Below are 40,833 nucleotides of genomic sequence, written 5' to 3'. Positions count from 1 at the left end.
AAGCCCCCGTTGTGTAGCGGCCTAGCACGCTGCCCTCTCACGGCAGTAGCGCCGGTTCGAATCCGGTCGGGGGTACTTCAGAGCATGAAGCCGGTGGGTTATCCCATCGGCCCTTGCTTTGCGTTGGGGTATGGTGTAATTGGCAGCACGAGTGATTCTGGTTCATTTAGTCTAGGTTCGAGTCCTGGTACCCCAGCCAGAAATTCAAGGCCCCGGTTTCCGGGGTCTTTTTTTGTATTTCCCGGAGCATTCCGAAGGGCCCCGCGCGGTGGTGCTGCGCGGGGCCCTTTCCGGATGGCGGCGGTCAGCCGCGGCGGAGCGCCTCGGTGAGCCGGTTCGCGGCCTCGATGATGGCCTGGGCGTGCAGGCGGCCCGGGTGACGGGTCAGCCGCTCGATCGGGCCGGAGACGGAGACGGAGGCCACCACGCGGTTGGAGGGGCCGCGCACGGGAGCGGAGACGGACGCGACGCCCGGCTCGCGCTCGCCGATCGACTGGGCCCAGCCGCGCCGGCGGACGCCGCTGAGCGCGGTGGCGGTGAAACGGGCGCCCTGGAGGCCGCGGTGGAGCCGCTCGGGCTCCTCCCAGGCCAGCAGGACCTGGGCGGCCGAGCCGGCCTTCATCGGCAGGGTGCTGCCGACCGGGACGGTGTCCCGCAGGCCGGAGAGCCGCTCGGCGGCGGCTACGCAGATCCGCATCTCGCCCTGGCGGCGGTAGAGCTGTGCGCTCTCGCCGGTGACGTCGCGCAGGTGGGTCAGGACCGGGCCCGCGGTGGCGAGCAGCCGGTCCTCGCCCGCCGCGGCGGAGAGTTCGGAGAGACGGGGGCCGAGGATGAATCGCCCCTGCATGTCCCTGGTGACCAGACGGTGGTGTTCGAGTGCGACGGCGAGCCGGTGGGCCGTGGGGCGCGCCAGACCGGTGGCGGCGACCAGCCCCGCCAACGTGGCGGGGCCCGACTCCAGTGCGCTCAGCACCAGAGCGGCCTTGTCGAGAACGCCGACGCCGCTAGAGTTGTCCATGCCCTAAGACTGCAGTCTCATTCCGCGAGACGCAAGTTCAATCTTCCGGGAAAAGCGCCACTCTGGATGCAGCAGCCCGGGAGACATCCAGGATGCGACCTCACCAGAGTGTCCGCATCGTGGACAGCGATCCGGCGTGCAGGTCGCGAGAACGCGCCCGCCACAGGGCGGCGGGAGCTCCGACCTCGACGACACGAGAAGGCCGGCAACGCGGCCGGCTGGAGGGAATCCGATGGGACGGACACTCGCAGAGAAGGTCTGGGACGACCACGTCGTGCGGCGCGCGGAGGGAGAGCCCGACCTGCTCTTCATCGACCTCCACCTGCTCCACGAGGTGACCAGCCCGCAGGCCTTCGACGGGCTGCGGCTGGCCGGCCGGACGGTCCGCCGCACCGATCTGACGATCGCCACCGAGGACCACAACACCCCCACCGTCGACATCGACAAGCCGATCGCCGACCCGGTGTCCAAGGTGCAGTTGGAGACGCTGCGCCGCAACGCCGCCGAGTTCGGCGTCCGGATCCACTCGCTCGGCGACATCGAGCAGGGCGTCGTGCACGTGGTCGGCCCGCAGCTGGGCCTGACCCAGCCCGGCATGACCGTGGTCTGCGGCGACTCCCACACCTCGACCCACGGCGCCTTCGGCGCACTGGCGTTCGGCATCGGCACCAGCCAGGTCGAGCACGTGCTGGCCACCCAGACGCTGCCGCTGGCGCCGTTCCGGACGATGGCCGTCACGGTCGAGGGCGAACTGCCCGAGGGCGTCACCGCCAAGGACCTGATCCTGGCCGTGATCACCAAGATCGGCACCGGCGGCGGCCAGGGATACGTCCTGGAGTACCGCGGTTCGGCGATCCGGGGCCTGTCCATGGAAGCCCGGATGACCATCTGCAACATGTCCATCGAGGCCGGCGCCCGGGCGGGCATGATCGCCCCGGACGAGACCACCTTCGACTACCTCAAGGGCCGTCCGCACGCCCCGCAGGGCGAGGACTGGGACGCCGCCGTCGCGTACTGGTCGACCCTGGGCACCGACGAGGACGCGGTCTTCGACCACGAGATCTTCATCGACGCGGCCGCGCTGACCCCGTTCGTCACCTGGGGCACCAACCCCGGCCAGGGCGCCCCGCTGGGCTCCGACGTGCCGGACCCGGCCTCCTTCACCGACCCGCAGGAGCGCGCGGCCGCCGAGAACGCCCTCGCCTACATGGGCCTGGAGGCCGGCACCCCGCTGCGCGAGGTCAGCGTCGACGCCGTCTTCGTCGGCTCCTGCACCAACGGCCGGATCGAGGACCTGCGCGCCGCCGCCGCCGTCGTGGAGGGCCGCCGGATCGCCGACGGCGTACGGATGCTGGTCGTCCCGGGCTCCGTCCGGGTCGCCCTGCAAGCCGTGGAGGAGGGCCTGGACAAGGTGTTCACCGCGGCCGGCGCCGAGTGGCGCCACGCGGGCTGCTCGATGTGCCTGGGCATGAACCCCGACCAGCTCGCCCCCGGCGAGCGCTGCGCCTCCACCTCGAACCGCAACTTCGAGGGCCGGCAGGGCAAGGGCGGCCGGACCCACCTGGTGTCCCCGCAGGTCGCCGCCGCGACCGCCGTCCTGGGCCGTCTGGCCGCACCGTCCGATCTGCCCTCCGACCTGGCGGACACCAACGTGGCTGTGGAGGCCTGAGAACCATGGAGAAGTTCACCACCCACACCGGCCGGGCCGTTCCGCTGCGGCGCTCGAACGTGGACACCGACCAGATCATCCCGGCCCACTGGCTCAAGAAGGTCACCCGTTCCGGTTTCGAGGGCGGCCTTTTCGAGGCCTGGCGCAAGGACGAGTCGTTCATCCTCAACCGGCCCGAGCGACAGGGCGCCACGGTCCTGGTGGCCGGCCCGGAGTTCGGCACCGGCTCCTCCCGCGAGCACGCCGTCTGGGCGCTGCAGAACTACGGCTTCCACGCGGTCATCTCGTCGCGCTTCGCGGACATCTTCCGTGGGAATTCCCTGAAGAACGGACTGCTGACGGTCGTCCTGCCGCAAGAGACCGTGGAACGGCTCTGGGCGCTCACCGAGAGTAACCCTTCGGCCGAGATCACCGTTGATCTGGAAGCCCGCGAAGTCCGGGCCGAGGGCGTCACCGCGTCTTTCGAACTGGACGACAACGTCCGGTGGCGGCTGCTCAACGGGCTGGACGACATCAGCATCACCCTGCGGAACGAGGCCGACATCGCGACCTTCGAAGCGACCCGTCCGGCCTTCAAGCCCCGTACTCTGCCGGTTGCCTGAGATCCCCTCAGAACAAGCATTCTGGCGATCCACCGGATGGCCCGCCTCCCCTTCGGGGGGGCGGGCCATCCGCCGTTCCGGAGCACGAGTTAGCGCCGCGGCCCACCCCGGATTGCCCATTTGGCTTTGCCGGAGAGGGCCCCGCGCAAGTACAACTGCGGGTAGATGGCACAATCAGTACATGCACCGGCACCATGAACCTCCGTACGCGGGCGGCGAACCCGCGGCTCCGGAGTCCGTGGGCCGGGGATCCGAACGCCGAATTGACGATCGGCCGGACGTCGCCTCCGCACCAGCTGAGGGGCCGGACGACCAGGAAGTCGCAGCGCTCTACGCGCTTGTGGCCGAGCGGTTGAAGCAAGCTCACGCCCGCGTGCATGCGCTGAACGTGTCTGCCGATGCAAAGACCGCTCTCTCCCGTCAACTCCTCATCGTCACCGAGACCGCCAAGCGCGATCTTCCGGAGGCGGCAAGGCGGTTGAGTCGCTTTGTACATGACCTCGACGAGGGGCGCCCGCCCGTCGCCTGAGGTCGCCGACGCGCAAATCCATTGCGACACTAGGGTGATTCGCGCGTTTGGTAATTGAAAGTCCGCAGATACATACCTAACGTGCGAAAAGAACGGATGGAATCATCCGGCGCCCGTTTCCGAAGGGGAAGACGTGAACAAGGCTCAGCTTGTCGAAGCGGTGGCCGAGCAGCTGGGCGGTCGCAAGGCTGCCGCAGAGGCCGTCGACGCAGTGCTCGACACCATGGTCCGTGCCGTTGTGGCCGGTGACCGGGTTTCGGTCACTGGTTTCGGCACCTTCGAGAAGGTGGAGCGCTCCGCGCGCTTCGCCCGCAACCCGCAGACCGGCGAGAAGGTCAAGGTCAAGAAGACCTCGGTGCCCCGCTTCCGTCCCGGCCAGGGCTTCAAGGACCTGGTCAGCGGCAGCAAGAAGCTGCCGAAGGAAGGCCCCTCGGTGAAGAAGGCCCCCAAGGGCTCCCTCACCCCGGGCAAGAGCGGCGTCGCCGCCACCCCGGCCGCCAAGCGCGCCGCGACCAAGCGTGCCGCCACGGCCGCCGCCGCCGCTGCTCCGGCCAAGAAGGCCGCCGCCAAGAAGGCGACCACCACGGCCGCGGCGAAGAAGACCACCGCGACCGCGACCAAGAAGACGGCCGCCGCCGCCAAGAAGGCGACCACCACGGCCGCCGCGAAGAAGACCACCGCGACCGCGACCAAGAAGACGGCCGCCGCCGCCAAGAAGGCGACCACCACCGCCGCCGCCAAGAAGACCACCGCGACCGCCAAGAAGGCGACCGCGACGGCCAAGAAGACGGCTCCGGCGAAGAAGACCGCCACCCGCAAGACCACCGCGCGCAAGACCTCTGCCAAGTAGTCCCGCGCAGCGGTCCTCGGACGGCCTTCGGCAGAGAGCCGCGGCACCCCCCTCCGTGAATTGCGGAGACCGGGTCGCCGCGGCTCTTTCGATTTCCGGGCGCTTAGTCAGGATTCTCTGACCGACGGTGACCAGGCACGGAACGCGAAGGCGGGCGTGCCGGACGGCGGGGGAGGAGCAGCGGGGGGACGGCCAGCGGAGGGCGGTCAGCCCGCGGCGGGGTCGGGGAAGGTCTGCAGCGTCACGAAGACCACCCGGCGGGCCTCGCCGGCGCCCTCGGTGCGGATCCGCACCCGCTGGCCCGGCCGCAGCAGCCGCAGACCGCCGGCGTCGAAGGCGGCCGCGTCGAACGGCACCGGGGTCCCGTCGTCGAGCAGCACGGAGCCGGCCCGGGTGGCGGGGTCGAAGGTGAACGCGGTGGCCTGCATGGCAGCAGCATAGCGAGCGGCCCCGACCGGCCGGACGGCGTCCCGCGGGGCGGCGGTCAGGCCCGTGCCAGCCGGGCGAACAGACTGCTGGTGTACGGGCCGAGGCCGAGCACCGCGGCCTCGCCGAGGTCCGCGCCGGTGTCGACGTCCCGGCGCACCGACTCCACGTCCGCCAGGCGCAGTTCGAGTGCTCCGCCGGCCGCGTGCCGGGCCCGTGAGCCGTCCCCGAAGGCGGGGGAGAGCGGGCGGCCGGGGGTGCAGGCGAGCAGCGTGGTGCCGAGGCCGGGGGAGTCCGGCAGGAAGGCCCGGCCGTCCGGTGGCACCGCGCCCAGCACCCGGGCCAGTTCGACCGGGCGCAGGGCCGGCAGGTCCGCCGAGAGGGCGGCCAGCGGCGAGCACGGGGCGAGTGCCAGGGCGGCCGCCGCGCCGTGCACCAGCGCCTCGTTGAGGCCCTCGCCGGGTTCGTCGGCGACCACCACCGCGCCCAGCGCCGCCAGCCGGGCGCCGGCCGCCGCGTCCCGGGTGACCACCAGGACCCGGGCGACGCCCGGGGTGGCCAGCGCGGCGGTGGCGGTGTCGAGCGCGAAGGACAGCGCGAGGTCCGCCCGGTGCGGCCCGGCGTACGGGGCCAGTCGGCTCTTCGCGAGGGCGAGCGGCTTGAGCGGCAGCACCAGCGACCAGTCGGTGGTGGGTGCGGGGGGCGCGACGGGCCCGTTGGGGCGTACGGTGTCCTGGGTCATCGGCGTCATTGTGACGCCGGTCCCGGAGCCCTCGCCAGGCCGTCCGATCTGTGCGGACGTGCGTTTGATCACGCCTGCCGGGCGGGTTGGTGCGGTCGCTCGACAGCCGGTGAGCAGCCGGGCGAGACTGTTCCGCACCCGTGATCCGGGCACCGGTCCCGTACCGGTGCGCGGTATCGGGAGGTTATGACCGCGGCACCCCACGTGCCGCTTCGGATGAGGAGGACCTGGGGTGGCCCGCCGCTCGTACGCCAAGTTCGGCAACGCCGACTACGGCATCTGGTACCGCTTCGCGGCCGTGCTGGTGAAGCCGGTGACGACCGCGCTGGTGAAGCCCGACTGGCGGGGCTGGGAGCACCTTCCGAAGGAAGGCGGCTTCATCGCCGCGGTGAACCACAATTCGATCATCGACCCGGTGATCTACGCGCACTGGCAGTACAACAGCGGCCGTCCGCCGCGCATTCTCGGCAAGTCCTCGCTGTTCTCGATTCCCTTCATCGGATTCATGCTGCGCAAGACCGGCCAGATTCCGGTGTTCCGCGAGTCCACCGATGCCGCGCAGGCTTTCCGGGCCGCTATCGACGCCGTCAACGGCGGCCAGTGCGTGCAGTTCTACCCGGAGGGCACGCTCACCCGGGACCCGGACCTGTGGCCGATGACCGGCAAGAGCGGCGTCGCCAGGGTCGCGCTGATGACCGGCGCGCCGGTCATCCCGGTCGCGCACTGGGGAGCGCACGAGATCATCCCGCCGTACGGCCGGCCGGGCTTCGGGAAGGGCAAGTTCAACCTCTTCCCGCGCCACCGGGTCACCGTGGCGGCGGGGCCCGCGGTGGACCTGAGCAAGTACCGGGGCCAGGAGCTCACCGCCCAGGTGCTGGGCGACGCCACCGAGGACATCATGACGGCGATCACCGCCGTGCTGGCCGACGTCCGCGGCGAGGAGCCGCCGGCCGAGCGCTACGACATGCGCAAGGCCGCCCGGAACCGCGCCGCCGCGGCCGCCGCCGAACGCCGGCGCGCCAAGGGCGGAAACGACGACGAGGAGGGCGGCCGGTGACCCGCTGCGCAGTGATGGGGACGGGCTCGTGGGGCACCGCCTTCGCGATGGTGCTGGCCGACGCGGGCAGTGACGTCGTCCTGTGGGCCCGCCGCCAGGAACTCGTCGACGCCATCAACACCACGCACGAGAACCCGGACTACCTGCCGGGCGTGCCGCTGCCGGGCTCCGTCCGGGCCACCACCGACGCCGCCGAGGCGTTGGCCGGCGCCGACTTCGCCGTCCTGGTGGTGCCCTCGCAGACGCTGCGCGACAACCTGGCCGCCTGGACGCCGCTGATCGAGCCGCAGACCGTGCTGGTGAGCCTGATGAAGGGCATCGAACTCGGCACCGCCAAGCGGATGAGCGAGGTGATCGACGAGGTCACCAAGGTCGGCCCGGAGCGCGTCGCAGTGGTCAGCGGGCCCAACCTGGCCCGGGAGATCGCCAACCGGCAGCCCGCCGCCAGCGTCGTCGCCTGTGCGGACGAGGCGGTCGCCAAGCGGCTCCAGGCGGCCTGCCACACGCCGTACTTCCGCCCGTACACCAACACCGACGTGCTGGGCTGCGAGCTCGGCGGCGCGGTCAAGAACGTGATCGGCCTGGCGGTCGGCATGGCGGCCGGCATGGGGCTCGGCGACAACACCAAGGCGACGCTGATCACCCGCGGGCTGGCCGAGACCACCCGGCTCGGCGAGGTGCTCGGCGCCGACCCGCACACCTTCGCCGGGCTCGCCGGGATGGGCGACCTGGTCGCCACCTGCTCCTCGCCGCTGTCGCGCAACAACACCTTCGGCATGAACCTGGGCCGGGGCATGTCGCTCGCGGAGACCATTGCGGCGACCCGGCAGACCGCGGAGGGCGTCAAGTCCTGCGAGTCGGTGCTCGACCTGGCCCGGCGCAACGGCGTCGACATGCCGATCGTCGAGGCGGTGGTGGACGTCGTGCACAACGGGCGGCCCACCCAGGAGGCGCTCCAGGCCCTGATGTCCCGTTCGGCGAAGGCCGAGCGGCGCTGAGCGGCGCTGACGGCGCGGCGGTGGTCCGGGGCGGTGGCCGGGGGCGGCTGACGCCCCGGAAACCCTTCGCACGGTAGTCTCAAACCCGATATGAGCATCGAACAGTCCTCCCCGAACCCGTCCGCTGCGAAGCCGCGCGTCGCGCTGGTCTTCGGCGGACGCAGCTCCGAGCACGGCGTCTCGGTGGTCACCGCCGGCAGCGTGCTCAAGGCGATCGACCGCGAGAAGTACGAGGTGCTCCCGATCGGGATCACCCCCGAGGGCCGCTGGGCGCTGGTCAGCGACGAGCCCGCCCGGATGGCCATCACCGACGGCCGGATGCCGGACGTCACGGGCGTCGCCGAGTCCGTGGACGGGCAGGTCGCGCTGCCGATCGCCCCGGGCGACCGGGAGGTCGTCCTGAGCGAGCCGGGCAGCACCCCCAAGGCCCTCGGCGAGGTCGACGTGGTGTTCCCGCTGCTGCACGGCCCCTGGGGCGAGGACGGCACCCTGCAAGGCCTGCTGGAGCTGTCCGGCGTGCCCTACGTCGGCAACGGCGTGCTCTCCAGCGCGGTCGGCATGGACAAGGAGTTCACCAAGCGGATCCTGGCCTCGCACGGCCTGGGCGTCGGCCGGTACACCATCGTGCGGCCGCGCGACTGGGAGAGCGAGGCCGGCCGCGCCGCGGTGCGCGAGCGGGCCGCCGAGCTCGGCCTGCCGCTGTTCGTGAAGCCCTGCCGGGCCGGTTCCAGCATGGGCATCACCAAGGTCAAGGACCTCGCCGACCTCGACGCCGCGATCGAGGAGGCCCGCCGGCACGACCCCAAGCTGATCATCGAGGCCGGCGTGAGCGGCCGCGAGATCGAGTGCGGCGTGCTGGAGACCGAGGACGGCCCGAAGGCCAGCCTCCCGGCCGAGGTGCTGGTCGGCGACGGCTTCGACTTCTACGACTTCGAGGCCAAGTACATCGACTCGTCCGAGGTGCAGATCCCGGCGAAGCTCGACGACGGGCAGACCGCCGAGATCCGCCGCCAGGCGGTGGCCGCGTTCGACGCGCTCGGCTGCGAGGGCCTGGCCCGGGTGGACTTCTTCCTGCTGGAGGACGGCACCTGGATGGTCAACGAGATCAACACCATGCCCGGCTTCACCCCGATCTCGGCCTACCCGAAGATGTGGGAGGCCACCGGGCTGTCCTACCCGGAGCTGATCGACCGGCTGCTCCAGGCGGCGCTGCGCCGCTCGACCGGCCTGCGGTAGCCGCACGCGAACGACGGAGGGCGGGCCGGGAAGCTCCCGGCCCGCCCTCTCGGCGCCCTCGCGGGCTCAGCCCGGGACGGTGGCCTTCACCGCGCCGGTGAGGGCGGCGGCCGGGTCGAAGGGGTTGGCCGCGGCCCCGGCCGGGACGGTCACCTCGACGTAGGCGGCGCGCATGGTCGTCACGAAGCGGTAGCCGCCGTCGGTGAGCTTCTGCGACCACCAGGTGACGTCGTCCACGGTCGGCGACCAGTCCTTGGCGTGCTCGCCGTCCAGTTCCTCCGGACGGTCGATCCCGCAACGCAGCACCGTGCGGGGCGAGCTGGCCCACGCGGCCACGTACGGAGAGGCGGGCGACGGGTCCTTGCGGGCGTGGCCGAGCAGCTCCTGCGGCAGGGCCGCGGCCAGCGCGCGGCAGTACTCGGCCGCCTTGCCGCCCGGCCGGGGGGCCGCCACCGATTCGTCGGCGGAGCCCCAACTGCCGAGCAGCACGACGACCGTGCAGGTCAGGGCGAGCGGCAGGGCCAGCCAGCGGACGGGCGCCGGCAGTGCCGTCAGCGCCCGGGGGATTCGGAGTTCTCTGGCCACCCGCCGATGGTAGCCGGGCCTTACAGGTGCACCACCGGACAGGTGAGGGTGCGGGTGATGCCCTCCACCTGCTGGACCTTGGCCACCACCAGGCGGCCCAGGTCGTCCACGGTGTCGGCCTCGGCCCGGACGATGACGTCGTACGGGCCGGTGACGTCCTCGGCCTGGAGGACGCCGGGAATCTCGGAGATCGACTGGGCCACGGCGGTGGCCTTGCCGACCTCGGTCTGGATCAGGATGTATGCCTGTACCACGGGGACCTCCGGCGGCCGGTTACGGGGATCGCCGCCGTGAGCGCCCGGACGGTCGTCGGGGTGGGAACGGGCTCACCGGCAGTCTGATCACCACGCTACCGCGCGGTGGGCCGGGGAGGGGAGACCCCGACACCCCGGAAGGGCGTACGCTGCGCGCGGGGGCGCGACGGGGACGAGTTCAGTATGGACATGCGAGAGGACGGCAGATGCAGGGGACCGTGGGCGAGCTCGGCGAGTTCGGTCTCATCAGGGAGCTGACCGCCCGGGTGCCGCTCACCGACGCGGTCGACCTCGGCCCCGGTGACGACGCCGCGGTGGTGAAGGCCCCGGACGGCCGGGTGGTGGCCACCACGGACGTCCTGATCGAGAACCGGCACTTCCGCCGGGACTGGTCCACCGCCTACGACGTGGGCCGCAAGGCCGCCGCCCAGAACCTCGCCGACGTGGCCGCCATGGGAGCGGTGCCCACCGCGATACTGCTCGGCCTGGTCGCCCCCGCCGACCTGCCCACCACCTGGGCCACCGAGCTGATGGACGGGCTGCGCGACGAGTGCCAGGTGGCCGGGGCGACGGTGGTCGGCGGCGACGTGGTGCGCGGCGACACCGTCACGCTGGCCATCACGGCGCTCGGCGACCTCCAGGGGCGCGCCCCGGTGACGCGCGCCGGCGCGCAGGTCGGCGACGTGGTCGCGGTGACCGGCTGGCTCGGCTGGTCGGCCGCCGGACTCACCGTGCTGCAACGCGGCTTCCGCTCCCCCCGCGCCTTCGTCGAGGCGCACCGCCGGCCCGAGCCGCCGTACCACGCGGGCCCGGCCGGCGCCGAGTTGGGCGCGACCTCGATGATCGACGTGAGCGACGGACTGGTCGCCGACCTCGGCCACGTGGCCCGGGCCAGCGCGGTGGACATCGACCTGAAGGCCGCCGACTTCGACGTCCCGGCGCAGATGGCCGACATCGGACAGGCGGTCGGGGTGGACCCGTTGGTCTGGGTGCTGTCCGGCGGCGAGGACCACGCGATCGTGGCGACCTTCCCGCGCGGGGTCCAACTCCCGGCCCGCTGGCGGGTGGTGGGCGAGGTGACCGGCCGCCCCCGGGGCAGCCGCAGCGGCCGGGTGACGGTGGACGGCGCGCCCTGGGACCGGGTCGGCGGCTGGGACCACTTCGCCGAGTGACGGGCGGCCGCGCCGATTGTCGTACGGCACACGGCGGGTGACCCCCGGACACCGGCGCGCGGCGGGCGGCGCGTGACCCCCGCACTCGCGGCGCACGGGCTTCGCGGGTCCGTTTTGCGTAGGCTGGCGACAACCGAGCCCGCCCGCCGTCTGCTGTGGGTGGTCTGAACCACTGCGAGCGGGAGCGCACCCAGTCATGCGTATCGGTGTACTGACCAGCGGCGGCGACTGCCCCGGCCTCAACGCGGTGATCCGCTCCGTCGTGCACCGGGGCACGGACGTGCACGGCGACGAGATCGTCGGCATCCTGGACGGCTTCCTCGGCCTGATCGAAGGCCGCACCCGGCCGGTCTCGCACGACGACGTCACCGGCCTGCTCACCCTCGGCGGCACCGTCCTGGGCTCCGCCCGGGTGCAGCGCGAGCGGATCTCCTGGGCGGTGGAGAACGCGAAGACGCTGGCCCGGGACATCGGCATCGACGCGCTCATCGCGATCGGCGGCGAGGGCACACTGACCGCCGCCAGGCTGTTCAGCGACGCCGGACTGCCGGTCGTCGGGGTGCCCAAGACCATCGACAACGACATCAACGCCACCGACGCCACCTTCGGCTTCGACACCGCGGTGCACGTCGCGACCGAGGCGATCGACCGGCTCAAGACCACCGCGGAATCCCACCAGCGCGTCATGGTCGTCGAGTTGATGGGCCGTCACACCGGCTGGATCACCCTCACCGCGGGCATGGCCGGCGGCGCGCACGGCATCCTCATCCCGGAGAAGCCCTTCGACATCGAGGCGGTGGCCCGGATGGTCGACGACCGCTTCGACCGTGGCAAGAAGTTCGCCATCATCGCCGTCGCGGAGGGCGCCGCCCCGATGCCCGGCACCATGCGCTTCGACCACGGCGAGGTCGACCAGTACGGCCACCGGACCTTCGGCGGGATCGGAAACCGGCTCGCCCACGAACTGGAGAACCTGCTCGGCAAGGAGGCCCGCCCGGTCATCCTCGGGCACACCCAGCGCGGCGGCACCCCGACCGCCCGGGACCGCGTGCTCGCCACCCGCTTCGGCTGGCACGCCGTCGAGGCCGTCCACCAGGGCGCGTTCGGCCACTTCACCGCGCTGCGCCGGACCGGGATCGAGCTGGTGCCGATCGCCGACGCGGTGACCCGGCTGAAGACGGTGCCGGAGGACCGCTGGGTGGAGTCCGAGGCCGTGCTCTGAACGCGCGCAGGTAGGTTGACCTCATGGCCCACCCGTCTCCCACCCCCGCCCTTGGCCGTCGCGCTGCGCGCGGCCCCTCTACTGCCCCCCCTCGCGTGCTCACCGTCGCCGGCTCCGACTCCGGCGGTGGCGCCGGCATCCAGGCCGACCTCAAGGCGATGCTCGCCCTCGGCGTCCACGGCATGAGCGTGATCACCGCCGTCACCGCGCAGAACTCGCTCGGCGTCCAGGGCTACTGGGAGCTGCCCGCCGAGGCCGTCCGGGCGCAGTTCCGCAGTGTGGTCGACGACATCGGGGTGCAGGCCGTGAAGACCGGCATGCTCGCCTCGATCGAACTGGTCGAGACCGTCTCCGAACTGCTGGCCGGGGTGGACGCCCCGGTGGTCGTCGACCCGGTCGGCGTCTCCAAACACGGGGACGCCCTGCTGGCCGCCGAGGCCGTCGCCACCGTCCGCGAGCGGCTGCTGCCGGTCGCCACCCTGGCCACCCCCAACCTGCACGAAGTGACCCAGCTCACCGGCCGGACCGTCGAGGGCGAGGGGCAGATGCTGGACGCCGCCAAGGCGTTGCTCGACCTCGGGCCGCGCTGGGCGCTGGTCAAGGGCGGCCACCTGGAGGGCGAGGCCGCGGACCTGCTCTACGGCGGGCCCGGCGAGGTGCACTGGTACCGGGCGCCGCGCTACGACAACCGGCACACCCACGGCACCGGGTGCACCCTGGCCAGCGCGATCGCGGCCGGGCTGGCCAAGGGCGAGTCGCTGCCGGAGGCGGTCGGCTCGGCCAAGGCGTACATCACCGGCGCGATCGCCGGTGGCTTCGCGCTCGGCGCCGGGATCGGCCCGGTCGACCACGCCTGGCGCTGGCGCTGACCCGGCCGGTGGGCGGGCCCCCGGGCCCGCCCACCACCACGGGTGTGGCGGGAAACACGGGTGCGGCGGGACAACAGCGGCGGGAGAGCGGCGGCCGGAAAGCGCGGCAGGAAAAACAGTGAAGCCGGTTCATCCGAGGATGAACCGGCTTCACTGGAGGACCGGCATGCCGGTCTGCGCGTCAGCGCGAGACCTTACCGGCCTTGATGCACGAGGTGCAGACGTTGAGCCGCTTCGGCGTCCGCCCAATCACAGCGCGCACCGTCTGAATGTTGGGGTTCCAACGACGGGGGGTACGGCGGTGCGAGTGGGAGATGCTGTTGCCGAAGCCCGGCCCCTTGCCGCAGACGTCGCAGTTGGCAGCCACAGGAGTCACTCCAAGACTTCAGATCATTTACGTTCGACAACCCCGCTGGACCAGCGGAGCACTCGCGTGAACCTGACCGGACCGAGGGGTGAGCCTGGATTGTTCCAGGCAACCGGAAGAGCATACAACGCCTGTTCCGGTTCAACGAAACTACCATGTCCGGCAGGGTGATCGCTCCGGTCGCCGGTCCGGGCGACCCTCCCCGGCCCCCGATAACCTGCCGGTATCACCCCTCGCCGCGGCCTTGGCCGTGCTGCTGCCCCGCAGGCCGTCGCGGCGTCCCACCCGGAGGAGACCTGGTGCTGCACACGCTCGACGCCCCGGCGGTGCGCACCTGGTGCCAGCTCGCCCTGCGTGCGCTCGGCCAGGCCCGCGAGGAGATCGACGCGCTCAACGTCTATCCCGTCCCGGACGGCGACACCGGCACCAACCTCTACCTGACCGTCGAGTCCGCCGCCGCCGAGGTGGAGAGCCGCTTCGCCGACCCCGCCGCCGACCCGGCCCCCGGCCTGGCCGACACCGCGCGGGCGATGGCCCGCGGCGCGCTGGTCGGCGCCCGCGGCAACTCCGGGGTGATCCTCGCCCAGTGGCTGCGCGGCACCGCCGAGACGCTCGCCGAGGGCGGCGGCGCCGACCAGCTGCGGGCCGCCCTGCAACGGGCCGCCGACTCCGCCTACCAGGCCGTCGCGGAGCCCGTCGAGGGCACCCTGCTGACCGTCGCCCGGGTTGCCGCCCGGGAGGCCGTCCGGGCCGGGGGCGGACTCGCGCAGGTCGCCGACACCGCCTACCGGGCCGCCCGGGACGCGCTGCGGCACACCCCCGAACAACTCGCCGTGCTGGCCGAGAACGGGGTCGTGGACGCCGGCGGGCGCGGCCTGGTCGCCGTGCTCGGCGCGCTCGCCGACGCCGTCGCCGGGCAGCAGCCGATGGGCCCGGTCGCGCTGCGCGGGGACGTCCGGGCGGTCGAGAGCTGCGCGGTGCACCTGAGGCCGCCGGGCCCCGGCCACCCCGCGTTCGAGGTGATCTACCTGCTCGACGCTCCCGACGAGGCCCTGCCCGCGCTGCGCGAGCGGCTCGGCGCGCTCGGTGACTCCCTGGTGGTCGGCGGCGGCGACGGCCTGTGGAACGTGCACGTCCACGTGGACGACGCGGGCGCTGCCGTCGAGGCGGGGGTCGAGGCCGGGCGGCCGCACCAGATCCGGATCACGCACTTCGCCGAGGCCGCCGCCCGGGCCGGCAGCGCCGCCGAGCGCGGCGAACGCCGGGAACGGGCCCGCGCGGTGCTCTGCGTGGTGTCCGGCGGGGGGCTGGCCGAGTTGTGCGTGCAGGCCGGCGCCGTCGCCCTGCACGCCGACCCGGACCGTCCGCCGGCCAGTGCCGAACTCGCCGCCGCCGTGCGCCGCTCGGCCGCCCGCGAGGTCGTCCTGCTGCTCAACGACCCCGAACTGCGCGCCGCCGCCGGGGCCGCCGCCGACCAGCTGCGCGAGGAGGGCGTGCGGATCGCCGTGCTGCCGACCCGCTCGCCGGTGCAGGGCCTGGCGGCGCTCGCGGTGCACGAGGGCGGCCGCCGCTTCGACGAGGACGTGGTCGCCATGACCTCCGCGGCCGGCGCCACCCGGTACGCCGAACTCGCCGTGGCCGAGGGGGAGTCCTGGACGATGGCCGGGGTCTGCCAGGCCGGGGACGTGCTCGGCCTGATCGACGGCGACGTCGCGGTGATCGGCACCGGGCTGGCCGAGGTCGGGGCGAGCGTGCTGGACCGGATGCTCGGCGCGGGCGGCGAACTTGTCACCCTGGTCCTCGGCGAGGGCGCCGACGAGGCGCTCGCCGACCGCCTGGTGGCGCACGCCCGGCACCGGCGGCCCGAGGTCGACGCGGTGGTCTTCCACGGCGGCCAGGAGTCCGCGCCGCTGCTCATCGGGGTGGAGTAGGGCACGCCGCGGGGCCCGGAATGTCGGCCCCGTGGTGTAGACAGGGGCCTGATGGGCGCTCTCGATGAACCACTGACCAAACTCGTCGGCGACCGCACCGCGAAGGTGCTCGCCGACAGCCTCAAGCTGCGCACGGTCGGGGACCTGCTGCACCACTATCCGCGCCGCTACGTCGAACGCGGCCAGCTCACCAGCCTGGACGAGCTGGAGATCGACGAGCACGTCACCGTGCTGGCCCGGATCGAGAAGGTCACCCTGATCCCGTTCCGCGGCCGCAAGGGCGACCGGCTGGAGGTCGTCGTCACCGACGGCCGCAGCCGGCTCTCGCTGGTCTTCTTCAACCAGGGCTGGCGGCAGAAGGAGCTCAAGTCCGGCGCCCAGGGCCTGTTCGCGGGCAAGGTCGGCGTCTTCAACCGCAGCCGCCAGCTGGTCTCGCCGGACTACCAGCTGCTCGACGAGGAGGCCGGGTCGGACGCCGCCCGGCAGTTCGCCGGCCGGCTCATCCCGGTCTACGGCGCCAGCGCGCAGATGCCCAGCTGGAAGCTGTCGATCTGCATCGAGACGGCCCTCACCAAGCACCTGGGCGACGTCGGCGAGCCACTGCCCGCCGAACTGCGCGAGCGGCACGGGCTGATCCCGCTGCCCGAGGCGCTGGAGCTGATCCACCGCCCACGCGGCCAGGCCGACCGCGAGCTCGCCCAGAGCCGGCTGCGCTGGGACGAGGCCTTCGTCCTCCAGGTCGCCCTGGCCCAGCGCCGGGCCGCCGAGTCCGCGCTGCCCGCCGTCCCGCGCCGGGCCCGCGCGGGCGGCCTGCTGGACGCCTTCGACGCCCGGCTGCCGTTCACCCTCACCGAGGGCCAGCAGAAGGTGTCCGCCGAGATCGCCGCCGACCTCGCGAGCGAGCACCCGATGCACCGGCTGCTCCAGGGCGAGGTCGGCTCCGGCAAGACCCTGGTCGCGCTGCGCGCCATGCTCGCCGTGGTCGACGCGGACGGCCAGGCGGTGCTGCTCGCGCCCACCGAGGTGCTGGCCCAGCAGCACCACCGCTCGATCGTCGAGATGATGGGAGACCTGGCGGAGGGCGGCATGCTCGGCGGCTCCGACCTCGGCACCCGGGTGGTGCTGCTGACCGGCTCCATGGGCGTCCCGGCCCGCCGCCAGGCGCTGCTCGACATGGCCTGCGGCGACGCGGGCATCGCCATCGGCACCCACGCGCTGATCGAGGACAAGGTCCAGTTCCAGGACCTCGGCCTGGTCGTGGTCGACGAGCAGCACCGCTTCGGCGTCGAACAGCGGGACGCCCTGCGCGCCAAGGGCGAACAGCCGCCGCACCTGCTGGTGATGACCGCCACCCCGATCCCGCGCACCGTCGCGATGACCGTCTTCGGGGACTTGGAGACCTCCGTCCTCGACCAGCTGCCGGCCGGCCGCTCGCCGATCTCCACCCACGTCGTCCCCGCGCTGGAGAAGCCCAACTTCCTCACCCGGGCCTGGGAGCGCGTGCGCGAGGAGGTCGCCAAGGGCCACCAGGCGTACGTGGTCTGCCCCCGGATCGGGGACGAGGAGCCCGCCGCCGAGCCGAAGAAGAAGCGGAAGGCGGCCGAGGAGGACCTGGAGGACGTCGCCGACGCCGGTGCCGGGAGCGACGAACGGCGGCCCCCGCTCTCGGTGGTGGAGACCGCCGGGAAGCTGGTCGAGGGGCCGTTGCAGGGCCTGCGGGTGGAGATCCTGCACGGCCGGCTGGCTCCGGAGGCCAAGGACGAGGTGATGCGCCGGTTCACGGCCGGCGAGGTGGACGTGCTGGTCGCCACCACCGTCATCGAGGTCGGCGTCAACGTCCCCAACTCGACCGCGATGGTCATCATGGACGCCGACCGCTTCGGCGTCTCCCAGCTCCACCAGTTGCGCGGCCGGGTCGGCCGCGGCAGCGCCGCGGGCCTGTGCCTGCTGGTCAGCGACATGCCCGCGGGCAGCGCCGCCCGGGCCCGGCTGGACGCGGTGGCCGGCACCCTGGACGGCTTCGAGCTGTCCCGGATCGACCTCGAACAGCGCCGCGAGGGCGACGTGCTGGGCCAGGCGCAGTCCGGGGTGAAGTCCTCGCTCAAGGTGCTCTCGGTGCTGGAGGACGAGGAGGTCATCCTCACCGCCCGGACGGAGGCCACCCGGCTGGTCGCCGAGGACCGCGAGCTGGCCGCCCACCCGGAGCTGCGCACCGCGCTGGAGAGCCTGCTCGACGAGGACCGCGCGGCCTACATGGAGAAGGGCTGAGCGGCCGCCGCCGGCCCCGGAATTGTCAGACCCCCGCGAGAGAATGAAGGTGTTCAGGGCGCACCCCCAAGGTGCGTACCTGGCACGACATTTGGGGGTCCTGCCATGGCATTCCGTCATCTCAACGAGCTCCCGCTGGGCGACAAGGTCTTCCGGATCGAACTCGCCAGCGACGACGACCGCGAGGTCACCCTCACCCTGACCGGCTGGCGCGAGGGGGCGGCCGCCCAGCCGCTCGCCTCGGGCAAGCTCCGCCTGCCGGTCGAGGACGTCGCCTCGCTGCGGATCGCGCTCAACCGCGCGCTGCGGGCGCTGGCGATCGTCGCCGACGTCTCCGAGCCCATCCCCGACCGCGACGTGCTGCGTGAGCTGTACCCCGGCCACGGCGCCCCCTGGGTCCCGCAGCACGAGGAGGAGCTGGTCCGGCGCTTCCACGACGGCGAGACCGTCGCCCGGATCGCCGCCCGCTTCGGCCGCACCCCCGACTCCGTCCGCACCAAGCTGCGCGAGCTCGGGCACGACCCGCGCCGCCCCGAGTTCTGCCCGCCCGACGGCTGCCTGTCCTGGTCCCGCTACGCCTCGCCGGCGCTGCTCGGCGCGGCCGCCCCGGTCCCGCCGGCGGGCTCCGAGGCGAGCTGAGAGGCGCCCCGAGGCCGGCTGGGACGGGCTCCGGGGCGAGCTGAGCCGTGACCCCGAGGCCCCACCGATCCGTCGGTGGGGCCTCGACCCGTATAGCGTGGTCGGGCAGCGACGAAAGGACCTTTCCCCACCATGACCCGCGTGATCGCCGGGCTGGCCGGCGGCCGCCGGCTGGCCGTACCGCCAGGCCGGGGCACCCGCCCGACCTCCGACAAGGCCCGTGAGGCGATGTTCTCCACCCTGGAGGCGCTGCGCGGCACCCTGCACGGGGCCCGGATGCTCGACCTGTTCGGCGGATCGGGCGCGGTCGGCCTGGAGGCGCTGTCGCGCGGCGCCGAGCACGTCCTGCTGGTCGAGGCGGACGGCCAGGCGGCCCGGGTGATCCGGGAGAACGTCCGCACGATCGGCCTGCCCGGCGTGGAGGTGAAGGCCACCAGGGCCGAGCAGGTGCTCGCGGGCCCGCCCCCGCAGACCCCGTACGACCTGGTCTTCCTCGACCCGCCGTACGCCGTGACGGACGACGAGCTGCGCGAGATGCTGATCACACTCCTGGCCGGGGGCTGGCTCGCGGAGGACGCACTCGTCACCGTGGAGCGCAGCACCCGTGGCGGCGAGTTCGGCTGGCCCGAGGGCTTCGAGGTGCTGCGCTCGCGCCGCTACGGCGAGGGCACGCTCTGGTACGGTCGCGCCGCCGCCGAGACCAGCCAGCACGAGTAGCGGGCCGAGGCCCGCAGCAGCCGTCACCCCCCGAGGGAGCACCCACGCCATGCGCCGCGCCGTCTGTCCCGGTTCGTTCGACCCGATCACCAACGGTCATCTCGACATCATCGGGCGGGCCTCGAAGCTGTACGACGTCGTGCACATCACGGTCCTGATCAACCGCAACAAGCAGGGCATGTTCAGCGTCGAGGAGCGGATCGGCCTGATCGAGGAGGTCACCGCGGACTTCGGGAACGTGGTGGTCGAGTCGTACCACGGCCTACTGGTGGACTTCTGCCGGGAGCGCGGGATCCCCGCGATCATCAAGGGCCTGCGCGCGGTCAGCGACTTCGACTACGAGTTGCAGATGGCCCAGATGAACCACGGCCTGTCCGGGGTGGAGACGCTGTTCGTGCCGACCTCCCCGACGTACAGCTTCCTCTCCTCGACGCTGGTCAAGGAGGTCGCCTCGTACGGCGGGGACGTCTCCCACCTGCTGCCGGAGACGGTGCACCGGCGGCTGGTCGAGCGGATCGCGGAGCGCAAGGCCCAGCAGTAGGCGGGAGCGGCGGTGGCCGCGGGGCGGCCGTCCGTTTCTGCCGGTTCGTCATGACTTGTCCGCTGCCCGGTCGACCGGTTCGGCTCGGGCGTTGTGACCTCGCCGCGCGGTGGCCGTACAGTCTGTATTCCTGCCCCTGCGGTGAGGTTCACCGCGTCGGGCCTGCCTCCGCCGGACCGTCGGCGGCACACGGAAAGACGAAGCCCCGTGGACGTGCAGAACAAGGTCGACGAGATCGTCGCGGCGGTCGAGAACGCCCGCTCGATGCCGATGTCGGCCTCCTGCGTGGTGAACCGGGCCGAGCTGGTCGGCCTGCTCAACGCCCTCAAGGCGGAGCTGCCCGCCGAACTCGCCCAGGCCCAGTCGATGATGGCCGACCACGAGCAGGTGGTGGCCGGGGCCCAGGCCGAGGCCGACCGGATCATCCAGGGTGCACACGCCGAGCGCGGCTCGCTGATCTCGGACACCGAGGTGGTCCGCCGGGCCCAGGCCGAGGCCGACCGGATCCTCGCCGAGGCCCGTGGCGAGGTCGAGGCCAAGCGCGCCGAGGCCGACGACTACGTGGACAGCAAGCTCGCCAACTTCGAGGTCGTGCTGACCAAGACGCTCGGCGCCGTCGGCCGCGGCCGGACCAAGCTGCGCGGTGACTCCAGCGTCTTCGAGACCGACTTCGACGGCGAGACGGACGGCGAGGAGTTCCAGCCGCAGCGGATCACCCCCAGCCCCGAGGTCGACGAGTACGTCGATGTGAAGCTCGCCACGCTGGAGAACGTCCTCAGCGCCACCCTGGAGGCCGTCGGCAAGGGCCGCGACAAGCTGCTCGGCAAGCGGCCGATCGACGAGCTGGGCGCCTACCTGGCCGCCGCCGACGAGGCGCAGCAGGCCAAGGAGCGGGCCGAGGCGGTGGCCGCCGGCTTCGCCACCGACGGCGACGCCAACGGCGACGACATCGCCTGGTACCGCGAGGACGTCCCGCAGCAGCAGACCTGGCCGGAGCAGACCCCGGCCGCGGCGGGCTGGCAGGCCCCCGGCGTCGACCAGTACGCGGCCGCCCAACAGCAGGGGCAGTACGCCGAGGTGTACGCCGGCGGCTACGACCCGGCCGGCCAGGGCGACCCGTACGGTGCCCAGTGGGGGCACCAGCAGCAGGGCGCCGCGGACGGCTACCCGCAGCAGCAGCCGGACTACGCGGCCCAGCAGCAGCACGGGGACTACGGCTATCCGCACCAGCAGCAGCCGGGTTACGGCGCGCAGCAGTACGACGCCTACACCTACCCGCAGCAGCCCGCCGCCCCGCCTGCCGTGCCGCAACAGCAACAGCAGCAGCAGCCGGGCCTGGACGAGACCAGCTTCTTCGACACCAGCATGATCGACATGACCCGGCTCCGGGAGCTGGGCGGCCGCTGAGCCGGCCCCGCGCGGGCCCGGCGCAAGCTCCTGACGGGAGCGAAGTTGGGCCTGACGGGAGACTCCGGTAGGCTGACCACTCCGGCCTTTTCGTGTCGGACTGTCGGCTTGCCCGCGCACCGCTGGTGCGGAGGCACCGCGATCGAAGATTCCCCATGGAAGTCAGGACACCTTGAACCGCCTCGACCACCGCGACCCCCTCGTGTTCGACACGCACGAGCTGGGACGTCGCCCGGGCTCGCTGCGCAAGGTGTCCCGCACTCTGGAGGCCCCCGCGGGCCTGGGGATCATCGACGTGATCGGCGTCCCCGAGAAGAGCGAGCTCCGGCTGGAGCTCCGCCTGGAGTCCGTGGTCGAGGGCGTGCTGGTCACCGGCACCGCCGAGGCCCAGGTCGAGGGCGAGTGCGCCCGGTGCCTGGAGCCCGTCGAGGACGACCTCGACGTCGACTTCCAGGAGCTGTACTACTACCCGGAGTCCGACGAGCGTCACCGCGCCCGGACCGCCGGGGCCGAGGACCTCGACGAGGACTCGGAAGAAGATACTTACCGTCTGGAGGGCGACTTCTTCGACCTCCAGCCGGTGCTGCGTGACGCGGTGGTGCTCGCACTGCCGCTGCAGCCGGTGTGCCAGGAAGACTGCCTGGGCCTGTGCTCCGAATGCGGAGCGCGCCTGAGCGACGACCCGACGCACCACCACGACGCCGCCGACCCCCGGTGGGCGGCTCTGCAGGGACTCTCCGCCGCCCCCGGCGACGAGGGTGACGGGATCAAGAACAGCGACACCCGTGAGGGTCTCGCCGAGAACCAGGAGAAGTAGCCGTGGCTGTTCCGAAGCGGAAGATGTCGCGCAGCAACACGCGCCACCGTCGGTCCAACTGGAAGGCCGTTGTTCCGGCCCTCGTGGCGTGCGACCGCTGCCACGAGCCGAAGCTGGGTCACATCGCGTGCCCGAGCTGCGGCACGTACAACCGTCGCCAGGTCCTCTCGGTCTGATCGGCGGGGTGCACGGATCGATGTCGGACGGTAACTCCACCCGCAAGGCGTCCTCCGCCCCGAAGGGTTCCTCTTTGGGCGGTGGCAGGGCCGGTGGGCCGGCTTCGACCGAATACGACGTCCTGGAAGGGCGCCTCGGGTACACACTCGAGCGCGCCCTTCTGGTGCGTGCCCTGACCCACCGCTCGTACGCGTACGAGAACGGGGGCCTGCCCACCAACGAGCGCCTGGAGTTCCTCGGCGACTCGGTGCTGGGCCTCGTGGTGACCGACACCCTCTACCGCGTCCACCCGGACGTGCCGGAGGGCACGCTCGCCAAGCTGCGCGCCGCGGTGGTGAACTCCCGCGCGCTCGCGGACGTCGGCCGGGGCCTGGAACTCGGCACGTTCATCCGGCTCGGCAAGGGCGAGGAGGGCACCGGCGGCCGCGACAAGTCGTCGATCCTCGCCGACACGGTCGAGGCCGTGATCGGAGCCGTCTACCTGGACCAGGGTCTGGACGCGGCCACCGAGTTCGTCCACCGGCTGTTCGACCCGCTGATCGAGGAGTCCTCCCAGCTGGGCGCAGGCCTGGACTGGAAGACCAGCCTCCAGGAGCTCACCGCCTCGGTGGGCATCGGGGTGCCCGAGTACGTGGTCATGGAGTCCGGTCCGGACCACGAGAAGACCTTCACCGCGGCGGCCCGGGTGGCCGGCGAGGACTTCGGCAGCGGCGTCGGCCGTTCGAAGAAGGAGGCCGAGCAGAAGGCCGCCGAGAGCGCCTGGCGGGCGATCAAGGAGAAGTACGCCGACCGGCTGCCCGCCGGGGCGTGAGGGAGCAGTAGCCTTCCTCCTGCTGATCCCTTCCGCAGGAGGCCTGTTCCCGTGCCCGAACTTCCCGAGGTCGAGGTCGTCCGCCGCGGTCTGGCGAACTGGGTCGCCGGGCGGACCGTCGCCGACGTCCAGGTGCTGCACCCGCGCGCGGTGCGCCGCCAGCCCGCCGGCGCCGCCGACTTCACCGCCCGGCTGACCGGCACCACCCTCGGCACCGCGCAGCGGCGCGGCAAGTACCTGTGGGTGCCGCTGGCGGGGTCCGGCGCGGGCTTCTCGCTGATCGGCCACCTCGGCATGAGCGGCCAACTCCTCGTCCAGGACCCGTCCGTACCCGACGAGACGCACCTGCGGGTGCGGCTGCGGTTCGCCGACGGCGGGCGCGAACTGCGCTTCGTCGACCAGCGGACCTTCGGCGCCCTCGCGGTCGAGGAGGCCGAGGACGGCGACCCGGAGGGCACGCCGCTCTCCATCGCGCACATCGCCCGCGACCCGCTCGACCCGCGCTTCGACGACGCCGCCTTCGCGGCCGCGCTGCGGGCCAAGCGCACCACCGTGAAGCGGGCGCTGCTCGACCAGACGCTGATCAGCGGGGTCGGCAACATCTACGCCGACGAGGCGCTCTGGCGCTCCCGGCTGCACTACGACCGCCCGACCGCGACGCTCACCCGCCCGCAGGCCGCCGAACTGCTTGCGAACGCCCGCGAGGTGATGACGGCGGCGCTCGCCGTCGGCGGCACCAGCTTCGACAGCCTGTACGTCAACGTGAACGGCGAGAGCGGCTACTTCTCCCGCGACCTCGACGCGTACGGCCGCGAGCACGAGCCCTGCCGCCGCTGCGGCACCCCGATCCGGCGGGCCGCCTGGATGAACCGCTCCAGCTACTTCTGCCCCCGCTGCCAGCGGGTGCCGCGGGTCCGCAGCGGGGGCTGACAGCAGGGGCAGGGGGCGGGGGCCGGGGAGCTCAGTGCTTGGCGAGTTCCGGCTGGTCGGCGGCCGCCTCGCCAGGGGAGCCGTGGGTGTCCTGGCCGAAGTAGGCGACCCCGACCGCGGACACCACCGCGAGCAGGAAGCCGACCACGCCGAGCCAGCCCAGGCCGGACTTGGAGGAGTCGCCGAGCCAGAGCACGCCGATCGCGCCGGGCAGCACCGTCTCGCCGACCACCAGCGCTGCCGTCGCGCCGTTCACCGAGCCGATCTGCAGTGCCACGGTGTGCACGTACATGCCGCCGATGCCGCCGACCAGGATCGCGTACAGCGCCGGGTCGGAGAGCAGCTTGGCGAGGTCGAACGGGTCGATGCCGTTCAGGATGCGCACGCCGACGCCCAGCGCGCCGAAGCCCAGGCCGGAGAGCAGACCGGCGACGATCGCGCCCTTGGAGCCCATCCGCCGCACCAGCAGGCCACCGCCGACCAGCAGCACGGTGGTGACCAGCAGCAGGCCCCAGTGGAAGGCCATCGACGCGTGGTGGCCGCCCTCCGGGCCGGCCGAGACGGCCAGCAGCACCAGCGCCGAGCAGAGCACGCCGATCGAGGCCCACTCCAGCTGCTTGAGCCGGATGCCGAGCAGCTTGATGCTCAGCACCGCGGTGATCACCAGGTTGGCGCTGATGATGGTCTGCGAGAGGAACAGCGGCAGCAGCCGCGCGGCCAGCGCGCCCAGCCCGAAGCCGATCAGGTCGAGCACCGTGCCGACGATGAACTCCCAGGTGACGGCAGCCTTCGCGGTGGAGGACAGGCTCGGCCCGCCGTGCTCGGTGGTGGCGCCGGCGGCGCCCTTGGCGGCCTCCTCGCGCGCGGAGCGGCGGGATCCGACGGCCTGGAGGACTGAGCCGGTGCCGTAGCAGGCGGATGCCGCCACGGCGGTGACGAGGCCGATGATCACCGGGTGCTCCGATCGGGAGATGGGTCAAGAACAGGTAATGGGACCAGTGGTCCGGGACCACTATGCCCGTCCGCGCGGTACGGTCGGCGCACCGCCCGGAACACCCTGGGCCCGCCGGGACGTACGTCCGGGCGCCGGCCGCGGTTCCCGCGCACCGCCCGGATCAGGGGCGAGTGGGGGAAACATCATCCCCGAGGAGGGGCGCGGCCCCGGCGGTCGGCGGGGAATCTTGTCACTACCAGTATGCGAAGGGTATGCCGTGCCTTGACGCCCGTCGGGGTAGCGTCGAGGGCATGAGAACCCTTGCACGACGTTCCCGGGGCGCCGGGCCGCTTGCCCTGGTGGCGGCGCTGCTGGGGCTGCTGCTCCTGCTCGCACCGACGGCCTCGGCCGCGGGCGGGCTGGACGACGCGGCCTCCACCCTGAAGCAGGGTCGGGTCTACGTCGACCCGGCGATGACCAGCCGATTCAGCCAGAGCCAGGCCGACGCCCTGACCGAGAAGATCAAGAAGGCCGACAAGCCGATCTTCGTCGCGGTCGTCCCGGCCAGCGCCCCCTACGGCGAGCGGACCGTCTTCAACGACCTGCGCACCAAGGTCGGCATCGACGGTGCCTACGCGATCTGGCGCGGTGACCAGTTCGCGGCCAAGGCCGACCGCGGCGCGATGTCGCAGGGCAGCGCCGAGCGGATCGCCGGCGCCGCCTTCCGCTCCCACAACGGCGACATCGACGCCACCCTGAACGAGTTCGTCGACAGCGCCGCCCCGCAGGCCAAGGGCACCGGGGTGAACCACAGCACCTCGATCGCCTGGGTGGTCATCCCGATCGTGCTGCTCGCGCTGGCCGGTGCCGGCGTCTTCCTCCTCTTCCGCCGCGCCAAGGCGCGCAAGGAGGAGCAGGCCCGGACCGAGCTGGAGCAGCTGCGCCGGGTGGTCGACGAGGACATCACCGCCTTCGGCGAGGAACTGGACCGGCTCGACTTCAACCCGGCCGCGACCGACGCCGACGACACCCAGCGCACCGACTACACCCACGCCCTGGACTCGTACGAGAAGGCCAAGCGGCTGATGGACGAGGCCAAGCGGCCGGACGACGTCAAGCCGGTCACCGAGGCGCTGGAGGACGGCCGGTTCGCGCTGGCCACCCTGGCCGCCCGGCGGGAGAAGCGTCCGGTGCCCGAGCGCAGGCCCCCGTGCTTCTTCGACCCGCGCCACGGCCCCTCGGTCAAGGACGTCGACTGGGCCCCGGCCGACGGCGCCGCCCGCACCGTCCCGGTCTGCCGGTCCGACGCGGACCGGCTGGCCGCCGGCCTCGACCCGGCCATCCGCACCGTCGAGACCGAGCACGGCCCGCAGCCGTACTGGAACGCCGGCCCGGCCTACGCCCCCTGGGCGGGCGGCTACTTCGGCGGATTCGGCGGCGGCCTGCTGCCGGGCCTGCTGGTCGGCACCATGCTCGGCTCGATGATCAGCAGCCCGGCCTACGCCGCGGCGCCGATGATGGACCAGGGCTACCAGGACCAGCACGAGGGCGGCGACTTCACCGGCGCCGACTTCAACTCCTCCGACTTCAGCGGTGGCTTCGGCGACGGCGGCGGCTTCGGTGGCGGGGACTTCGGTGGCGGCGGCGACTTCGGCGGCGGCGACTGGTGACCCGCTGAGCCCCACCGCGACACCCCTGCGGCCCCGCCGGACTTCCTCCGGCGGGGCCGCTCCGCGTGGTCGACGGCCCCGTGGAGCTGTGACCGCCGGACACGCCTTAGGCTCGGGGCATGCACGGTCGCGACGCCCACAGTGAGGAACCGGTCCGGGTGACCGCCTGGGTCCGGGGGAAGGTCCAGCAGGTCGGGTTCCGCTGGTGGACCAGGGCACGGGCGCTGGAGACCGGCCTGACCGGCTACGCGAGCAACCTCGGGGACGGCCGGGTGCAGGTGGTCGCCGAGGGACTGGCCGCCGACTGCGAACTGCTGCTGGACCTGCTGCGCGGCCCGGGAACCCCGGGCGAGGTCAGCGGCGTCACCGAGATCTGGACGGCCGTGGGCCCCGGCTACGAGGGCTTCGAGATCCGCTGAGCCCGGCCACACCCGCGCGGGCCGGAACTGATCGGCAACTGCCGGTGTCATGCGGTTGCCATTCGGGCAGACTCGTGGTTGACTCCGCATCGAACGATGATCCACGAGCAGCTGGTGGACCCGGCCCGAGGCCCCCAGGCGTGACGACACCGCCAGGCAGGTGACAGGGTCGCGGTAGCGTGCGGTGATCGTGTTGACCCTTTCCGTCTTTGGTGAGACGCTGGAAACCCGCGCACACGACCGCGTTTTCCCGGCAGGCGTCTGCCCTCGTGAGCCCAGCTCACGATGGTTGTGCCGTAAGTGCCCAGCCAGCACTACCGGTGACGCGCCGCGCGTGCGTCCCCCTTCCCCCTAGACCTGTACCGTTCCGGTTCGGTCACTCAGCGTGGAGGACCATTCATCATGGCAAAGGCGCTTCTCGGGTACGTCGGCGGCCCCGACCCGCGAATGCTCTCCGAGATGCGACGGCTTCAGCAGCGCGTCCAGGACCTTGAATCCGAGCTCCTTCGGATGCAGGCCGAGAACGACGCGCTCGCCGCTGTCGCTGACGGGCACTCGCTGCTCAACAGCATCGATCTGGATCAGCGGGAGCCGGCTCTCACCTGAGTCCCGCCCGGTCCTCGCAGATCGACGCCGCTGTGCACTGAGCCGCTCCGAAAGGGACGCAGCTTGCAAGGGACGCCCGGTTGTGGCGTCCCTTCGTCGTGTCCGGGCCCGGGACGCACGGCCCGCCGGGGATACAGTCGCCGTTGACGACAGGCCCCGGGCCCTGGCGAGCGACGAGGAGACCGGCCGCGTGCACCTGAAGAGTCTGACGCTGCGCGGGTTCAAGTCCTTCGCCTCCAGCACCACCCTGCGCTTCGAGCCCGGCATCACCTGCGTGGTCGGCCCGAACGGCTCCGGCAAGTCGAACGTCGTCGACGCGCTGTCCTGGGTGATGGGGGAGCAGGGCGCCAAGTCGCTGCGCGGCGGCAAGATGGAGGACGTCATCTTCGCCGGGACCAGCGGGCGCGCCCCGCTCGGCCGGGCCGAGGTCAGCCTCACCATCGACAACGCCGACGGCGCCCTGCCGATCGACTACTCCGAGGTGACCATCACCCGGACCATGTTCCGCAACGGCGGCAGCGAGTACGCGCTCAACGGCGAGACCTGCCGCCTGCTGGACATCCAGGAGCTCCTCTCCGACTCCGGCATCGGCCGCGAGATGCACGTCATCGTCGGCCAGGGCCAGCTGGACTCCGTCCTGCACGCCGACCCGATGGGCCGCCGCGCCTTCATCGAGGAGGCGGCCGGCGTCCTCAAGCACCGCAAGCGCAAGGAGAAGGCGCTGCGGAAACTGGACGCGATGCAGGTCAACCTCAACCGCGTCCAGGACCTGGTGGCAGAACTGCGCCGCCAGCTCGGACCGCTCGGCCGGCAGGCCAGGATCGCCCGCCGCGCCGCCGGCATCCAGGCCGACCTGCGCGACGCCCGGCTGCGGCTGCTCGCCGACGACCTGCTGGCCCTCCGGCAGGCCGTCGAGGCCGAGATCGCCGACGAGCTGGCACTGCGGCTGCGCCGCACCACCGTCGAGCAGGAACTGGCCGGTGTCGTCCAGCGCGAGGCCGTGCTGGAGGCGCAGGTCCAGCAGCTCGGCCCGAGCCTGGAGGCCGCCCGGCAGACCTGGTACCGGCTCTCCGCCCTAGCCGAGCGCACCCGCGGCACCATCGGACTGGCCGAGGCCCGCGCCCGGCACGCCGCCGCGGGCGGGCAGGCCGAGGAGCGGCGCGGCCGCGATCCCGAGGAACTGGAACGGGAGGCCGCGCGGGTCCGCGAGGACGAGGCCGCGCTGGCCGAGGCGCTGGAGGAGGCGCAGTACGCGCTGGCCGAGGCGGTCGAACGCAGGAGTGAACTGGAGCGCGGGCTGGCCACCGAGGAGCGTCGCCTGCGGGACGCCGCCCGGGCCATCGCGGACCGCCGGGAGGGCCTGGCCCGGTTGCAGGGGCAGGCCGCCGCCGCCCGCTCCAAGGCGGCCTGCGCCGAAGCGGAGATCGGCCGGCTGACCGAGGCCGGCGGCGAGGCGCTGCTGCGGGCCGAGGCCGCCCAGGCCGAGTACGAGGAGCTCCAACGGCAGGTCGGCGGCCCCGCCGGGGACGACGAGCAGGCCGAGGCCGCCCACCAGGAGGCCCGGGAGCGGCTCGCCGCCGTCGAACGCGACCTCGCCGCCGCCCGGGAGGCGGCCGGCGCCGCCGAGCGCGAACGGGCCGGACTCACCGCGCGGCACGAGGCGCTCTCCCTCGGACTGCGCCGCAAGGACGGCACCGGCGCCCTGCTCGACGCGGGGGAGCGGCTGAGCGGACTGCGCGGCCCCGCGGCCGCGCTGCTGCGGATCGCCCCCGGGTACGAGGTGCCGGTGGCGGCGGCGCTCGGCGCGGCCGCCGACGCGGTCGCCGTCGACTCGCCCGGCACCGCCGCCGAGGCGCTGCGGCTGCTGCGCGCCGAGGACGCCGGCCGGGCTGCGCTGCTGATCGAGGGTGTCGGCCGGGCCGCGCTGCCGATCGAGGACGCCGGCCGGGCCGCGCTGCTGATCGAGGGTGCCGGTGAACCGCTCGCCGGCGTCGGGGAGTTGCCGGACGGAGCCCGCTGGGCCGCCGAACTCGTCGACGGGCCGGCCGGGTTGGTCGGCGCCGCGCGGGGCCTGCTGGCCCGGGTGGCGGTCGTCGACACCCTCGACGAGGCGCTGCGGCTGGTCGCCGACCACCCCGGGCTGACCGCCGTCACCGCCGCCGGGGACCGGCTCGGCGCCGACTTCGCGCAGGGCGGATCCGACGGTGTGCCGAGCCTGCTGGAGATCCGGGCGGCGGTCGAGGAGGCCGCCCGGGAGATCGCCGAACTCACCCTCCGTTGCGCCGAGTCGGCCGTACACCTGGCCGAACTCGCCGAGCAGCGAAGGGAGTCGGCCGCCGCCGTGGAGCAACTCGCCGAGCAGCGGCGGCGGAAGGAGAAGGAGCACGCCCAGGTGGCGGGTGCGCTCGGCCGCCTCGGCGGGCAGGCCAGGGCCGCCGCCGGCGAGGCCGAGCGGCTGTCCGCCGCCGCCGCGCGGGCCGACCAGGGCCTGGTCGAACTCCTCGCCACCGCAGAGGAGTTGGCCGAACGCCTGGCAGCGGCCGAGGACTCGGAGGACGCCGGGGAGGACGAGCCGGACACCGCCGAGCAGCAGCGGCTGGCCGAGGCCGCCACCGGCTCCCGGCAGGCCGAGCTGGAGGCCAGGCTCGCGGTGCGCACCCACGAGGAGCGGGTCCGCGCGCTCGCCGGCCGGGCGGACCAGCTGGACCGGGCCGCCCGCGCCGAGCGCGAGACGCGCGCCCGGGCCGCCGAGCGCCGCCGACGCGCCGAGCACGACGCCGGGGTGGCGAACGCCGTCGCGGCGGGCGCCCGGCAGCTGCTGGCCTGCCTGGAGGTGTCGCTGTCCCGCGCGGACGCCGGGCGGGCGGCGGTCGAGCAGGCGCGCGCCGAGCGCGAGACCGAACTGCGGGCGCACCGCGAGCACGGCCGCGGCCTCAAGGAGGAACTGGACAAACTGGTCGACGCCGGCCACCGGGACGAGGTGCTGCGGGCCGAGAAGCGGCTGCGGATCGAGCAGTTGGAGGCCCGGGCGCTGGAGGAGTTCGGCATCGACGGCGGCGAACTGCTCGCCACCTACGGGCCGGACCAGCCCGTCCCACCGTCGACCCCGGAAGAAGGAGGGGAACCGGGCGAGCCGCGCCCGTACGACCGGGCCGAGCAGGAGAAGCGACTCAGGGCGGCCGAGAAGGCGTACCAGCAACTGGGCAAGGTCAACCCGCTGGCGCTGGAGGAGTTCGCGGCGCTGGAGGAGCGCCACCAGTTCCTCGGGGAGCAACTGGACGACCTCAAGCGCAGCCGGCGCGACCTGCTGGACATCGTCCGGGAGGTGGACGAGCGGGTCGAGCAGCTGTTCGCCTCGGCGTACCACGACACCGCCGCCCAGTTCGAGGGCGTCTTCGCCCGGCTGTTCCCCGGCGGCGAGGGGCGGCTGGTGCTGACCGACCCCGACCACATGCTCACCACCGGCGTCGAGGTGGAGGCCCGCCCACCGGGCAAGAAGGTCAAGCGGCTGTCGCTGCTGTCCGGCGGCGAGCGCTCGCTGACCGCGGTGGCACTGCTGGTGGCGATCTTCAAGGCCAGGCCCAGCCCGTTCTACGTGATGGACGAGGTGGAGGCGGCGCTCGACGAGACCAACCTGCGCCGGCTGGTCGGGATCATGGAGGAGCTGCGGGAGAGCTCCCAGCTGATCGTGATCACCCACCAGAAGCTGACCATGGAGTCCGCGGACGCCCTCTACGGCGTGACCATGAAGGGCGACGGCATCTCACAGGTGATCAGCCAGCGGCTGCGCGTCGGGGCACCTCCCGGCCGCCGGTCCGGAGGAGGACACCGGGAGCGGCCGGAGGCCGTCCGTACCGCATCGGCGTAGGGCGGCTGCGGTCCATCCGGGCTCCGGTCGCGGATACTGGAGCAGTTATGGAATACGTGATCCTTGCCGTAGTCATCGCCGTGGTCGCCATCGGCGCGATCGCCGGCCTCGTCGTTTCCGGCAGACGACGCCAGCAACTGCCCCCGAAGTCGCAGTCGCCGGTCATCACGGCGCCGCCGACCACCCCGCAGGAGCCCCAGGTCGGCGAGGAGGCCGCGCCGCCGACCGAGGAGCCCCGCCGCACCGTCGAGGAGGTGCAGCTCCCCGAGACCGAGGCTCCGACCGAAGCCTCGACCGGAGCCCCGGCCACGGCCCCGACCGAGGTCGAGGTCGAGGCCGCCGAGGCCGAGACGGCACCCGCCGTCGAGGTCCCCGAGCCCACCGCGGGTCGGCTGGTCCGGCTGCGCTCCCGGCTCTCCCGCTCGCAGAACTCGCTCGGCAAGGGCCTGCTCTCGCTGCTCTCCCGCGAGCACCTGGACGAGGACACCTGGGAGGAGATCGAGGAGACCCTGCTGACCGCCGACGTCGGCGTGGCCCCCACCCAGGAGCTGGTCGAGCGGCTGCGCACCCGGGTGAAGGTGCTCGGCACCCGGACGCCCGACGAACTGCGCGCGCTGCTGCGCGAGGAGCTCGTCGAGCTGATCGGCAAGGACGCCGACCGCACCGTCCGCTCCACCAAGCACGCGGAGGGGCCGGCCGTGGTCCTGGTGGTCGGCGTCAACGGCGTCGGCAAGACCACCACCACCGGCAAGCTCGCCCGCGTCCTGGTCGCCGACGGCCGCAAGGTGGTGCTCGGCGCCGCCGACACCTTCCGGGCCGCCGCCGCCGACCAGCTGCAGACCTGGGGCGAGCGGGTCGGTGCGCGCACCGTGCGCGGACCGGAGGGCGGTGACCCGGCCTCGATCGCGTTCGACGCGGTCAAGGAGGGCATCGCCGAGGGCGCCGACACCGTGCTGGTGGACACCGCCGGCCGACTGCACACCAAGACCGGCCTGATGGACGAGCTGGGCAAGGTCAAGCGGGTCGTCGAGAAGCACGGCCCGGTGGACGAGGTGCTGCTGGTGCTGGACGCCACCACCGGCCAGAACGGCCTGATCCAGGCCCGGGTGTTCGCCGAGGTGGTCGACATCACCGGCATCGTGCTGACCAAGCTGGACGGCACCGCCAAGGGCGGCATCGTGGTCGCGGTCCAGCGCGACCTGGGCGTGCCGGTCAAGCTGGTCGGCCTGGGCGAGGGTGCGGACGACCTGGCGCCGTTCGAGCCGGGCGCGTTCGTGGACGCGCTGATCGGGGACTGAGGCCCCGTACGCACGAAGGGTCCGCTCCGCGAGGGGCGGGCCCTTTCGCGTTGCCGCCCGGGACCGGAGGAGCGTACCGGGGCGGAGGAGCGCGCAGAGCTGGAGGGGCGCACGCCGAGGCGCGTGCGGCGCGTGGGGCGCGCTGAGGCCTACGAGGCGAGCCAGGCGGGTTCGGCGGTGCGCTCGCGGCCGCGGTGGCAGGCGTAGGCGAGGGTGCCGAGCAGCAGCCGGGCCTCGGGCGGGCAGCCGGCGTTGTCGCGGGTGGGGCGGCGCAGCCAGCGGACCGGGCCGAGCGCGCCGAGCACGGTGGGCGGGGCGGCGACGTAGCTGCCCTCGCCGTGGCAGGTGAGGTCGAGCGCGGCGTCGTCCCAGCCCATCCGGTAGAGCAGGTCGGGCAGCCGGCGGGCGGCGCCGGCGGCGACCAGGAACTGCAGCCGGCCGGTGGGCGCGGCGAGCACCGGGCCGACCTGGGTGCCCATCCGCTCCAGCCGGACCAGCGCCTGCAGTCCGGCCTGCTCGGGAACGTCCAGGACGTCGAAGGCGCGGCCGGTGGGGAACAGCACCGAGCCCCCGGCGCGCGCCTCCCGGGACCGGTCCTCGCCGCCGGGTACGGGATGCAGGCCGGGCGCGGCGCAGCGGTCGGAGCCGCAGGGACAGCGGGTCGGGGCGGTGGCGGAGCCGGCCGGGGCGCCGGTGGCGACCGTCCAGCCCCAGCGGCCGGTGTACTCCGCGGCGGCTTGGGACGCGGTGACCTTGGTGCGGCGGCGCGCGCCCAGCGGCGTCAACCGCAGGTGTCCCAGTCGAAGTTCGCCGAACAGGTTGTCCATGCCTCCCCCAACAGGTTCCCGTCGCCGATGGTTACGGGATGGTGACTGTGTGTTGATTGTCCGTTGCGTGGTGCGTTGTGCGGTGGCGGCGTGCAGCGCCCGGTGTGCGCCTGTCGTGGTGGTGCGCCTCGAGCGCCGCCTTGTGGCTGGCGGCACCGATGCCGGATCGTGGGGTGGGCGAGGCGGCCGCCGATCAGGGTGGGCGGCGAACTCGCCTGTGACTGCGGTGGGTTGCCGGGGCTGCCGGGTTTCGCCGGTGGCCTTGGCGGCCCGCATATGCCGGGCCGTCGGACCTACCTAGTGAAGCGCGTGGGCCGTGGCTTCGGTTCACTCGTGGGGGTGGCGAAAGGTGGCGTTTCGCCAGGGCCGCTCCCGTGGGCGCCGCGCGGGGCATTACGTTCAGCACACGGACGTCTTCGTGGAATCGACTCCGGTCCGACAGGGCGCGGGAGTTGGGAACCTGACGGTCCGTCCGTAACGATGGCACACCAGTGCGAGAGCGTGGTACGGCAACACCTCAGGCACGGCACGTCTGGCAAGGGCCCGAAACCGTCGGGCGTCACGATCGGGGCCCCGAGGGGGCCGGGCGGGATGGGGACGTTCCCATGGCAGAGAAGCAACCCAACGAGAAGCTGACCACCTGGTTCGCCCGCAGCGGCTGGTCCAAGGGCGAGCTGGCCCGCCAGGTCAACCGCCGGGCCCGGCAGATCGGCGCCCACCACGTGTCCACCGACACCTCGCGGGTGCGCCGCTGGCTCGACGGCGAACAGCCCCGCGAGCCGATTCCCAAGATCATGTCGGAGCTCTTCTCCGAGCGCTTCGGCTCGGTGGTCTCGATCGAGGACCTCGGCCTGCGCGCCGCGATCCCGGTCTCCACCGTGGGCGGCGGCGTCGACCTGCCGTGGAGCGCGCCGCAGACCGTCCAGCTGATCAGCGACTACTCCCGCAGCGACCTGATGCTCAACCGCCGGGGCTTCCTCGGCACCTCGCTCGCGCTGACCGCCGGCGCAGCGCTGATCGAGCCGATGCAGCGCTGGCTCACCCCCGGCCCGACCGGCGCCCCCACCCCGATCCTCGCCGCGGCCAACGGCGGCGACCCGTTCACCGGCCGGCTGTCCGAGCCCGAGCTCGAACTGCTGGAGCAGACCACGGTCATGTTCCGGCAGTGGGACGCGCAGAACGGCGGCGGGCTGCGCCGCAAGGCCGTCGTCGGCCAGCTCCACGAGGTCACCGACCTGCTCCAGGAGACGTACAACGAGAACACCACCCGGCGGCTGTTCCGGCTCACCGCCGAACTCGCCCACCTGGCCGGGTGGATGTCGTACGACGTCGGGATGCACCCGAGTGCGCAGAAGTACTACGTGCTGGCCCTGCACGCCGCCAAGGAGGCCGGGGACCGCCCGTTCGGCGCACTCATCCTCACCGACATGAGCCGCCAGATGATCCACCTCAACCGGGGCGAGGACGCCCTGGAGCTGATCCACCTGGCGCAGTACGGCAGCCGGGACACCGCCAGCGCGCGCCAGCAGTCCCTGCTGTACGCGATGGAGGCGCGCGCCTACGCCACCATCGGCGAGGTGAACCGCTGCGCCCGGGCCGTCCGGCTGGCCGAGGACACCTTCACCGACATCCGCGAGGGGGAGGCGGAGCCGGACTGGCTGAAGTTCTTCTCGCCGGCCGAGCTGAACGCCGAGAACGCGCACTCCTTCCGCGACCTCGCGTACCACTCCGACAACGCCCAGCTGTACGCTTCGATGTCCGCGCCGGTGATGGAGCGCGCGGTCGACCTGTTCCGCCAGGACGGCGACCACGTGCGCTCGTACGCCTTCAACCTGATCGGCATGGCCAGCGTCCACCTGCTGCAGCGGGAGGCCGAGCAGGCCGCGGTGATGGCCGAGCAGGCGGTGGACATCGCGACCAAGGTGCGCTCGGAGCGGCTGAACTCCCGGGTCCGCAAGACCACCGAGGCCGCGGCCGCCCGGTTCAAGGGCGTGGACGCGGTGAGCCGGCTCAAGGAGCGCGTCGTCCAGGACATCCCCGAGTACGTCTCGGTGGTCTGAGCACCCCGAGCCCGTGGGCCGCGGACCCGGCCCGAGGACCCCGCCGACCGTGACGGCCGCCGCCGCCACGGTCGGTGGCCGTCGTGCCACCGGCTGTCCCGTTCGGCGGCACGGTAACCCGTTCGGCCCTGCGGCACGGCCGTCGTTCACGCAGGTGTAACCCGGGCGTCGCACGCGTCACGGCCGCGAAACAACGAGCCGCACTGGCCGAAACCAGCCTTCGGCACTCTCCTCTTCATCGCCGACACCCCGGGTGGCACGGGACGGGTAATCCGGGTTTGGATCGGCTTCCACGCAGAGGAGACGCCGATGCCGGACGGCTTCAGCGCGGGCGACACCGCCTTCGTGCTCATCAGTGCGGCCCTGGTCATGGTGATGACCCCGGGCCTGGCCTTCTTCTACGGGGGCATGGTCAGGGCCAAGAGCACCCTGAACATGCTGGCGATGAGCTTCCTCTCGCTCGGCATCGTCAGCGTGCTCTGGGTCCTCTACGGGTACTCGCTCAGCTTCGGACCCGACTCCTTCGCCGGTCTGATCGGCAACCTGGACTTCCTCGGGATGCGCGGCATCGGCCTGAACGACCTCACCGGGACCATCCCGGTCACCGCGTTCGCCACCTTCCAGCTGATGTTCGCGATCATCACCCCGGCGCTGATCAGCGGCGCGATCGCGGACCGGGCCAAGTTCGGCGCCTGGGGCCTGTTCATCGCGCTCTGGGTGACCGTCGTCTACTTCCCGGTCGCGCACTGGGTGTTCTTCTTCGACGGCGGCCACGGCGGCTGGCTGGGCGACCGCAACGGCGTGATCGACTTCGCCGGCGGCACGGCCGTGCACATCAACGCGGGCGTGGCCGGCCTCGCGCTCTGCCTGGTGCTGGGCAAGCGGGTCGGCTTCAAGAAGGACCCGATGCGCCCGCACAGCCTGCCGCTGGTGATGCTCGGCTCCGGGCTGCTGTGGTTCGGCTGGTTCGGCTTCAATGCGGGCTCGGCGCTGGCCGCCAACGGCGTCGCCGCGATGGCGATGGTCAACACCCAGGTCGCCACCGGTGCGGCGCTGGTCGGCTGGCTGGTCTACGAGAAGCTCAGGCACGGCGCGTTCACCACGCTGGGCGCCGCCTCCGGCGCGGTGGCCGGCCTGGTCGCGATCACCCCGGCCTGCGGCTCGGTCAGCCCGCTGGGCGCGGTGGCGATCGGCCTGATCGCCGGCGCGGTCTGCGCCGCCGCGGTCAGCCTCAAGTACCGCCTCGGCTTCGACGACTCGCTCGACGTGGTCGGCGTGCACGCGGTGGGCGGCGCGATCGGCTCGCTGCTGATCGGCCTGTTCGCCACCGGCGGGGTCGGCCAGACCGCCAAGGGCCTGTTCTACGGCGGCGGGCCGGCGCAGCTCGGCAAGCAGGCGATGGGCGTGGCCGTGGTCGCGGCGTACTCCTTCGTCCTCTCCTGGCTGCTGGCGAAGGCGATCGACAGGACGGTCGGCTTCCGGGTCGCCGAGGAGGTCGAGGTGGCCGGTATCGACCAGGCCGAACACGCCGAGTCCGCCTACGATTTCAGCGCGGTGGGCGCGGGCCTGGCGCGGGCCCTGCCGGGCCTGGTCGGTGCCGCGGCGGCCGCGAGGTCCGCGGAGAAGCCCGCCACCGGGAAGACCGCCGCCAAGGCCGCTGGGAAGGCCGCCGACAAGACCACCGCCGAGCCCGCCGAGAAGACCGAGGTCGACGCCCGATGAAGCTCATCACCGCCGTGATCAAGCCGTACCGCCTGGACGAGGTGAAGGCCGCCCTACAGGCCTTCGGGGTGCACGGCCTGACCGTCACCGAGGCCAGCGGCTACGGCCGCCAGCGCGGCCACACCGAGGTCTACCGGGGCGCCGAGTACACCGTGGACCTGGTCCCCAAGGTCAGGATCGAGGTGCTGGTCGAGGACGAGGACGCCGACGAGCTGATCGAGGTCCTGGTGAAGGCCGCCCGGACCGGCAAGATCGGCGACGGCAAGGTCTGGAGCGTCCCGGTCGACACCGCCGTCCGGGTCCGCACCGGCGAGCGCGGGCCGGACGCCCTCTGAGGGACCTTCGCCGAGGGCCCTTCGTCGAGAGACCTTCGCCGAGGGCCCTGAACCGTAGGGCCCGCCGACGGCGCATCGGCGCCGGGCCGCCCGCAGGCCGCCCGCGGACCTCCCAGCGGCCGCCCGCAGGCCGTCCGGCGCCGCCCGCTCAACCGCACGACGGACGGGACCACGCCATGACCACCGAGACCAGCCCTCCCGACTACGGCGCCGCCCGGGCCGCGCTGCTCGCCGGCCCCGGCCCGGCCGGGCGGCCCCGCCGCGCGGCTCTCGCCCGGCTCACCGACGACTGGCTGGCTGGTCTGCTCGCGGCCGCCGGCGGCCCGCCCGGCGTCGCGCTGGTCGCGGTCGGCGGCTACGGGCGCGGCGAGCTGTCCCCGCGCAGCGACCTCGACGTCCTGCTGCTGCACGACGGCCGGCTCGATCCCGACCTGCCCGAGCGGATCTGGTACCCGGTCTGGGACGCGGGCGCCGCGCTCGACCACTCGGTGCGCACCGTCGCCGAGGCCCGGTCCGTCGCCGCCGCCGACCTCAAGGCCCAGCTCGGCCTGCTGGACGCTCGCCACCTCGCCGGGGACCAGGCGCTCACCGCCGCCCTGCGCTCCGCCGTGCTCACCGACTGGCGCGCGAGCGCCCCCGCGCGCCTGCCGGAGCTGCGCGACCTCGGGCGGGAGCGGGCCGAGCGGCACGGCGAGCTGTCGTTCCTGCTGGAGCCCGACCTCAAGGAGGCCCGCGGCGGCCTGCGCGACGCCGTCGCGCTCAACGCCGTCGCCGCCACCTGGCTGGCCGACGCCCCCCGGGACGGCCTGGACGCCGCCGCGCTGCGGCTCGCCGACGTCCGCGACGCGCTGCACCTGGCCACCGGCCGGGCCACCGAGCGGCTCGGCCTCCAGGACCAGGACCAGGTCGCCGAACGGCTCGGCGTGCTGGACGCCGACACCCTGCTGCGCCAGGTCTACGAGGCCGCCCGCACCATCGCCTACGCGAGTGACGTCACCTGGCGGGCGGTGGACCGGGTGCTCGCCGCCCGGTCCGGCCGGGGCCGCCGGGCTGCCCGGTCGGCCTTCCCGTTCACCGGCGCCGGGCGCGGCGCGGGCGCGGTGGCCCGGGGCACGGTCGCGCGCCGACCGCTCGCCGAGGGCGTGGTCGAGCAGGACGGGGAGGCGGTGCTCGCCCAGGGCGCCCGCCCGGCCGCCGACCCGGTGCTGCCGCTGCGCGCCGCGGCCGCCGCCGCGCAGAACGGGCTCACCGTCTCGTACGCGACGGTGCGCCGGCTGGCCGCCGAGTGCCGCCCGCTGCCGGTGCCCTGGCCGGACGAGGCGCGCGAGCAGCTGGTCACCCTGCTGGGCGCGGGCGAGGCGGCCGTCCCGGTGTGGGAGGCGCTGGAGGCGGAGGGACTGGTCACCCGGCTGCTGCCGGACTGGGAGCGGGTGCGCTGCCGTCCGCAGCGCAACGCCGTGCACCGCTGGACGGTCGACCGGCACCTGGTGGAGACGGCGGTGCGGGCCGCGGCGATGACCCGCCGGGTGGCCCGGCCGGACCTCCTGCTGGTCGCCGCGCTGCTGCACGACATCGGCAAGGGCTGGCCCGGCGACCACAGCGAGGCCGGCGAGGTCATCGTCCGTGACATCGCCGCCCGGATGGGCTTCGGCCCCGAGGACACCGAGACCCTGGCGGTGCTGGTCCGCCACCACCTGACCCTGGTCGACACCGCGACCCGACGGGATCCGGACGACCCGGCCACCGTCGAGGCGATCACCAAGGTGGTCGGCACCGCGGCACAACTGGAGCTGCTGCACGTGCTCACCGAGGCGGACGCGCTGGCCACCGGCCCGGCCGCGTGGAGCGGCTGGCGGGCCTCGCTGGTGGACGGCCTGGCGGCCCGGGTCGCCGCCCGGCTGGCCGGCGCCTACGCCGCGCCCGTGGAGGCCGCGCCGACCGCCGCGCAGGAGCGGCTCGCGGTGGAGGCCGCCCGGACCGGCGGGCCCGCCCTGTCGCTGCTGGCGCAGTCCGAGGGGGCGGACCCGGGCGCCGAGCCGATGGGCGTCGAGCTGACCCTGGCCGTCCCGGACCGGCCCGGACTGCTCGGCACCGTCGCCGGGGTGCTCGCGCTGCACCGGCTGGCCGTCCGCTCGGCCGGCCTGCGCGAGCTGGACCCGATCGGCGCCGGCCCGGTGCTGCTGCTGTCCTGGCGGGTGGCCGCCGAGTTCGGCGAGCTGCCGGAGGCCGCCCGGTTGCGGGCCGACCTGCGCCGGGCGCTGGACGGCTCGCTGGACGTCGCGCGCCGGCTGGCCGAGCGGGACGCCGCCGCCCCGCGCCGCCGGGGCATCCCCACCCCGCCGCCGGTGGTCGCGGTGGCGCCCGCGGTGGCCTCGGCGACCGCGACCGTCCTGGAGGTCCGCGCGCACGACGCCCCGGGGCTGCTGCACCGGATCGGCCGGGCGCTGGACGGGGCGGGCGTGCGGGTGCGGACGGCGCACGTCTCGACGCTGGGCGCGGAGGCCGTCGACTCCTTCTACCTGACCGACGGGGCGGGCCGGCCGCTCGCCGCCGGGCGGGCGGGGGAGGTGGCGGCGGCGGTCCGGGCGGTGCTGGGCTGAGTCGCGCCGGGGCCGTTCGGGGCTCGCCGGGGGTCGGTCCGCCGGGGTCCGCCGACGCCTGCCGAGGTCCGTTCCGAGGCCCGTTCCGAGGCCGTGGCAACCCGGGTGGAGACCATACCCGGGGCGGCCGGATACCCTGGTGGGCGACGACCGTACCGATACCGATGCCGCAGAGGACCCGCGACGACGTGTTCGACACTCTTTCCGATCGCCTCGCAGCGACGTTCAAGAACCTCCGGGGCAAGGGCCGCCTGAGCGAGGCGGACATCGACGCCACCGCCCGCGAGATCCGCATCGCGCTGCTGGAGGCGGACGTCGCGCTGCCGGTCGTGCGGGCCTTCATCAAGCAGGTCAAGGAGCGGGCGGCCGGCGCCGAGGTCTCGGGCGCGCTCAACCCCGCGCAGCAGATCATCAAGATCGTCAACGAGGAGCTCATCGCGATCCTCGGTGGCGAGACCCGCCGGGTCCGGTTCGCCAAGAGCGGCCCGACGGTGATCATGCTCGCCGGTCTGCAGGGTGCCGGTAAGACCACCCTCGCGGGCAAGCTCGGCCACTGGCTGAAGAGCCAGAAGCACACCCCGCTGCTGGTCGCCTGCGACCTCCAGCGGCCCAACGCCGTCAACCAGCTCCAGGTGGTCGCCGAGCGCGCCGGTGTGGCCT

At 73.3% G+C, this 40,833-nt stretch carries 38 protein-coding genes and 2 tRNA genes (1 of these 40 cut by a window edge); 32 read left to right on the top strand and 8 right to left on the bottom strand.

The genetic code is table 11. The features are described 5' to 3' along the window. The first annotated feature begins 2 nt into the window (after positions 1–2). Both ACFWPT_RS16270 and ACFWPT_RS16265 read left to right on the top strand, forming a co-directional pair. Positions 3–75: transfer RNA gene (locus ACFWPT_RS16270), tRNA-Glu, on the top strand. A 49-nt stretch (positions 76–124) separates the two neighbouring features. Next, positions 125–199: transfer RNA gene (locus ACFWPT_RS16265), tRNA-Gln, on the top strand. A 105-nt stretch (positions 200–304) separates the two neighbouring features. Here ACFWPT_RS16265 and ACFWPT_RS16260 read toward each other — a convergent pair. Further along, positions 305–1,018, bottom strand: coding sequence for an IclR family transcriptional regulator (locus ACFWPT_RS16260; RefSeq protein WP_063347714.1), 714 nt, complete (start codon positions 1,016–1,018; stop codon positions 305–307). Positions 1,019–1,250: 232 nt separating this feature from the next. On the opposite strand from ACFWPT_RS16260, the gene leuC reads away from it, so the two are divergent. The 4 genes from leuC to ACFWPT_RS16240 all read left to right on the top strand — a co-directional run bounded on the left by leuC (position 1,251) and on the right by ACFWPT_RS16240 (position 4,668). Beyond that, positions 1,251–2,687, top strand: a complete 1,437-nt coding sequence (gene leuC / locus ACFWPT_RS16255) for a 3-isopropylmalate dehydratase large subunit (RefSeq protein ID WP_380482306.1) — start codon at positions 1,251–1,253, stop codon at positions 2,685–2,687. 5 nt (positions 2,688–2,692) lie between these two features. Then, positions 2,693–3,289 carry a 3-isopropylmalate dehydratase small subunit gene (gene leuD, locus ACFWPT_RS16250; RefSeq protein WP_063347712.1) on the top strand — a complete coding sequence of 199 codons (597 nt, stop codon included), beginning with the start codon at positions 2,693–2,695 and terminating at the stop codon, positions 3,287–3,289. A gap of 181 nt (positions 3,290–3,470) precedes the next feature. Further along, entirely contained in the window at positions 3,471–3,818 is a 348-nt protein-coding gene (locus ACFWPT_RS16245; protein ID WP_371517045.1) for a hypothetical protein, read from the top strand. Positions 3,819–3,951: 133 nt separating this feature from the next. Further along, a complete protein-coding gene (locus tag ACFWPT_RS16240; RefSeq protein ID WP_063347711.1) occupies positions 3,952–4,668 on the top strand; it encodes an HU family DNA-binding protein in 717 nt (238 codons plus the stop codon). 206 nt (positions 4,669–4,874) lie between these two features. On the opposite strand, the gene ACFWPT_RS16235 is transcribed toward ACFWPT_RS16240, so the two are convergent. Together ACFWPT_RS16235 and cofC are read right to left on the bottom strand one after the other, a co-directional pair. After that, complete coding sequence (locus ACFWPT_RS16235; RefSeq protein WP_063347710.1) at positions 4,875–5,096, bottom strand: hypothetical protein; 222 nt, start codon at positions 5,094–5,096, stop codon at positions 4,875–4,877. A gap of 56 nt (positions 5,097–5,152) precedes the next feature. Beyond that, complete coding sequence (gene cofC, locus ACFWPT_RS16230; RefSeq protein ID WP_380482303.1) at positions 5,153–5,836, bottom strand: 2-phospho-L-lactate guanylyltransferase; 684 nt, start codon at positions 5,834–5,836, stop codon at positions 5,153–5,155. Positions 5,837–6,068: 232 nt separating this feature from the next. On the opposite strand from cofC, the gene ACFWPT_RS16225 reads away from it, so the two are divergent. From ACFWPT_RS16225 to ACFWPT_RS16215, 3 genes are all read left to right on the top strand, one after another. Further along, on the top strand, positions 6,069–6,893 hold the full coding sequence (locus ACFWPT_RS16225) for a 1-acyl-sn-glycerol-3-phosphate acyltransferase (protein WP_063347708.1): 825 nt from the start codon (positions 6,069–6,071) through the stop codon (positions 6,891–6,893). A 14-nt stretch (positions 6,894–6,907) separates the two neighbouring features. Next, the gene (locus ACFWPT_RS16220) at positions 6,908–7,891 is read left to right on the top strand and encodes an NAD(P)H-dependent glycerol-3-phosphate dehydrogenase (protein ID WP_079135606.1); all 984 of its coding nucleotides are present in this window, start codon (positions 6,908–6,910) and stop codon (positions 7,889–7,891) included. Positions 7,892–7,981: 90 nt separating this feature from the next. Beyond that, positions 7,982–9,127 (top strand): D-alanine--D-alanine ligase family protein, encoded by a 1,146-nt coding sequence (locus ACFWPT_RS16215; RefSeq protein WP_363375958.1) that lies wholly within the window; start codon positions 7,982–7,984, stop codon positions 9,125–9,127. Positions 9,128–9,193: 66 nt separating this feature from the next. Here ACFWPT_RS16215 and ACFWPT_RS16210 read toward each other — a convergent pair whose 3' ends face one another. Beyond that, positions 9,194–9,712: a DUF3515 domain-containing protein gene (locus ACFWPT_RS16210; protein WP_363375955.1), complete on the bottom strand. Its 519-nt coding sequence runs from the start codon at positions 9,710–9,712 to the stop codon at positions 9,194–9,196. 20 nt (positions 9,713–9,732) lie between these two features. After that, positions 9,733–9,966, bottom strand: a complete 234-nt coding sequence (locus ACFWPT_RS16205) for an Lrp/AsnC ligand binding domain-containing protein (protein ID WP_363375953.1) — start codon at positions 9,964–9,966, stop codon at positions 9,733–9,735. Between the two features lie 206 nt (positions 9,967–10,172). On the opposite strand from ACFWPT_RS16205, the gene ACFWPT_RS16200 reads away from it, so the two are divergent. The 3 genes from ACFWPT_RS16200 (at position 10,173) to thiD (ending at position 13,229) form a co-directional block, all read left to right on the top strand. After that, complete coding sequence (locus ACFWPT_RS16200) at positions 10,173–11,138, top strand: thiamine-phosphate kinase (protein WP_063347704.1); 966 nt, start codon at positions 10,173–10,175, stop codon at positions 11,136–11,138. Positions 11,139–11,334: 196 nt separating this feature from the next. Continuing rightward, the gene (locus ACFWPT_RS16195; protein ID WP_063347703.1) at positions 11,335–12,360 is read left to right on the top strand and encodes a 6-phosphofructokinase; all 1,026 of its coding nucleotides are present in this window, start codon (positions 11,335–11,337) and stop codon (positions 12,358–12,360) included. Between the two features lie 23 nt (positions 12,361–12,383). Next, positions 12,384–13,229 (top strand): bifunctional hydroxymethylpyrimidine kinase/phosphomethylpyrimidine kinase, encoded by an 846-nt coding sequence (gene thiD, locus ACFWPT_RS16190; protein ID WP_380482301.1) that lies wholly within the window; start codon positions 12,384–12,386, stop codon positions 13,227–13,229. Positions 13,230–13,410: 181 nt separating this feature from the next. Here the strand turns inward: thiD and rpmB are convergent, their stop codons facing one another. Continuing rightward, positions 13,411–13,596 carry a 50S ribosomal protein L28 gene (gene rpmB, locus ACFWPT_RS16185; RefSeq protein ID WP_014138233.1) on the bottom strand — a complete coding sequence of 62 codons (186 nt, stop codon included), beginning with the start codon at positions 13,594–13,596 and terminating at the stop codon, positions 13,411–13,413. Between the two features lie 299 nt (positions 13,597–13,895). Here rpmB and ACFWPT_RS16180 point away from each other — a divergent pair, with 299 nt between their 5' ends. The 10 genes from ACFWPT_RS16180 (at position 13,896) to mutM (ending at position 23,834) form a co-directional block, all read left to right on the top strand. Continuing rightward, entirely contained in the window at positions 13,896–15,527 is a 1,632-nt protein-coding gene (locus ACFWPT_RS16180; RefSeq protein ID WP_380482299.1) for a DAK2 domain-containing protein, read from the top strand. A gap of 51 nt (positions 15,528–15,578) precedes the next feature. After that, entirely contained in the window at positions 15,579–17,795 is a 2,217-nt protein-coding gene (gene recG / locus ACFWPT_RS16175) for an ATP-dependent DNA helicase RecG (RefSeq protein ID WP_380376613.1), read from the top strand. A gap of 105 nt (positions 17,796–17,900) precedes the next feature. Continuing rightward, on the top strand, positions 17,901–18,434 hold the full coding sequence (locus ACFWPT_RS16170) for a hypothetical protein (RefSeq protein ID WP_380482297.1): 534 nt from the start codon (positions 17,901–17,903) through the stop codon (positions 18,432–18,434). A gap of 132 nt (positions 18,435–18,566) precedes the next feature. Next, positions 18,567–19,151, top strand: a complete 585-nt coding sequence (rsmD, locus tag ACFWPT_RS16165; protein ID WP_063347698.1) for a 16S rRNA (guanine(966)-N(2))-methyltransferase RsmD — start codon at positions 18,567–18,569, stop codon at positions 19,149–19,151. 49 nt (positions 19,152–19,200) lie between these two features. After that, the gene (coaD, locus tag ACFWPT_RS16160) at positions 19,201–19,692 is read left to right on the top strand and encodes a pantetheine-phosphate adenylyltransferase (RefSeq protein ID WP_063347697.1); all 492 of its coding nucleotides are present in this window, start codon (positions 19,201–19,203) and stop codon (positions 19,690–19,692) included. A gap of 207 nt (positions 19,693–19,899) precedes the next feature. Then, positions 19,900–21,099: a cell division initiation protein gene (locus ACFWPT_RS16155; protein ID WP_380482295.1), complete on the top strand. Its 1,200-nt coding sequence runs from the start codon at positions 19,900–19,902 to the stop codon at positions 21,097–21,099. A gap of 172 nt (positions 21,100–21,271) precedes the next feature. Further along, the gene (locus tag ACFWPT_RS16150; protein ID WP_063347695.1) at positions 21,272–21,916 is read left to right on the top strand and encodes a DUF177 domain-containing protein; all 645 of its coding nucleotides are present in this window, start codon (positions 21,272–21,274) and stop codon (positions 21,914–21,916) included. 2 nt (positions 21,917–21,918) lie between these two features. Next, on the top strand, positions 21,919–22,092 hold the full coding sequence (gene rpmF, locus ACFWPT_RS16145) for a 50S ribosomal protein L32 (RefSeq protein ID WP_030056747.1): 174 nt from the start codon (positions 21,919–21,921) through the stop codon (positions 22,090–22,092). Between the two features lie 20 nt (positions 22,093–22,112). Beyond that, positions 22,113–22,904 (top strand): ribonuclease III, encoded by a 792-nt coding sequence (gene rnc, locus ACFWPT_RS16140; protein WP_079135603.1) that lies wholly within the window; start codon positions 22,113–22,115, stop codon positions 22,902–22,904. 51 nt (positions 22,905–22,955) lie between these two features. After that, on the top strand, positions 22,956–23,834 hold the full coding sequence (gene mutM, locus ACFWPT_RS16135) for a bifunctional DNA-formamidopyrimidine glycosylase/DNA-(apurinic or apyrimidinic site) lyase (protein WP_380376625.1): 879 nt from the start codon (positions 22,956–22,958) through the stop codon (positions 23,832–23,834). A 31-nt stretch (positions 23,835–23,865) separates the two neighbouring features. Here the strand turns inward: mutM and ACFWPT_RS16130 are convergent, their stop codons facing one another. Then, complete coding sequence (locus ACFWPT_RS16130) at positions 23,866–24,786, bottom strand: hypothetical protein (RefSeq protein ID WP_380376627.1); 921 nt, start codon at positions 24,784–24,786, stop codon at positions 23,866–23,868. Between the two features lie 293 nt (positions 24,787–25,079). Between ACFWPT_RS16130 and ACFWPT_RS16125 the strand changes: the two genes are divergently transcribed. The 5 genes from ACFWPT_RS16125 to ftsY all read left to right on the top strand — a co-directional run bounded on the left by ACFWPT_RS16125 (position 25,080) and on the right by ftsY (position 32,629). Further along, positions 25,080–26,438, top strand: coding sequence for a hypothetical protein (locus ACFWPT_RS16125; RefSeq protein ID WP_380482293.1), 1,359 nt, complete (start codon positions 25,080–25,082; stop codon positions 26,436–26,438). A 119-nt stretch (positions 26,439–26,557) separates the two neighbouring features. Further along, entirely contained in the window at positions 26,558–26,857 is a 300-nt protein-coding gene (locus ACFWPT_RS16120) for an acylphosphatase (protein WP_063347690.1), read from the top strand. 402 nt (positions 26,858–27,259) lie between these two features. Then, positions 27,260–27,463: a hypothetical protein gene (locus ACFWPT_RS16115; RefSeq protein ID WP_063347689.1), complete on the top strand. Its 204-nt coding sequence runs from the start codon at positions 27,260–27,262 to the stop codon at positions 27,461–27,463. 190 nt (positions 27,464–27,653) lie between these two features. Continuing rightward, on the top strand, positions 27,654–31,331 hold the full coding sequence (smc, locus tag ACFWPT_RS16110) for a chromosome segregation protein SMC (protein ID WP_380482291.1): 3,678 nt from the start codon (positions 27,654–27,656) through the stop codon (positions 31,329–31,331). A 47-nt stretch (positions 31,332–31,378) separates the two neighbouring features. Continuing rightward, positions 31,379–32,629, top strand: a complete 1,251-nt coding sequence (ftsY, locus tag ACFWPT_RS16105) for a signal recognition particle-docking protein FtsY (protein ID WP_063347687.1) — start codon at positions 31,379–31,381, stop codon at positions 32,627–32,629. Positions 32,630–32,778: 149 nt separating this feature from the next. On the opposite strand, the gene ACFWPT_RS16100 is transcribed toward ftsY, so the two are convergent. After that, positions 32,779–33,456, bottom strand: coding sequence for a bifunctional DNA primase/polymerase (locus tag ACFWPT_RS16100; protein WP_063347686.1), 678 nt, complete (start codon positions 33,454–33,456; stop codon positions 32,779–32,781). Between the two features lie 605 nt (positions 33,457–34,061). Between ACFWPT_RS16100 and ACFWPT_RS16095 the strand changes: the two genes are divergently transcribed. The 5 genes from ACFWPT_RS16095 to ffh form a co-directional block, all read left to right on the top strand. After that, on the top strand, positions 34,062–35,516 hold the full coding sequence (locus tag ACFWPT_RS16095; protein ID WP_363375923.1) for a hypothetical protein: 1,455 nt from the start codon (positions 34,062–34,064) through the stop codon (positions 35,514–35,516). Positions 35,517–35,825: 309 nt separating this feature from the next. After that, positions 35,826–37,238: an ammonium transporter gene (locus ACFWPT_RS16090; protein WP_380376637.1), complete on the top strand. Its 1,413-nt coding sequence runs from the start codon at positions 35,826–35,828 to the stop codon at positions 37,236–37,238. Then, entirely contained in the window at positions 37,235–37,573 is a 339-nt protein-coding gene (locus ACFWPT_RS16085; RefSeq protein WP_063347683.1) for a P-II family nitrogen regulator, read from the top strand. The genes ACFWPT_RS16090 and ACFWPT_RS16085 overlap by 4 nt, the downstream gene beginning before the upstream one ends. Positions 37,574–37,749: 176 nt before the next feature. Beyond that, entirely contained in the window at positions 37,750–40,173 is a 2,424-nt protein-coding gene (locus tag ACFWPT_RS16080) for a [protein-PII] uridylyltransferase (RefSeq protein ID WP_380482288.1), read from the top strand. A 188-nt stretch (positions 40,174–40,361) separates the two neighbouring features. Further along, positions 40,362–40,833, top strand: partial view of a signal recognition particle protein gene (ffh, locus tag ACFWPT_RS16075; protein ID WP_380376652.1) — the beginning only. 1,094 nt of this gene lie beyond the right edge of the window; only the first 472 of its 1,566 coding nucleotides appear in the window; the start codon lies at positions 40,362–40,364; its stop codon lies off the right edge, out of view.

It is taken from the genome of Kitasatospora sp. NPDC058478, from assembly GCF_042720345.1.
In the GTDB taxonomy this organism is placed as follows: domain Bacteria; phylum Actinomycetota; class Actinomycetes; order Streptomycetales; family Streptomycetaceae; genus Kitasatospora.
Note: the sequence above shows the minus strand (reverse complement) of the source record. Positions and strands in the feature narration are given on the sequence as shown.

Excerpts from the sequence above, each read along its gene's own strand:
- ACFWPT_RS16260 (WP_063347714.1), bottom strand. The coding sequence starts at position 1,018 with ATGGACAACTCTAGCGGCGTCGGCGTTCTCGACAAGGCCGCTCTGGTG.
- leuC (WP_380482306.1), top strand. The coding sequence starts at position 1,251 with ATGGGACGGACACTCGCAGAGAAGGTCTGGGACGACCACGTCGTGCGG.
- leuD (WP_063347712.1), top strand. The coding sequence starts at position 2,693 with ATGGAGAAGTTCACCACCCACACCGGCCGGGCCGTTCCGCTGCGGCGC.
- ACFWPT_RS16245 (WP_371517045.1), top strand. The coding sequence starts at position 3,471 with ATGCACCGGCACCATGAACCTCCGTACGCGGGCGGCGAACCCGCGGCT.
- ACFWPT_RS16235 (WP_063347710.1), bottom strand. The coding sequence starts at position 5,096 with ATGCAGGCCACCGCGTTCACCTTCGACCCCGCCACCCGGGCCGGCTCC.
- cofC (WP_380482303.1), bottom strand. The coding sequence starts at position 5,836 with ATGACCCAGGACACCGTACGCCCCAACGGGCCCGTCGCGCCCCCCGCA.
- ACFWPT_RS16220 (WP_079135606.1), top strand. The coding sequence starts at position 6,908 with ATGGGGACGGGCTCGTGGGGCACCGCCTTCGCGATGGTGCTGGCCGAC.
- ACFWPT_RS16215 (WP_363375958.1), top strand. The coding sequence starts at position 7,982 with ATGAGCATCGAACAGTCCTCCCCGAACCCGTCCGCTGCGAAGCCGCGC.
- ACFWPT_RS16200 (WP_063347704.1), top strand. The coding sequence starts at position 10,173 with ATGCAGGGGACCGTGGGCGAGCTCGGCGAGTTCGGTCTCATCAGGGAG.
- ACFWPT_RS16195 (WP_063347703.1), top strand. The coding sequence starts at position 11,335 with ATGCGTATCGGTGTACTGACCAGCGGCGGCGACTGCCCCGGCCTCAAC.
- thiD (WP_380482301.1), top strand. The coding sequence starts at position 12,384 with ATGGCCCACCCGTCTCCCACCCCCGCCCTTGGCCGTCGCGCTGCGCGC.
- recG (WP_380376613.1), top strand. The coding sequence starts at position 15,579 with ATGGGCGCTCTCGATGAACCACTGACCAAACTCGTCGGCGACCGCACC.
- ACFWPT_RS16170 (WP_380482297.1), top strand. The coding sequence starts at position 17,901 with ATGGCATTCCGTCATCTCAACGAGCTCCCGCTGGGCGACAAGGTCTTC.
- rsmD (WP_063347698.1), top strand. The coding sequence starts at position 18,567 with ATGACCCGCGTGATCGCCGGGCTGGCCGGCGGCCGCCGGCTGGCCGTA.
- coaD (WP_063347697.1), top strand. The coding sequence starts at position 19,201 with ATGCGCCGCGCCGTCTGTCCCGGTTCGTTCGACCCGATCACCAACGGT.
- rnc (WP_079135603.1), top strand. The coding sequence starts at position 22,113 with ATGTCGGACGGTAACTCCACCCGCAAGGCGTCCTCCGCCCCGAAGGGT.
- ACFWPT_RS16125 (WP_380482293.1), top strand. The coding sequence starts at position 25,080 with ATGAGAACCCTTGCACGACGTTCCCGGGGCGCCGGGCCGCTTGCCCTG.
- ACFWPT_RS16120 (WP_063347690.1), top strand. The coding sequence starts at position 26,558 with ATGCACGGTCGCGACGCCCACAGTGAGGAACCGGTCCGGGTGACCGCC.
- ACFWPT_RS16115 (WP_063347689.1), top strand. The coding sequence starts at position 27,260 with ATGGCAAAGGCGCTTCTCGGGTACGTCGGCGGCCCCGACCCGCGAATG.
- ftsY (WP_063347687.1), top strand. The coding sequence starts at position 31,379 with ATGGAATACGTGATCCTTGCCGTAGTCATCGCCGTGGTCGCCATCGGC.
- ACFWPT_RS16100 (WP_063347686.1), bottom strand. The coding sequence starts at position 33,456 with ATGGACAACCTGTTCGGCGAACTTCGACTGGGACACCTGCGGTTGACG.
- ACFWPT_RS16095 (WP_363375923.1), top strand. The coding sequence starts at position 34,062 with ATGGCAGAGAAGCAACCCAACGAGAAGCTGACCACCTGGTTCGCCCGC.
- ACFWPT_RS16090 (WP_380376637.1), top strand. The coding sequence starts at position 35,826 with ATGCCGGACGGCTTCAGCGCGGGCGACACCGCCTTCGTGCTCATCAGT.
- ACFWPT_RS16085 (WP_063347683.1), top strand. The coding sequence starts at position 37,235 with ATGAAGCTCATCACCGCCGTGATCAAGCCGTACCGCCTGGACGAGGTG.
- ACFWPT_RS16080 (WP_380482288.1), top strand. The coding sequence starts at position 37,750 with ATGACCACCGAGACCAGCCCTCCCGACTACGGCGCCGCCCGGGCCGCG.